Origin of the sequence: Nostoc mirabile CHAB5784 (assembly GCF_020829645.1) — a bacterium.
Taxonomy (GTDB): Bacteria; Cyanobacteriota; Cyanobacteriia; order Cyanobacteriales; family Nostocaceae; genus Nostoc; species Nostoc mirabile.
The window spans coordinates 1-57,671 of record NZ_JAIVFS010000004.1 but is presented as its reverse complement, the minus strand read 5'-3'; the positions used below and the strand labels follow the sequence as shown (position 1 = coordinate 57,671).

Genomic DNA, 57,671 nt, shown 5'->3' with positions numbered 1-57,671 from the left:
CAAAAATGTATAACTAAAAGTAATCAAATGTAGTTCAGTATACAAATCATTGGTGCTTAGGAAGAAAAAAAGTGTTGAAGAAAATTATGATCATTGGGGCTATGACCCTAGTCCTAGTGTTTTTGGGAGTGCCGCTGATGGGCAATGCTTTTGCCCAAACACCAGCTGCTGCTCCACCAGCTGCTGATACTGGAGATACGGCATTTATGCTGATTTCATCAGCACTGGTGCTGCTCATGACACCAGGATTGGCGTTCTTTTATGGTGGATTTGTGCGATCGCGCAACGTCCTAAACACATTGATGATGAGCTTTGTGTTGATGGCGATCGTTGGAGTTACCTGGATTTTGTGGGGCTATAGTCTTGCCTTTGCGCCAGGTTTACCGTTCATCGGTGGATTGCAATGGCTTGGGTTGAATGGTGTCGGGTTAGAGATAACCGATTATCTCAAAGGGTCAAACCCGCCGGAAGTCGTCTCCTATGCCGGAACGATACCTCACCAGGCATTCATGATCTACCAAGGCATGTTTGCTATTATCACCCCAGCCTTAATTTCTGGGGCGATCGCAGAGCGGATGAGTTTCCGCGCCTATTCGCTGTTTGTTCTCCTGTGGTCAACCTTTGTTTACGCTCCCCTGGCCCACATGGTCTGGGCAAAAGGTGGATTTTTAGGTTTATATGGTGGTTTAGGTGCCCTGGACTTTGCAGGTGGCACAGTAGTTCATATTAGTTCTGGGGTTTCAGCCCTAGTAGCAGCGATCGTCCTTAAACCTCGCAAAACCCATCCCGATCGCCTTAGCCCGCCGCACAACGTTCCGTTTATTTTGCTGGGTGCTGGCTTGTTGTGGTTTGGTTGGTTCGGTTTCAACGCTGGGAGCGCCCTATCTATTGCTAGTGGAACCTCTGGTAACTTAGTTACAAATGTGGCAACAACAGCCTTTGTTGCCACCAATACATCGGCGGCGGCGGCGGCTTTAATGTGGCTAATTTTGGAGAGTGTTTTACGGGGTAAACCAACCGCCGTGGGAGCAGCTACAGGAGCCGTTGCTGGTTTAGTTGGGATCACTCCCGCCGCCGGATTTGTCACACCGCTATCAGCAATTTTAATTGGTTTCATCACCGCCTTTGTTTGCTTTATGCCATCAGTTTCAAGCACAAGCTACAAGTTGATGATGCTTTAGATACCTTTCCCGTGCATGGGGTTGGTGGTACAGTGGGGGCAATTTTAACAGCCATCTTTGCCACAACTCAAGTCAACGGAGCAGGTAAAGACGGAGTGCTGCGTGGTAATTTTGGTGAATTGGGAGTTGAACTCCTAGCAATTGCCATTGCTTACGCGATCGCAGGTGTTGGTACGTGGATTATTCTCAAGATTATCGATGCTACAGTCGGGCTGCGAGTCAAAGAGGAAGCTGAATTTCAAGGTTTGGATATCAACGAACACGGTGAAGAAGGTTACAATTCCGAGTTTGGCGATCGTCCTACTTAGTTAGTAGGGAGTAGGGAGTTATTATTCTTCCCTATTCCCCCATTCCCCACTCCCCACTCCCCACTCCCCAATTTAAAATTGGGTAATTTGCGATCGCTAGCGTTAAAATTTGATTCAAATAATTGGTAAATTTCGCTAGTCGTGTCTACATCTGCAAAAACCTTTCCTATCTGGGCATTTTTCTCGCTGTTAACCAACGGCATCCTAATGTTGGCGGTCATCCTGCTAATTTGGCAACAGCAGAGATTGTCCGCTTTTTTTGGGATAATAACATCCCCGGAACCAATCAGCCTGAACAACTCACCCGAAATTGTTACACCTGATTTAGGTCGTCGTCACCAACTCACTTACCAGCAGTGGGTAGACATTCTCACGCAAGAAGCCAAGGTAGCCGCAGACCAACGTCCTCCGCATTTAACCGTCCTAGTGGGAGATTCTCTGAGTTTGTGGTTTCCGCCTGAGTTATTACCCGAAGGTAAAAATTGGCTCAATCAAGGAATTTCTGGCGAAACCAGTAATGGACTTTTGAAAAGATTGAAGATATTTGACCGCACCCAGCCAGAGGTGATTTTTGTGATGATTGGCATTAATGACCTAATTGAGGGGATGAGCGACAGGGTAATTTTAGATAATCAGCGTCAAATTATCAATTATCTACGAAAGAAGCATCCCACAGCGCAAATTGTTGTCCAATCGATTTTGCCACATGGGGCAGAGGAAGCAACCTGGAAAGGACGAGATAAACTTCTGACTGTTGCAAATAGTCGCATTCGCGAGTTGAATCAGCAACTGCAAAGCCTATCTATCAAAAAAGGTGTGAAATATCTCGATTTATATCCCCTGTTTACCAACAAGCAAGGAAATCTCCGCCACGAATTTACTACTGATGGCTTGCATTTAAGTCCTGAAGGCTATATAGTTTGGCGTTCTGCATTGCAGATATATAGTGAAATTGAATTAAAACCCCAGCAAGAAAAAGAGGGGAAAAGGTTAAAGGGTAAAGGGTAAAGGCATTAAAACCTTTTCCCTTTCCCCCTCTCTGATAATATCTTTGAATAGAACTCTGTATAAATAGCGTCTGGGCGCGAGAAAATAAGAAATAGTGGTTTAAATAGACAAATATAATGGATACAAAAGCTTTTAAGCGCAGCCTGCAACATTCAGAAAATTACAATCGCAAGGGGTTTGGTCATCAAGCAGAAGTTGCCACCCAGTTGCAATCTGAGTATCAGAGTAACTTGATTCAAGAAATTCGCGATCGCAATTACACTCTACAACAGGGTGATGTGACAATCCGACTAGCACAAGCCTTTGGTTTTTGCTGGGGTGTAGAACGCGCTGTGGCCATGGCCTACGAAACCCGCCAGCACTTCCCCACAGAACACATCTGGATTACTAACGAGATTATCCACAACCCTTCTGTAAATCAGCGAATGCAGGAGATGGAGGTAGAGTTCATCCCCATTGAAGGAAAGAATAAAGACTTTTCTGTTGTTGGAACTGGTGATGTAGTGATATTACCCGCCTTTGGGGCTAGCGTTCAAGAAATGCAGATACTTCACGATAAAGGCTGCAAAATTGTTGATACAACTTGCCCTTGGGTATCTAAAGTTTGGAATACAGTAGAAAAGCACAAAAAAATCGATTATACATCAATAATTCACGGTAAATATAAGCACGAGGAAACAGTTGCTACTAGTTCTTTTGCTGGCAAGTATTTAATTGTGTTGAATTTGCAAGAAGCAGAATATGTTGCTGACTATATTATCAATGGTGGGAACCGTGAAGAATTTCTGACAAAATTTGCTAAAGCTTGTTCAGCAGGATTTGACCCCGATCAAGATTTAGCAAGAGTTGGTATTGCTAACCAAACTACTATGCTTAAAGGCGAAACTGAGCAAATCGGCAAGCTTTTTGAGCGGACTATGTTACAGAAGTATGGCCCCACCGAGTTAAATCAGCATTTTCAAAGCTTCAATACTATTTGTGATGCCACTCAAGAACGCCAAGATGCAATGTTGGAGTTAGTGGAACAAAATTTAGATTTGATGGTAGTAATTGGTGGGTTTAATTCATCGAATACTACTCAATTGCAACAAATTGCTTTTGAGCGGGGAATTCCTTCTTATCATATTGATACTGTTGAACGGATTAAATCAGGATATTCCATAGAACATCGGCAATTAAATGGGCAGTTAATAACTACAGAAAACTGGTTGCCAGATGGAGAAATTGTCGTGGGAATTACTTCTGGTGCTTCCACGCCAGATAAGGTAGTAGAAGATGTGATTGAGAAAATTTTTGCAATGAAAGCAACAGCAGCGCTAGTTTAAGAGTGATCGGTTATCAAGTAAGCAAGTTCGTAGTAAGGACTTTAGTCCTTATTTTTTCAGCACTAAAGTTCTTACTACGAACCCTCAAAAGTAGCTTATATCATGTCCGCCAAATCACCCATAATAAAAGAACCCCACCCCCAACCCCTCCCCGCAAGCAGGAGGGGAGCTAAAGCGCAGCTTTTGCGGGGTGGGGTTCCGGTTATTATGGTTAATTACCCGGACATCATATTAGACATTGTACTAGTGTTCACTGATAACTGTTAACTGTTCACTATATTTGAAAATTTGTGAGAAATTCAATAAATGGCTATAGCAATCCTATCTGATTTGTGAAAAGTAATTTTTGATAAGGAACCGCAGAGGCAAGAGAGAATAAAGAGAGATTTTCACGAATGATTTAGGATTGCTATATTTATGAGCAAATTGGCAAAGGCTATGATTTGACTCGTTGCGCTGACCCTGACATTGCTGCCCAATTAGCTAAACACCTCCAAATCAAATCAGATTCCTCGTATCTTGATGTGGCATGTGGCACAGGAAATTACACGCTAGCTTTGGCAAAACATGGTGGTGTTTGGAGTGGAGTAGACCAGTCAAAAAAGATGATTGATGCTGCTATGAATAAGAGTAATGTTGTAGCTTGGCAAGTTGCAGAAGCTGAGGTTTTACCTTATGCTGATGGGACTTTTTCTGGTGTGCTATGCACGCTGGCGATACATCATTTTGCTGCACTAACTCCTGTTTTTCAAGAGATTTACCGTGTCCTAGCGGCTGGTCATTTTGTATTGTTTACTGCCACACCAGAGCAAATAAACAAATATTGGTTAGTTGAGTATTTTCCAGAGGCTATACATAAATCTGCTGAACAGATGCCAAGTTTAGAAAAGGTCAAATATGCTCTCAATGAGGCAGGTTTTAATTCAATACAGTTCAGTTAACGCTAAAAACCTTAAACTGTGTAGGTTGGGTTGAGGAACGAAACCCAACAAACATTTCCGGGGCTTTGTTGGGTTGCGCTTTGCTTAACCCAACCTACAATTTTTCACAAAGCCAAGCGTATTGGGTTTTAATTCAGTCAATATTGAACTTTATTCTATTTCAGAAAGCTTGCAAGATTTATTTTTATATAGTGGTAAATATCGTCCTGAAATATATTTAGACGAAAATGTACGCTCTGGAATTTCTACGTTTGCTTTGCTAGCTTCGGCAGATGAAATCGCAACAGGATGTCAAAGGCTAGCAGCAGATATTAATACAGGACGCATCACAGAGATTATCAATAAATATGAAAATAATCACGGAGATTACTTGTTTGTAATCGCTGATAAAGTAGCAACTTGAGCTAAAGAGTGAAGGTTGAAGCAGCAATATTCTTATTCAATCAGCGCTTCATACTCATCATGTGACCCAATCCAGATCCAGTAATAATCCTCGCCGTTCTTAATTGCTAGTGCGCGATATCCACCACTAATCCTGACTGACCACAAATCATTTCCTACTTTTTTGAAATGCAAAGACGGATGAAATTGATTATTAATCCAAAGACGATACGCCTTTCTAGCTTGCTCTTTAACTTCAGTTGAAAGTGCAGCATAAGAGCGCCAAAAATCAGGGGTTGTTAAGGATTTCATCTAACGGTTTCACCCGATTAGCTTCAATATCTGCTTTTGCACGCTGAATTAACTGATCCAATCGACCTAATTTTGCATCTGCTTCAATTTGCTTGTCCCAAGCATCATTAAGATATTCTTGGAGCCAGTTTGATAAATCCCGGATTTCGCCTTCAGACAGTTGCATAATAGCGGCTTCTATTTCTGGGAGTGAGTTCATCCTGTTATCCTCAATCCAGCACTATGAACTATATACTACCAAAATTGACGGAATAATTCAGAATTAGAATTAGCGTCAAATCTTAATTATTAATCATGAATTAGTATGACACAGAAATGGCTTTCTATCGTTGGCATTGGAGAAGATGGATTACAGGGGTTAAGCGCGATCGCTCGTTCTCTAGTCGATCAAGCTAAAGTAATTGTAGGAGGCGATCGCCATTTAGCAATGCTCCCTACAGATGACCAACGTGAGAAACTAGTCTGGACATCCCCCATTAGTACTTCAGTTGAGGAAATCATCACGCGTCGGGGTCAGTCAATTTGCGTACTTGCAAGCGGTGATCCTATGTGTTATGGCATAGGTGTCACCTTGATGCGGCGAATTCCTGTCTCTGAAATGACGATTATCCCCGCACCTTCAGCCTTCAGCCTCGCCTGTGCCAGGGTTGGATGGTCTTTAACTGAGGTGGAAACCTTGAGTTTGAATGGTCGTCCATCCTCTCTACTCCAGTCTTACATCTATCCAAAAGCGCGGCTGTTGATTTTGAGCGAAGGGAAGGACACACCCGCCATTGTTGCTGAAATTTTGACAAATCGCGGCTATGGTGGCAGTAAAATCACCGTACTGGAGCGGATGGGCGGCACTCATGAAAGAATTGTGGAAGGTACGGCTGCATCTTGGAGTGAAACTGAAGTTGCTGCTTTGAATGCGATCGCAGTTGATTGTATTGCTGATCCTGGGGTTATCCCTTTACCAAGATTACCAGGATTACCAGATCACGCCTATCACCACGATGGACAGTTAACGAAGCGTGAAGTTAGGGCAATTACCCTAGCAGTTTTAGCACCCACACCAGGAGAATTATTGTGGGATGTTGGCGCGGGTTGCGGTTCAATTTCTATTGAATGGATGCGGAGTAATGCTCGGTGTCGAGCGATCGCGATCGAACAAAACTCTTCTAGACTACTATATATTGCCGATAATGCCGCCACTCTCGGTACTCCAAATCTACAAATCATTGAAGGTAAAGCGCCCCATGCCCTGAAAGACTTGCCAGCACCAGATGCGATTTTTATTGGTGGTGGGGTGACAGCAACGGGACTTTTTGATGTTTGTTGGGAAGCACTGCGGCCAGGTGGGCGTTTGGTGGCAAATGTAGTGACGGTAGAGGGTGAGCAAACTTTGTTTCAATGGCATGAACGAGTCGGTGGTGATTTAACTCGTATTGCAATTCAACGGGCGGAACCTATTGGGAAATTTTTGGGCTGGCGAGGAATGGCGGGTGTGACGCAATGGATAGTTGTGAAGTCTAATTAGCGTACATCCCATTCCCCGTACTTTTCAACCAAAAAACTCAAAAATGCGCTGCTGAACGCTTTCTATTTTCAAGGTTTTTGGCTTTTGTCAACAAACCTCGACTTTTTCTTCCATCAGTGTATTAAGTGTACTGCTCTTACCTGTAATAATTTATTAGAAGAAATATGAGAATAAGTTTCAAGCTTAGGAGTTAGCATTCTATGGCAAATCAAGACCATGTTAAGGAACTAAACAAAGGAGTCAAAAGTTGGAATCAATGGAGACAAAATAATCCTGAGATCAAGCCTGACCTGAGCAACTTTAACATGAATGACGACTTCGCGCGAGCCATTACTAGTGCTGCTACTAGTGTTGCTGCTGGTGTTGCTGCTGGTGTTGTTGGTGCTGCTGCTGTTAGCCTGATGCCGTTGTTGTATATTCCGTTAGTTATTGCCAAACTGAAGCGTATTGACCTGAGTGGTATCAACCTGAGCGGTGCCAAGCTCATCGGTGCCAACCTGAGCAATGCCAAGCTGATCGATGCCGACCTGAGCAATGCCAAGCTGATCGATGCCGACCTGAGCCGTGCCAAGCTTATCGATGCCGACCTGAGCCGTGCCAAGCTGATCGATGCCAAGCTGATCGATGCCAACCTGAGCAATGCCGACCTGAGCGGTGCCAAGCTCATCGGTGCCGACCTGAGCAATGCCAACCTGAGCCGTGCCAAGCTCATCGGTGCCAACCTGAGCAACGCCAACCTGAGCAATGCCAACCTGAGCGATATCCAAGATACTATTGAAAGTATTGAAGGTCTAAATACAGTAAATGTAAATAACGCTATTCTTTCTCCAGCATTAAAGGGAATTCTAGACAAAATAAAAATTATTGTTCTTTTTAAGAAGTTGAAGGATCATATTAACGAAAATACAAACAAAAGTGATGGATTAAATTTACTTTTTGAAGCCATCCAAGTTTTGATAAAAGATGAAGAATCGAAGCTAACTTTAAAGGTAACAGACATTAGATTGCAAGAACTAATTGAAATAGCTTATGCAGTAAGTGTTAGAAAACAAGAATCAAGGTATCCCAAATTTAAATTATACGTTTCAGAAGAGGAATGTTATAACAATCTTAAGTTCATAATTAGTTTCAGCAATCAAAGAAATAATCATATTGATTCAAATAAACTTGCTACTCTAGCTCGCATCGGTATTGGTATTCCACAATACTATAGTGCTGTTGTTACAGAAAAAGCAAGAACAGAAAATCAATATACTGTTGAAATTGAAGGAATAATTAAATTAGAGAAAGATGACCTTTTGGAAGGAAAATTTAATAATCAAGATAATTTAATCGGGCTTTTTTTGAGTGTTGAAGCTCCAGGTCGATTAAGTATACTATATAATTTTAAAAATAAGTTTAAAGTCCATTTAGCATTAATTGAAGGCAAAGTTAAAATAAATCATGATCCGGTTCAAAATCCTTTAGTGAATTTAGTTTTTTTTAAAATTGCAAAAAACCTTATTAATGATTCTAGTATCGATGAAAAAATCAGGGATGATTTTAGGAATAATAAAATAAACAGCCGTGAAGGATTTTTTACTCTAATAAAAACTATTCAAAAAGTTTGGCATCGGATTCTTCAATTAGCTGTTGATTTTGGTCATGGAAGCCAATTCGTTATTATACCTAAAAAATCTGTAGCAAAACTTCAGGATTACTTTAATATTGAGCATCTGACTACACAAGAACCTAATCTAGGAAAATGCATTACTAAATATTTTAATCAATATCTTACCTATAATTCCTCAGAAGGCACAAAAGCTTCTGATGAACTAGAAAAATTAGTTATTGCGAACGGTGAATTAATCAATTGCATAGACTTAATAGCATATTTATCTAGTATAGATGGTTGTATCATATTAGATGATAGTTTGTCTTTAATTGGTTTCGGAGGAGAGATTAGAAATCAAGAAAATTTAGAGGAAAAATGTGTTGAATTTGCAGCCAACTTTACCCCGTTTGATCCACTACTGACTGATGATCTACTAAATTTCTTAGATCAAAATCAGTCAGAAGAAGAGAACTTAGAAGAAGATAAATCAAAAATAATAGAATCATTTGTTAAATTCCCACCAGATGAAGAGCCAAAAAAATGGAAGTTTGAGGAATTTGGTACTAGGCATCGCTCTGCTGCTAGGCTTTGTACTAACCAGGAACTAGATCCATTTGTTTTTGTTGTATCGCAAACCGGAGATATTAGAGAATTTATTAACTTAGAAAATAAAGTTAGAATCTTGGGCCCTTTACGTCCTTTATAAATTTGTGATCAGCAAACTTAGGCAATTACATACATCGCCTATCTCTATTTTGGATTTTTATTTAGCTATATATTTGCAAGAAAACTGCTTGCTTGTGCTAATGCTTCTTGACGTGTAAGGGACTTGTCAGACACACGTTGAAATATCATTTCTCCATAGGTTTGACGACTTCGACTAGTAAAATAGTTACCTTTCAAAGTTTTTCTGTCAGGACTTAAAACTAGATTAACGATACCTCTATGAGGCTGCATTGTTTGTGGACTGCTTGCTGCTGGTTCGTTTGTGTATTCATATTTCAGCCCAGGTTCTGAAGAGTCTTCTGTATAAACCGCAGCCATTGTTGATGTAGACTTAGATGTTTCAGTTTCTAGTCGCACGCTGATTTTCGACCATGTTTGGCGAATATATAGAATGACTCCACGAGTCTCTGTACCATTTTCATAAGAAGACTTGATGACTCCAACCCAAGTCCCTCGTAGATTTGGGATATTTGAGAAACGAATGGGTTCAATTTTTAGTGCCCATACAACATCATCAAACAATTGGTAAAACAAACCATAAAACCCCATAACAGAAGGTGCATCTAACCACCAAGGCACCTGTAAATTTAAAACTTTTAAGAGGTAGTTAAGAAGTAACGTTGCTACAACTGCTAAGGCAGCAATCCATAACAGAACCCATTCTCTATCTTTAGCATCTGTAGCATAGCTGTGCATATTACCACTTCCTTTAAAAAGAATCTACTTTTAGCCTTAGTCAAAAATCCAATTCATCGTGCATTTATGCAATACCAAAAGATGAAGTTACTTTCCATCCTCCAATATTAATGTAGACTCAGCAGTACGCCCAAATTCTTCTGGTGCATATTGTAGGTGAACTTCTGCACCAGGCCAAGAAAATGTACCAGGGGTAACAGAACGGACTAAGTAATGCAGACTATAAACTCCTGGTTCCAGGTGGCCGGCGTAGGCGATAATGCGATCGCGGTACACATTCCTAAACCCAAGTTCCCAGCTATCGGCTTTTGCTTGTAATGCAGCTGTGGTAGTTTGAAAACTCGCATCTACCGCCTCAAAACCTGATGGTAACGGATCTTTAATCACCACATGATCCACAGCATGATCGGCAATGATTTCTAAACCAATATCAAACACCTGTCCAGAGGCTAAAGTCAAGGGTTTATCGAAAGCGTAAAGACCTGTTTTTTGTAAAACTTTCTCGTTATTTACTTGACTAATTTCTCGTGTTATGCGTAAACCATTAAATCTGCCTGGTTGATTTCCCTGCAAGCGATAATTATAAGCAACCAGATAGTGCAAAGTGCCATTACCTGATTTTTGCAGCGTTAAATCTTGACGCCCACGAGGTAATAGATTCATCGGCACAATTAGTTGTAAGCTAGGATTTTTGTAACCTTCAAACCGATTTTCTCCTAACTTATTACCAGCTAATTGTACTGTGGCAACAAAATTAGGTGGTGTAGGTTGCAGTTGACTATAATCGACCAAAGCTGTTAAGGCTTGGGCATTATTATAGTTAGTTTGCCATGTGCCATCCCGCCGCAGTGCCAGAAGACTTTGGAATAATTTATCTATAACTTCGGGTTTACTTTGTTTGGCAATAAATAAACGTAAAGCTTGCGCTTGCGTCGTCGTAGATGAACTCATCCATCCCCAACTGTTGGGTAAACTCACAACTGCTGTGCGACCAGTTTCATATATACTTTGTTGCAGCTTGTTTACTAATTGTTGAGATTCGTCTTGCCATTCTGGGAATTGAGATAAATATCGCGCTAGTTTGATTTGAGTTACTAAATCAAAATTATTGCGCTGTTCATAAATATCTGCGAGGAAGGTATTGCGTTTTTCTCCCAATTCTGCTAATGCAATTAAAGCATGAAGTTGCAGTTGCCTTTTACATAATTGCTGTTTACAAAAGTCATATTCTCCAGGGTTCGCTAGAACTTTTTGCAGATAAGTTTTCAGGCGAGACAGCATTGCAGAATCGACTAAATTAGGAAACACCTGACTAGCTTTAGCCAAAGATTCACCTGAGTATGAAGAAACCCAAGGGTCAGATTTTTCTTGTTTGGGGAAAGCAGCAAAACCACCATCTGCTATTTGGAGTTTTTGCAATTGTTCAATTGCTTGTTTTGCCTGTTGGCTAGGATTAAATTCTGAAAATGTCTGACCATATTTTTGTGTAAGATTTTGCAGATTAGCCGCAATCATTAACTGACTTGCAGCAGGTTCTGTAAACGGTAAATCATCATCTTCTAAAACCTGCTTTGCTGGTGCTTGAATCTCCGGTATCAAAGTACTCGCCAACTGAATATCTAAACCTCCCGCATCAGGGAAGGTATTTTTATCAACATTCAGGGGAATTTTTACCTCATCCCCCCCTTTCGTAAGGGGGGTTGGGGGGATTACACCAGTTTCAACGACTTGTTCTGTAATTTCAATTGGCTTAATTTCCAAAGGTACTTCAAAAGCATCTGCGGCTGTACCATTTAGCTGAGTGGTAAAGCGAACTTTCCCAACTCCCACACTATCCGCCAGCATTGGAAAGCGATAAGCGTGAGTTGCGGATTCAGCTTTGGTTTGCAAAGCAGTAGCTGTGGGGTTTTTGTCAGCAAACTTCACATTACCGCTAAGTTCGCCATTAATTGAGAGATTTCCTGTATTCCCAGTGTTGTTAGTTACAGATAAACCAGCAAGGATGCGATCGCCTGGACGGGCAAACTGTGGCAAGATGGCATTAGTTAGCAGTGGCTTTGTGGTGATAAACGTTGCGTCTCCATTGCCGAAACGCAGATTTCCATCGGTGGCGACAGCCATCACCCGCCATGTAGTTAAGTCATCCGGGAGTTTAAAGGTTATCTGTGCATTACCATTTGCATCAGTGAGAACAGAACCGTTGTAGTAAGCTAAGGCTTGAAAATCTGTGCGAGTGCGAGTATTGGCTGCACCAGTTGAAAAACCACCGCCATAACCCCAACCTTTAGGTTTAGCTACATCTTGTGGTTGTAATATTACATCTGGGCGATTATCGCTAAAGCGGGTAGAAATCGGCTGTTCTGCATAAACTGTATCTACCAAATCTGGCGGACGATAACCAGAAAGTTGTAACACCGCTTCATTCACCACCATGACTGTAAACTGTCCTTTGGTGGGATTGCCTTGATTATCTTTCAGTTCTAGTTGTACCGTTTCCTCTGCACCAGGTTCTAATGATGCTTGAACTGGCTTAACTTGCAGTTTTAAATACTTATCTTCTAAGTTAACTTTAAAAGGTGTAAAACCAATCTTCACCAAGTTATCTAAACTTCCCGCTTCCACTTGATTTATGGGTTTACCTTGTCTGACTAAGACAGCTTCAATCGCTGCATTTGGCAGCATTTCTGGCGTGACTTTAAACTGAATTTGTGGTGCGCTTCCCTGAGTTTTGGTTATTTGCTGATAAAGGGGTTTGTCTTTAATCACAGCAAAGTACAATTCTGCGTCTGGATAGGGAGATTGAATTAGTACAGTAGCGGTTTCACCAGGTTTAAACTCTTTTTTATCTAATTTAACTTCTAAGACATCTTTTTCTTTAGAACCCCAAAATACAGGATTTCCCCCAGTTGCCCAAATTTGTAAATCTGTGGCACTTAATTCGCCTTTTGCATCACTAAAATTAACTCTAATGCGGTATGAACCAGATTCGGGTGCTGTCAAATTTACCGATTGCGGATTGCTAGCAGATGTAGTTTCTGCTTGTCCTACTGTTTTATATTCAACTTGATTTTTTGGAGTTCGGCTACCTTCTACCAATTGCGTGACGCTGCTGTATTTAATCTGTTGTAATTCCAGCCGTACCCGTTGACCTGTTATCGGTTTTCCTGTAGGGTCAGTAACAATCACTTCAATAGGAAAAGCCTTACCAGCATCAGCAATGAAATTACTTTTTAACCCGATAAGGCGATTACTTGGTAAGGCTGTAAAAGTTTTGGAATTCGCTACAGACAGATTAGAAACATCTGCAACTTGCACATCCACCCGGTAAGTCATCGGATATGGTAAATCATTAGCCACATTCACAGTTTGACTACTTTTACCAGTAGCATCTAATTGGGCATTAGTTTGTAAGACATCACTAGATATAGTAGGGGTTTCCTCTGGCCATAACCATTGCCTACCAAAAGTAAATTCATCCCAACCTTTAGGAACAAAATTAGCCTGTTGACGAGTAATAAAGTATTTTGCTTCTCCACCTTCTACAGGCGCACCAAATAAATAATTACTTGTAGCATTAATATTAACTTTGTCGTCAATGATAGCAAATTCTTTATCTAAGTTTAGTTCAACTTTAAAATTGGGTGGCTTAAACTCAGCTACCCGAAATTCTCCAGAAATTTCTTGCCCATTCTTCCCCTTAGCCTGGATTGTATAGTAGCCTAAGCGTTGAGTAGTCTTAATTGGCAGTTCCAGAGAAAATGTACCAAATTCATTTGTAGTTTGCGTACCTAAATTAGTCTTTTGCCCATCAGGATTAACCAAAGTTAATTGGTAAACAGCATTTTTATCTTGTTGGATTGTACCATTTTGCAAATAGTCAGCGAAACCAGTCAACCAAGCTTTTTCACCTGGTTGATACAACTGTCTATCTGAGAAAATTACCCCGCGTGATTCAGGTTTAGCAACTTGCCAACCTGCATCAATACCATAGCCATAAACGCCGCTATATTCTTCAACTCTGGCAAATGCCCAATCTTGATTTTCCCGGGCAATTACTAATAATTGTGGTGATTTACTATAACTTTCATTTCCCAAATAACATTGCTGTAATCCTTCACGAAGAATTGTCAAAGTTCCATTTTCATCAGTTTTACCCGTTGCACAAGGTACAGGTTCAGGGCGAGATTTAGCCTGTAACTTTGATTGATAAATTTCAACAGCAGCCGCTTGAACTGGCGAACCATCTGTAAGATGATTGACGCGAATTAAGCCTGACTCAGGAAACCACTGAGTAAATACGCCCAAATTCGTCAATTCAACCATGCCATAAGTTGTAGGTTCTCGCCACAGTTCCTTCCCATTTTCCTGATATTTATTAGTGCGGGCTTGCACTCCATAAGCTAACATTCCCGTAGCCGCATTTATCTTTTCTCGCAGAGAAACAGCAATGTCAACTGATTGATTTTTCTTGCCCGATACCTTAAAGCTTTGCCAATCAGAAGGTTGTGGTAATAAATCGCTACTATTATTAAAATAAACTAAATCTGTCGGTTTAACTACTCGATAAGCTGCTTTGTATTTAGATTCTGGCAAATTTCCCGTACTAATATTTAGCTGTAAATCTTTACCTGTGGGGAAAATATTCAAATCTGATGGTACCCAGATATCCCCAGCTAAATCTCCAGTATCATATTTAAGTGTGACAGGTTTACCTAAAGTTTGCCCAAACTTATCTTTGAGATTTCCGCCGATAGTAATTGTATAAGTCTTGGCAGGTTCTAGGGCATAAGGATTTATGCCGACAATTTTATCTTCATCATTTACTTGTATAATTCTTGAAATTTCTTTTGGTGCTGGATTAATAGTAATATTTTCTTTAGCTGAATCTGCCACTAAGACGTTATTAAATTCTAGCTGTGGACTGCCTTTAATAAATCTTCCAAAAGTTCCACCTGCATCTGGCTGTCCGTAAAAGTTAATTTTTTGAAATGCTAAAGGCGAATAAGTTGCTAACTTACTGGCAAATTCTTTCTCTGTAGGTAGATTACCATAAGCAGGGCGGATTCCGGGAGAAAATACTAGGCGATAATGAGTTGCTTTTTCGAGATTTTGCTGGGGGATGAGGTTATAAATCCAATTGCGTGCTGAGGGATCAAATTTTTCTAAAGGGTCTTCTTCATTTTTTAATGGTTTTTCTTCTTTGTTTAATTTGACTTTAAAGCCTACACCCTTGTTTTTTTCTTCAGGAATTAACTGTAAATGTTCTTGTACAGAAGCTAAATCCAATTCGACATTTGAAGTAAACTGTAACTTCTGTTGTAAATCAATTGGTTCAATATCAGCTTTCTCAATGGGATTAACACCAGGTAGATTAGTCAGGTTGATAGATTCGGTATTAAAAGTCCAAGGTAAATCTTTGTCTAGACGATGATTTTTTAAATCGGCTAAACCTGTTTTGAGGGTAACTTGAAATCTTGTCGCTATTGGCAAGGCTTTCTCGGCCTGAAAACCCACCATGCGCGGTGTCAAAAAGCGAAATTGACCGGGTAAAGGCGGCCAAAGAGCAAATTTTTCTAATAACTTCTGCTGTTCTGGACTGTCAAGACTTTCAACTGGGATTAAAGCTTCTTTAAAACGGATGCGGATTTGGTTAAGAGATTTTGCATCTCCAATAGGACTAATTTGTTCAATCCAATCTGGTAGTTTAGGCGGGGTGAGTGCGGATACTGCTGGGAGTTGTTCTTTACCTGAGTTGATACCAAAAAAATTACACCCTGCCATTCCTAGCATAAATGTAAAGAGAAGAAGATACTGTATTTTTCTCTTTCGGTTTGAGGAATGACTAATTTTTTTTAACGAACCGCCATCGCGCAGCGTCTCGTAGAGAAGGACGCCAAGGAAGAAATAGAGAATTTTATGGTAAAAACGGAGTAGAACTCTGATAATCATATTTTTAGTAATTCAAAATAAAAATTCACAAATTATAGCGAATAAAAGTTTGTATCCCCTCATGGAGTTGGCAATCCCAAGACTAATAAGGGAAGGCGGATGACTATTTTTTACTCAAATATTGGATAAAACTTATGTTTATTTACATAGATAACCAATACCATGTGATTGTTCCGCAAAATCACTACAATTCTTAACTATGAAGAAGTATTTAAGTTCTGCAAATATTAATTTATATCTGCTAAGTTATGACAAATTAATTGTTAAGGATTTGACATATTTCCTGATTTAGATGTAATCGCCACGTCAAAATTAAGGTAAGTTTTCTTGGGCAGGGATTCCCTGATGAAACTAATTTTACGATCGCTACTCAAAATTAAGCACACTAGTAAGGTTATCCTAGCTGGGCTGCTAATATGCCTAGTGGTACGCTTGCTGCCTTATTTTGCACCCATTCATACCGCAGACATTGCCCAAAATCAGTTGGCAATGCAATTTAGCGATCGCAATGGTTTACCATTAGGAACACTACTCACCCGTGACCAAGAGCATACATCAGTAGTAACACTAAATCAGGTTTCTCCCCAGTTTATCCATGCCATTTTAGCCGCCGAAGATGGCAGCTTTTACCATCACGGGGCGTTGGATATGAAAGCTGTTATCCGCGCCAGCAAAGAAGCCATCCACGCCAAACGAATTGTTTCCGGCGCTTCCACAATTACTATGCAGTTAGCGCGGATGTTAGATCCTGTGCCGCGTAGTTTCTCTGGTAAACTGAGTGAGATTTGGCTATCTTGGCGGTTAGCAGCAGGGATGAACAAAGATGAAATTCTCTCTGCATATATCAATCGCCTGCCAATGGGAGGGAATATATATGGTGTGGAAGCAGCAGCGCAGACTTATTTTTCCATCCCAGCTAATGAATTGAATCTTGCTCAAGCTAGTTTGTTGGCTGCTATTCCTAATAATCCCACATACTTTAACCCTTACCAGCATTGGGAACGATTGAAGCAGCGACAAAAATACGTCCTCAATCGTATGGTACGCGATGGGTATATTAGTGGAGCGATCGCAGCCCGAACATCCGCCGAAAAGGTTGTGTTTCAATCTCGCCAACAGGGAATTATCGCCGCACCACACTTTTTATTTTGGTTAGCCAATCAAATCCCCCCAACCCCCATTTTTCAAGGGGGCTTAATCCCCCCCTTTTTAAGGGGGGCTAGGGGGGATCAATCCGTTATTCGCACCACGATAAATCGCCCTTTACAGCAGTTTGTTGAAGCGCAGGTGCAACAGGTGATTTCTTCTCTCACCGCCAACAATGTCCATGATGCAGCTGCGTTAGTGATTGACAACCACACTGGCGAAGTTTTGGCTTATGTTGGTTCACCTAATTATTTTAATGAAGCCAACCTGGGACGCAATGATGGAGTACAGGCACTACGTCAACCAGGATCTACTCTCAAGCCTTTTGTGTATGAATTAGCTTTAGAAAAAGGTTTAATTCGCCCAAATACCATTTTGGCAGATGTACCCGCCCATTATGCAATTCCTGGCGCGAAACTTTATAGCCCCACAGATTATACCGAAAGCTTTCTTGGCCCTGTGCGGGTGCGAATTGCTTTAGCAAATTCTCTAAATGTACCCGCAGTAAGGGTATTAGAAAAAGTAGGCGTAGAAACTTTCTTAAAACGATTGCATCAACTTGGGTTTGAACACCTCAATCAAACCCCAGAACATTACGGTTTAGGGTTAACTCTTGGTAGTGGCGAAGTCAGTCTCTGGGAACTAGCCCGTGCCTACCTCAACATAGCACGGCAAGGAGATGCTACCCCTTTAGTAAGCACATTTTCCAATTCCCCACTCCTCGGTACAGACGCGATTAATCGCGTCTCTCCCCACTCCCCACTCCCCAACCACACAATATGGCAATTAATCACCAACATACTTAGTGATAACCATGCTCGTGCAACAGCATTTGGTGTAGACTCTGTGTTAAATTTACCTTTTCCTGCTGCTGTTAAAACTGGTACTTCTTCCAATTTTCGAGATACTTGGACAGTTGGCTTCACTACAGATTACACCGTCGCTACTTGGGTAGGCAATTTCAACGGGGAACCGATGCGTCAGGTTTCAGGTGTTACCGGGGCTGCACCCTTGTGGAATCGAATTATGTTACACCTGCACGAATATCAAGAACCAGCAGGGTTTCCGCCTCCCGAAGGTTTAGTGCAATTACCTGTTTGTGCAACTTCAGGATTACGACCAACACCAGATTGTACCTCAGTGGTGCAGGAATATTTTTATCCAAAAGATAAAATTGCCTACGAAGGTGACAACCAATTCAATTTACCACCAGAGTATGATGAGTGGTTGGCAAAACAACAGCAATCGAGTATTGTTTCTACCAATTTGAGAATTTTATCTCCGCATCATGGCGATTTATTCTTACTTTATCCAGGTGAAGAAGCGAAGCAAAAACTCGAATTTAAGCTAGTGGGAAATAAATCTGCGCCTGTTGAATGGTGGCTAAATGGGGAAAAACTAGATACAAACTCAGCTAATTCTTTATTTTGGAATTTGCGTCCTGGTAAGTGGACTTTGGAAGCAAGAAGTGGGGAAATGACCGACAAGGTAAGTTTTCAGGTGGAATTAGCTAGTATTAAACCTACGCGTCGGGGATTTTCTATTAGTACAGCAGATTTCAAGTTGGTGAGGTACACAAGCTAAGTCTGTTACCCAGGTATAAAGCGTGTTTTACTCCTCAATTCTGCATTCTGTATTCTGAATTCTCAATTCTGCTGTATTTGCTTACCGCGTCTGCTTGATAGGAATCTCAATCAAAAACTCTGTACCCTTACCAGGTGCAGAAATACACTCGATTTTTCCCTTGTGCTTATCTACTATAATCTGGTAACTAATAGATAATCCTAAGCCAGTGCCTTTACCTACAGGTTTAGTAGTAAAGAAAGGATCAAACAATTTAGTCTTAACTTCCTCTGGTATTCCTGGCCCATTATCTTTAATACTAATAATAACGCACTCTTCATTCTTAACTTGAGTATGGATAATAATAGAACTAAGGTGTTTTTTAGCCTCTCCTTTTAAACATTCTTCTTCCCATTCATATAAAGCATCAATAGCGTTACTTAAGATATTCATAAATACCTGATTCAGTCCTCCTGCATAACATTCAACAAGAGGCAAATCACCATAATCTTTGATTATTGCAATCTCCTGCTGTTTATGCTTTCCTTTCAGACGATATTGTAAAATTAATAAAGTGCTATCAATTCCTTCATGAATATCAACAGGTTTCATTTCTGCTTCATCAAGACGCGAGAAGTTCCGCAAAGTTAGCACAATCTCGCGGATGCGGTCAGTACCAACTGCCATTGAGGATAATACTTTCGGCATATCATCAATAATAAACTCTAAATCTATCTCATCAATAAAACTATTTAGTTCTGGGTTGTAATTAAAATTTTGTTGCTGATACAGCTTAATTAAACTTAGTAAGTCCTGACTATATTCTCTAAGATGCATCAGGTTCCCATAAATGAAGTTAACTGGATTATTTATTTCATGAGCAACACCAGCAACTAGCTGACCTAATGAGGACATTTTTTCAGTTTGAATAAGTTGTACTTGAGCGTCTTGCAATTCTTGCAGTGTCTGTTGTAATTGAGTATTTTTGTGTTTTAATTTTGCTGTTCTCTCTGCAACTTGCATTTCCAACCTATAATTCGTTTCTTCTAAGGCGGCTTGAGCAAATTTTTTAGCTTTTAAGTATTGCTGTAATAAATGCAATACTGAAAGCCATGCCGGAATCAGCATTACTAAAATTATAATAGATTCTAAAATTGCCCAAAATATTATTTTGTAATAATCATCAATTTTTTGCTGTAGCTGAAGTGAGATATTACGCTTTCTTTTAGCAACCCCATCAGCATAAATTTGTTTTTGATTTTCATACTCGCCGTTAGAAATTAGTAGTTGTGCTATCTGTTTTTGATTGTTTTTAACTAATTCAAAAGATTGAGATTCTATTGCAACTAAGCGTTGATTAGCAGCATCAACTTTTTTAGCATCCTCATTTTCATATACTTGAGGAGCAAGTTTAATAGATTCTTTAATAGCAAGATCAAGCTTAGGTTCAAATTGGCGATACCGTTCTTCCCAAATCAACTTTCCTGTAGCAGCATTCATCCGTGCTGACATCGTTAATACTTCATCAAGGTAAGTAATTTCATCACTCAGTCGTTGGAGTTTAAACTCATATTTAATAATACTATTAAAGTTGTGATATGCTTGCCAGTTGAGCCAAATTTGAGGAATAAATAAGAGTAATGTCAGGAGTAATGTTACAGTTACTATTTGAGAGGGAACGAATCTCAGTTTATTAGGCAGGTGCATTTTGATAATATTTTTTCGATATATGGTAATTGGGGATTAACCAAATTTAATACACTTCTAGAAGTTTTATCTCATCAGGATTAATGCCGAAAATATTTCTCAAATATCCTATAGTTTCATTTTGATAAATTTCAAAGTTAATTTAATTTATTTGTTTAGTTTTAATTCTTCTACCATACATAAAGCCTAAATGAAAATTTATTAAATCTAATGTTGAGAAATTATAAGGATATGGATATATAAATTTAGCAAAAATTTTATAAATGAATAAATGTAGTTTATTAGTCTTTAAGTCATTATCCATTGTAAATCCAATGACAAAAGCTTCATTTTGAGGAGAAATACCTCTACCTAAAAGTATGTGAATATAATCATGATGGCGCAGACTAATTTTTCCAGGTAAAGCCACTAGGCTATTAGGATTCTCTAATAACCAAATTACAAAAGGAATTTTTGGTTCATGTAAGCTAAATACTACGGAATGTACTTTTTTCAAATTCATTTGAGCTATGTCTAGTTGAAAAGTTTCATCTAAATCAAAAGCCATAGGTATACTTATAACAAAAGAACTAATTTATTAGTATTTGTTTTTATTGTGATTTGTCTATATTTACTAAGAAAATTATTTTTATTTTTATAATTAAGTAAAGAAAAAATATTTTGGATGAAGTTTCAGTATTATTACTGAATTTAGAGTAAGGGCAAAGGCATCTAAACGAGGAATCATCGACTGATAAGGTGTCATTGCGATCGCTCGCAAAGCGTCTTGTACGCAATGCCCCATACCTGCAAGTTACCTGTCATGCAGTTAACCAAACAAGCGATGCCTAGCTTAAAAAGTTGCTCTGAGCAACTACATATCTCCAGAAATTAAATATGCGTTACCCAGAACCCTTGTAGAGACGTAGCACTGCTACGTCAAAACAATTCTTTTTCACTCCTATATCTACTGGTTAAAGGTAGGCAAACTTTTGCCACAGTGTACTAATCCGATCACAGACTCTCGTAGGTGAGTTCCGCATTTGCCCAGTTGGTTTCTGCCAAAAATTCCCTAAATGTGGTCAGAATTCCAGGAAACTCCTCTTCTCGTAAACGCTGGACATCGGCTTGATAACCTTGCTTGCGATACCACTGAATCAAATCGAACAATTCCTTTTGCAGCAAGAGTAAGAAAATCCAGGCGGGTGTCTCTTTGTAGACAACTTTCATCCCCTGCGCTTGGGAGAATGCCTCTGCCATCTCAAGAGGAGTCAGCACATCGCCAGCTAGCTCAATTTCTTGACCAATATACTTGGTGGAATGTTTAATTACGTAAGCAGCAACGCGGCCCATGTCCTTCGTTGTAATTAGATGAAGGGGCTTGTATGGCTGAATCGAAAATGGGAAACTACCTTTGAGAATGGAAGGTCGCGTGTACTTCTTCCAAAACTCCTCCATAAACAAGCAAGCTCGCAACATGGTAGTCGGTAAGCCAGCTTCTTTGAGAATTTGCTCCACTTGGTACTTTTGCTCAATGCGGGGGATTCCTGAATTCCTGTCTGCCCCACCGGCGGAATTGTAGACAAAGTGCTTAATGTCAGTCTGTTTAGCTACTTGTGCAACTCGCCTTGCTCTCGGAACCTCTAGCGGGTCAATTTTAGCGGAGTCCGCAGAAGTAGCGTGGCAGTAAACAGCCGAAATTCCTGTAAAGGCTTCTATGAGGGAGATTTCATCGTCGAGGTTGGCTTTTACCACTTCAACTCCGGCATCGTTGAGTTTTGCAAGAGTTGGACGATTAAGGTCAATTTCTCTAGTGATGACTCGCATCTTTGTAACTTTCTGTTCGAGAAATCCCTTAACGACATTTCCACCTGTGCCGCCAGTAACTCCGATGAGTAAAACTTTATCAGTGTTTGACTCTGTGCGATCGGGGAAATTTGACATTCTCTCTTCTACCTGGAGTTATTTATTTAAATTAAGTTTATCCAAAGACACCAGAAGCAAACAATAATTGAAGAAGAATTCAGAAGTCAGAAGTCAGAAGTCAGAATACATCCGTCTGAATCAATGAGTGGGAGATTTAGACCCGCCGCTCATCTAATTACCCTTGCTGGTACAGTTATCACAAGACCAAAAGACTTTTATTTCACCTTGATTGTCTTGGTATGCGTTTTCATCCCTAGCATCATTGATGGTAACAGGACTTACGCAAACAATAGCCGAAACCCTTATTTCACGTAGGGGCAATTCATGAATTGCCCCTGAGCGCGTGTACTTTTGCGTAAGTCCTAGGTAAGATACACAGTTTCCTGTGGTGCTAAAGATATTTCTCGTTCTTTCCCAACATCTTCATAGGTATTATTTTGTTGTCTCCGAATAATTAAACTCCCCTGAGCTGCTTTAGGTAATCTGTAATTTTCTTGTCCAATTCTTTGCTCTGGAACTTTTAGCTATGTATGACATCATATTACAGCTTTGCCAGTCCTTGGATCTGAGTTGACAGATAAACTTGTGCGATCGCTCTGGGGTGGCGTAGGCGTAGCCCGCACTTCGACATGGTTCGACTTCCTTCGACTGTCGGAGACGCTAACGCGAACGACTGCGCCCTTACTTCGACGCCGCTACAAGTCGGCTACGCTCTCCCAAGGCTCAGGGCCAGCCGCTCACCAGCCGCTCAGTGACCACCGTAGGCATCGTATTCTATAAGGTAGTGAGAAAATTTGGATACAGCATGGCAGCATTTGCAGAGATCGATTTAGGAGCATTACGCCGCGATTGCCGCCGACCGGGGTTAAATAATTTACTTGCCCGCCAGCGATTTGAACTATACGCCGAAAGTTATCGCCAATCACACTTTTACCCAGCTAATACTATGCTGGAGGGAGAAGTAGACCGCAAACACTTCCTCCAAACGCAGCAAGCCACCATTGAACGGTTAGCCAAACTGGGAATTATTTGAATTGGGGAATGGGGAATGGGGAGTGGGGAGTAGGGGGAGCAGGGGAAGAATAACTATTAATTATTGACTAATGCCCAATGACCAATGACTAATGACCAATGACTAATCCAATAGAAGTCCGCAATCCTCGAACTGGCAAATTTGACTACGTAATTATCCCGCCGCCCCCAAGGCTGCTGACACAGCAATGTAAGCGCACCCGCAGGGCGCAAGTTCGCTGGCAGCAACTGGGTTTAGAGGGGAGAATTGAAGCCTTACAGCAGTGGAAGGAAGCGATATTATCAGGGCGCGATCGCTTGACGGAGGCTTTGGTAAATGATACAGGAAGATTATCGACCTCAGTATTGGAAATAGACTCCTTCCTCTCTAGCATTGATCGCTGGTGTAAGTCAGCGCCGGAATTGCTGCAAGACTCTGCAAAAAATACAGCAATTCCATTTATCGCTTTGCAACAAACATCGGTTCCTTATCCCCTAGTTGGGGTAATTAGCCCGTGGAATTTTCCCCTGTTACTGTCAACTATTGATACTATCCCGGCATTACTGGCGGGTTGTGCTGTCATTGTTAAACCCAGTGAAATTGCTCCCCGCTTCGTAGCACCACTGAAAACAGCAATCAGCGCCGTTCCTGAATTGCGCGACGTATTAACTTTTGTTGAAGGAGCAGGCGAAACTGGATCTGCTTTGATTGATAATGTAGATTTGGTGTGCTTTACAGGCAGTGTAGCTACGGGGCGAAAAGTAGCAGAAGCGGCTGCTAAACGGTTTATTCCGGCTTTTTTGGAATTAGGCGGAAAAGACCCTGCGATCGTTTTAGAATCAGCCAATTTAGAATTAGCAACCTCAGCAATATTGTGGGGTTCCGTCGTCAACACCGGACAGTCGTGCTTATCAATTGAGCGAATTTATGTTGCTGAATCGATATTTGAAAAGTTTTACCATCAATTAGTAGCCAAAGCTTATCGCCTTGGGCTAGCCTACCCCACAGTCGAAAGTGGAGAAATTGGCCCCATTATCGCCGAAAGACAAGCAGCAATTATTAGCGACCATCTTTTAGATGCAGTTGAAAAGGGAGCAGTAATTCACTGCGGCGGTGTAATTGAAGATTTAGGGGGGGGTTGGTGGTGTCGTCCGACAGTTCTCACCCAGGTTAATCATTCTATGAAAGTGATGACCGAAGAGACATTCGGCCCAATTATGCCAGTAATGCCTTTTTCCACAGTAGAGGAAGCAGTGTCTTTAGCGAACGACTCAATTTATGGATTGAGTGCTGCTGTCTTTGCCTCGGAAGCCGAAGCCTTAGAAGTTTCCCAGCAGATAGATGCAGGTGCTATTAGTATCAACGATGCTGCACTCACCGCCATTATGCACGAGGGAGAGAAAAATGCCTTCAAATTCTCCGGTATGGGAGGGTCACGCATGGGTGCGGCGGCGCTGAAACGGTTCATGCGAAAAAAAGCTATTTTGATTAAAACTAACGCTACTAATGACCCTTGGTGGTTTGAGAATGGGGAGTGAGCAATGCCATCATCACTATGCAACTCATTACCGTAACCAATGGCGTAGCTTGCCGCCGTTCGCGTAGCGTTCCGCAGGAAAGGCATCGCATTCTCAGTCACGTTTAGAGCAGGAAGCACGAGATATTAATGATGGGTTGGCTGAGTCGGACTTCTATCGGTTGCCATTATTGGAAATTAAAGGGTTTAAGACCCCAACCATTACACGTAGCGCAGTTTCAGTTGGGGTTTAAATCCCCATCTGAAAATGTCTAAAATGTTTGAATGCGTGAATTTTGAATTGTTAATGTGGCATTTTGGAGAAGCATGAATCGCACCAAACTACTTAACGACATCAAAAATTTGTTCAGCTGTTAGTTGTAGCTGAATACCCAAGCGCTCCAGTTCCGGAGATTTAATCTGCGTACTCCCGATAAACCTGCCAGCTTCACGATAACTGCCTTCTGACAATTGTAGAATGGCGATCGCCTGTTCCTCTGGATCAATCAGCCAGTATTCAAGAACACCGCGTGCTGCGTATTGTTTCCGCTTCCGCACATAGTCTCTATCCCGATTGCTCTGACCTGGAGACACCACTTCAACCACCAAGTGCGGTGGAAGAACGTCAAAAGTAATAGTCAACCGCTTCCGAGTCAGCTCTAAGTGTTCCTCCCGGAGGATCACCAAATCAGGGTAGCGATTTGCAGGATCGCCAGCCTCAAGGACTGGTACTTGAAGTTCGCAAGCATGAGGCTGTACCCGTCGAAAAGGCATTCCAGCACTAACTAATAGCAGAAACAGGTAATTTGCAAGGGACGTATTTGGTTCTGACTCTGGCGGCAATTCTATTAGCCTCCCATCAACAAGTTCATAACGGTTTTCCGTCCCATCATCTATCTCTAGGTATTGCTCAAACGTCAATCGTTGGGCTGTAGTCATAATACTTCTGTGTGGCTTCTATTATTGTGGCATTTATTATTAATTAAAGAAGACGCGATGAATCTCAGAAGACGCGATGAATCTCAGAAGACGCGATGAATCGCGTCTCTACATTGCGGCGATCAAAAAGCGATCGCATTCTCATCTGTTCAAAATATCTGTTTTATCAGAGGCGATCGCTTCTGGTACAGTTTCGTCCACGATAACCAAAGCGCTTGGAAGAATTTTGATAGTTTTGGTTCAGAACACAAGTCCATTCGTTGAGAACACAAGTCCATTCGTTGAAAACACAAGTCCATTCGTTGAGAACACAAGTCTGTTCGTTTACTTGGTCAGTGGCGTGGTGTTGAAGTATGGCAAAGACAGCCGGGAATATGAGATGACAGGCATCGCTGCTCGTTTCCTTGTCGTTTAACAATAAGTTGCACACTATAATAAATAGGGCGATCAAATGCTTTACTTGGAAGCTTGCCTGTATGTCTTATCCGAAACTAAGTGACGAAGAAATTATCCAACGTGGTAAAGAATTCTACGAAAAACATATCCGTTCCCAAGTTGAGACAGTAGAGAATATTGGCAAATTAATTTCCATCAATGTTGAAACAGGTGAATATGAAATTGGTGATGATTTGCTGGTAACAAGCCGTCGTTTGCAAGCCAAACAGCCTGATGCAGCAATTTGGGCAGAAAGGATTGGTTATGATGCCGTGTATGCTGTTGGTGGTTCATTAGTCAGGACGATACAGTGATACATGGGACGGTGGTTGGGCTTCAAGCACGAATGAGTGTTTTGGTTCGTTTGGAAGACAAGTCAGATGTAGAAATTGAGTTTGTTATTGATACGGGGTTTGAAGGTTTTCTTACCTTGCCACCTGATCTGGTTGCAAAACTTAGCTTGCCATATATTGCTAAAATTCAAGCAAATCTTGCCGACAATTCCAAAACTACAACAAATGCTCATGCAATAAAGATTGTTTGGAACGGTACGGAGCGAGAAGTCATTGTGTTGGCGATGGGTCGTCGTCCTCTCCTGGGAACTGCACTACTTGCAGATTATCATCTCAGCATTGATTTTTATGAAGGTGGTACTGTCCTGGTTGATGAAATTTTGTAATCTTGCCAAAGTAAAGCATTCACGGTGAATGATGCCCATTGCTTGGCGTAGGCGTAGCCCGCCGGAGGCATCGCATCAATGCTTCAATTTTGGCATCTCTTATATATTTAGAATTAGAAAGTTGCCTTCAAACTATTAAGAAAACCTATAGGTCGGTTTCTACAATAGCGTTACACTCTATAACGGACTAAGCCTTTATGTAGATCCTGTAGCGCCTGATGAACCTAGCCGATATCCTCAAAGACTCAAACTACAAACTGTCGCAGTTTACTGCGGCGGAAATTGAGCAGTTAGAGCAGAGCATTACTTTTAAAGCAACCAAAAGTGGCGAAGTGCCTTATATCGTTTGTTTGGTGCGTCAGAAGGCAATTAAGCTTACGCCAGAGGAAGCAATTCGGCAGCTATATTTACAGGTTTTGAATAAACGCCTCCACTATCCCTTCAGTCGTATTCAAGTCGAGTATGGGGTGAACTTTGGGCGGGAGGTGAAACGGGCAGACATTGTGGTGATGGACAAAGATCGTCTGAACACAGTTTACATGATTGTAGAGCTAAAGAAGCCAAAGCTAAAGGATGGGAAAGATCAGAATTCCTGACTTGGAGTAATCTGCCTCCGAAAGCAAAGATAGACGCGATTCACATTGCCGCCGCAACTATCCACGGCATGGATTATCTGTTAACGTGGAATTGTAAACATATTGCTAATGCTCAAATCCAGGGTAAGTTAGCCGAGATTAGCCTTGATTTTGGCTATGTATTGCCTATCCTTTGCACACCCAACGAACTAATGGGATATTAGGTCATGTGGACAGATGAGATTGTCGAAGAGATCCACCAAATCCGTGAAGAGTATGCGAAGTCTTTCAACTATGATTTAGATGCAATATTTGCAGACCTACGCAAGAAGGAAGCAGAAAGCGGCAGAGAAGTCGTGAACTTGTCACGAAAACCCAGTCTAACAAAACGTTGGAGCGGACGAGCCAGAGATATTGGTGGTAATACAACGGATACTAGCTGCGGCTTAACTTAGCTGTTAGAAGCCGACGAGGAACGCGAACGCTTGACTTTTAAGACAGTCGCAGTCAAGTTCGCCAGCAGTTTCTTGCCCGATCGCTTCCGCTGCTTTAGCGATCGTCACAGCCTCTTAAAGTCTTTTACATAGGGTGATTGTAGGTTATGGCAGAATTCGTGAGAGTATGATTTCTGTGCAATCACCCCTTTCGTCTTCATGCCGACAAATGATTCTGAACTTCAAGCTCAAGCTCGGAGAATTCTGGATGCGATCGCCTTGATTCCCTTTGAACAATGCCAACCCTTGACCCGTGAGGAAAGCAAGTATTCCGGCTCGTCCTGGCATCTATGCAATCAGGCACAGGACTGAGGGATTGCTGTACATCGGTAAAACCAAAAGCTTGCGGGGGCGTTTCAGTGGTGGACACAAAGCTTTTTTGTGGGCGTGGCTCGATAAGTATAACGATGAAGATGTGCGAATCGCAGTGCAATTCATTTCATATTGGGAAAACCCTACGTTACTATTGGAGCTAGAAGCCATTATTTTAAGAGCTACCGAACCTCCTTACAACGTCCAAATTCCAACCGAAGGGTAGTAAAGCGATGCAAGCCAAACTCCAAGAGCAACTTTCCCCCAATGATGCCGAAATTATTTTAGGATGCTTACCTGAACGAATTCGCGCCGCTCTAATTGCTCGTGCTACTGAAATTGAATATCCAATCGAAGCAGTTATTGAGATGGCAATTGCAAGTTTTCTCGACACAGAAACGTTGGGTTTTGCAGATTGCAAGCCAGGGCGTGGACAATAAAAGCGTCAACTGGCGATCGCAGGCGGTGGGACTGGCGAAAGATATTGGTGTGGATAAAGAGGAACATTAGAGGCCGACGAGAAACGCGATCGCTTGGAAGAAAAACGGAATTTGTTATGCTTCAGGTCAAGTTCTAATCTTTGCTGTCACGACTGAAGCATCAGCAGTGGGATAGCCCAATCGATTACTGCATTGCTCAAACGGTTCTGGAAAATAATTTGCTTCTGATTCACAGCGATCGCGACTTTGAAACCATTGCCCAAGTCAGATCACTTTAACACTTTCGCTTTCAACCTTGAGTTTCTCCTGAAAAACTGACGGGGAAGTGCTACAAACGGAATTCGTTATGCATCGCATCAAGTTATGCCAGCGATGATTAAAGCCGTCTTTGACAACTTTCAACTTAGTAAGGTACACGCATGGCAAAAGGTGACAAAATAAACTTTTCTACTCCTAGCGGTTTTCCAGAATTTCTGCCTAGTGAAAAGCGTCTAGAATTATATTTGCTAGATATCATCCGTAGAGTTTTTGAAAGCTATGGATTTACGCCCATCGAAACACCTGCTGTAGAACGTTTAGAAGTGCTGCAAGCTAAAGGAAATCAAGGCGATAATATCATCTATGGCATTGACCCCATCCTGCCACCAAATCGACAAGCCGAGAGAGATAAATCGGGTGAAACTGGTTCAGAAGCAAGAGCTTTAAAGTTTGATCAAACAGTTCCATTAGCAGCGTATATTGCCCGTCACCTAAATGAGTTAACCTTTCCCTTTGCCCGTTACCAAATGGATGTGGTTTTTCGTGGTGAACGAGCAAAAGATGGGCGTTTTCGTCAGTTTCGCCAGTGCGATATTGATGTAGTTGCTCGTCGTGAACTCAGCTTGCTCTATGATGCTCAGATGCCTGCAATTATCACTGAGATATTTGAAGCAATAAATATTGGTGAGTTTTTGATTCGCATCAATAATCGTAAAGTTCTTACAGGTTTCTTTAAGTCAGTAGGAATTACTGAAGATAAAATTAAATCGTGTATTGGTATTGTTGATAATTTAGAAAAAATTGGTGAAACTAAAGTAAAACAAGAACTAGAGAAAGAGGGAGTTTCAGGAGAACAGACTCAAAAAATTATTGATTTTATTAAAATAGATGGTTCCGTTGATGAAGTATTAGATAAACTTAAGCATCTCGCCCAAAATTTATCTGAAACCGAGCAATTGAGCCTGGGAGTTACCGAATTAGAAACGGTAATTGCAGGTGTGCGTAATCTCGGAGTTGCCGAAAATCGTTTCTGTATTGATTTATCCATTGCCCGTGGACTTGATTACTATACTGGTACAGTTTACGAAACAACCTTATTAGGACATGAAGCCTTAGGTAGTATCTGTTCTGGCGGGAGATATGAAGAATTAGTCGGGGTATTTTTGGGTGAGAAAATGCCTGGTGTAGGCATTTCTATTGGCTTAACTCGCTTAATTAGTCGCTTGTTAAAAGCTGGTATTCTTAGTACCTTAGCTGCAACACCAGCCCAAGTGATGGTAGTAAATATGCAAGAAGATTTAATGCCAACTTATTTAAAAGTTTCGCAACATCTGCGTCAGGCTGGAATTAATGTCATCACTAACTTTGATAAGCGTCCCTTGGGTAAACAATTTCAGCTAGCCGATAAACAAGGAATTCAATTTTGTGTAATTATTGGTTCTGAGGAAGCAGCAGCGCAAAAGTCCTCACTGAAAGATTTGAAAACAGGTGAGCAAGTAGAAGTGCTACTAGTAGATTTGGCTGAAGAAGTTAAAAAAAGACTTGGCTAATATACTTTTAACATCTCTTTTTCTCTCTGCGCCGCGCCAGTTGCTTCAAGTCGGGGAACCGCAAGGGCGCACTGGCTTCTCTGCGTCTCTGCGGTTCAAAAGTTTTTTATTTAACCACAGAGGCACAGAGAACACAGAGTCACGAAGTTAAAGAGGAGTTTCTTGAGGATTAATATTTGATTAACTGACAAATCTTTTTTGTTGCAGTTTAACAAAGTTGTTCAGTCAATCAGGGGTTAACATAGGTTTTATATAGATAACTTCGATTGGGTTGCACCTTACTTAATCAAGCAAAAATATATGACAATTCTCAACGCTCGTAATTTATCCTTAGAAGAAGTTCAGCGTCTGTTTGGCTTTCAAGAACAATACAGTGATTCATTTTCTAACTACTTATCTCTGGAACCTCTCACGGAAGTAGAACAGCAGGAACTTCTGCAAATTAGAAATGACTTTCGACGTTACCTTACAGCAGGCAAAGTTACTGAAGGTCAGGTAAAGTTTCTTACAGTTGCTCCTTTACTAAGATTAGCTGGTTTTTATCGCTATCCTATTGAGATTGTTTTGGAGGAGAATATTGCTGATATTGAAGTTGAAGATGAAGATATCAAAATTAAAGGTAGATTTGATATTTTAGCTGTTAGTAAAGCTAAACACACAAAACCTCAAACATATTTTTGGGTACTGTTAATTGAATCTAAAAATAGTCAGATTGATATATCAACAGGTTTATCTCAGCTACTCACATACTCTTATAAAAATTTAGATAATCAAAAATCAGTTTGGGGATTAACAACTAATGGTAGAAGTTATCAGTTTGTCTATATCGAACAAGGAAATCCCCCTATTTATTATCTGTTACCAGAATTAAATTTAATGGAAAGAGAGCGTTCAACTCAGTTGTTACAAGTTTTAAAAACAATTTGTCAGCTTTAAAAAAAATATATCACATGGTAAGAATTATTCAAGCGATCGCTTTTGTATGTAATAGACTTTGACCTCACTTCCATTCCTGTCTCCTACAAAGAGAGAGGCTTTCAGCCTTACTCCTCAACGCTAGTAGGGTTTGTCATTACCAACATCTTTTTAATCTCTGACTTCGTTGCTAAACTGTTACGTATTTAATTTGTATATGGGATGCGGGTAAGATGCCCGCACTACAATAATTTTACGTTTTCGTCTTCAGGACTTACGCAAACAATAGCCGAAACCCTTATTGTTAGGTAGGGGCAATTCATGAATTGCCCCTACAGCGTGTAGTTTTACGTAAGTCCTAGTCTTATAGCAATTTAGCTGCACATCAGCTTATCCCGCCTTGGAATAGAATTCCAAGGCTAATAGCTTAAGTCCTCTCAAGAGGACTCAACAAAAATTTTAGTCCACTTGAGTGGACAGTGGCTAATAGCTTAAGTCCTCTCAAGAGGACTCAACAAAAATATTTAGTCCACTTGAGTGGACAGTAGCTCTGAGCCGCAGAACTTAAGTTCTGGGCGGGATATGGGTCAGCGCAATACTTTGACTGTTACAAAAAATCTGGGTAATAACAAGCCCTACAAGCGAAAGGACTGGGGGTTAGGTCTATATTAAACTCAACTGCAAACCGCGTTCACGAGTATCAAAGACTCGTCCACGAGTATCAAAGACTCGTTAACGGAGTTCAAAGACTCATTCACGAGTATCAAAGCCTCATTAACGGAGTTCAAAGACTCATTCACGAGTATCAAAGCCTCATTAACGGAGTTCAAAGACTCATTCACGAGTATCAAAGCCTCATTAATGGAGTTCAAAGACTCATTAACGAGTATCAAAGCCTCATTAATGGAGTTCAAAGACTCATTAACGAGTATCAAAGCCTCATTAATGGAGTTCAAAGACTCATTAACGAGTATCAAAGACTCGTTCACGAGTATGTCTCAAAGATTCATCAGGTTTTTGGCGAGTTTTTCGTGAGTCCTGATAGAATCTGAGAACGTATTAGCATGATTATGCACAACCGTATATTTACTATTTTATTTTTAACTCTATCTCTGGCTACGACACCCCAGTTTGTAGTTGCTCAAAACAATATCGAACAGCTATTTCAACAAGGTAACGCTGCCGAAACAGTGGGTAACAACTCCCAAGCGGAGACAATTTGGCGTAAAGTTTTGCAACTTGAACCCAATAATGGCAAAGCTTATAACAATTTGGGGAATGCTTTGCGGCGACAGGGGAAAATAGAGGAGGCATTAGCAGTGCACCAGAAAGCTTTGGAAATCAACAAAAATGATGCTGAAGCTTACGTGGGTATAGGGAACGTGCTAAATGCTCAAGGGAAACAAGAGGAGGCATTAGCATCTCACCAGAAAGCTTTGCAACTTAACCCTAACTTGGCGACTGCTTACAACGGTCTAGGCAATGCCCTGTACGACCAGAAGAAATTAGATGCAGCAGTTGCCGCCTACGAAAAAGCAATTCAACTCAACCCCAACTTAGCTTATGCTTACAACGGTCTAGGCATTGCCCTGTACGACCAGAAGAAATTAGATGCAGCAGTTGCCGCCTACGAAAAAGCAATTCAACTCAACCCCAAATATGCTGATGCTTACTACAATCTCGGCATTGCCCTGAGGGAGCAGAAGAAATTAGATGCAGCAGTTGCCGCCTACGAAAAAGCAATTCAACTCAACCCCAACTTAGCTAATGCTTACTACAATCTCGGCATTGCCCTGAGGGAGCAGAAGAAATTAGATGCAGCAGTTGCCGCCTACGAAAAAGCAATTCAACTCAACCCCAACGATGCTGATGCTTACAACAATCTCGGCAATGCCCTGTACGACCAGAAGAAATTAGATGCAGCAGTTGCCGCTTACGAAAAAGCAATTCAACTCAACCCCAACTTAGCTAATGCTTACAACAATCTCGGCAATGCCCTGTACGACCAGAAGAAATTAGATGCAGCAGTTGCCGCTTACGAAAAAGCGATTCAACTCAACCCCAACTTTGCTACTGCTTACAACAATCTCGGCCTTGTCCTGAGGGAGCAGAAGAAATTAGATGCAGCAGTTGCCGCCTACGAAAAAGCAATTCAACTCAACCCCAAATATGCTGATGCTTACTACAATCTCGGCATTGCCCTGAGGGAGCAGAAGAAATTAGATGCAGCAGTTGCCGCCTACGAAAAAGCAATTCAACTCAACCCCAAATATGCTGATGCTTACTACAATCTCGGCAATGCCCTGTACGACCAGAAGAAATTAGATGCAGCAGTTGCCGCCTACGAAAAAGCAATTCAACTCAACCCCAACTTAGCTACTGCTTACAACAATCTCGGCATTGCCCTGTACGACCAGAAGAAATTAGATGCAGCAGTTGCCGCCTACGAAAAAGCAATTCAACTCAACCCCAACTTAGCTACTGCTTACTACAATCTCGGCGTTGCCCTGAGGGAGCAGAAGAAATTAGATGCAGCAGTTGCCGCCTACGAAAAAGCCCTAACATTGCCAGAAGACAATTCTGGAACCCCAACCACGGCTCATACTGCTGCTCACAATGGCTTAGGTTTAGCATTCCAAGAGCAAGAGAAACTAAAAAAAGCCATTGAACATTTTGACAAAGCAGAAAAGATTGACCCTAATTATATCTATGCCAGTAACAACAATATAGAAGCAAGACGCTTACGGACGGAGCAAGAGAATAAACTAGGTAGTGTAGAAGACGATCGCCAATGGTTGCCTAAAGATGATCCCACTCTACCAGTTAAGCGTTCTGTGGTACGCATTACTGCGAATTTTCCTCTGAGTATTGAACGCCAAGGAATTGAGAGTGGAACTGGCGTAATAATTAAGCGAGAAGACAACCGGACATTGATTCTCACTAATCGTCATATCATTTTTGATGGCTATGAACAGGGTAAAAATATTCAAGTCGAATTTTTCAGTTCACCACCGCCAAACCGAGTGCGAATGCGGCGAAATGCCAAGCTGTTCCAAATGACTTCTGTTAACGAACAACTCGATTTAGCAGTTTTGGAAGTTATCGGTAATCTGCCAGAAGATATCCAACCTTTACCCATCTCATCAACTGCCATTACCCCGAAAATGCCCATTCGGGTTATTGGTCATTCTGCTCAAAGAGGTGAAGATAAATCTTGGTCTATGCAATCAGGACAAATCAATAGCTATCAAAACCAGCGATTAGAAATATCTCAAGCTGGACTCAAACCCGGTTATTCTGGCAGTCCTGTAATTGATTCGCAAAATCAACTTTTAGGTATCGTCTTCGCCCGAAAAACAGGTGAAGGCCGAGATTTGGCTTATTCCATGTCTGAGATTCAAAAACAACTGTCTACCTGGAAAATGAAATAGACGCGATTAATCGCGTCTCTACAAGTGATGAATCACTTTTCTGTTTCTTTACTTTGAATAAACTATGAATTATAAAATTATTCTTGCCAGCCTATTAATCTTCAGCGTCAGCCATCTTCCTGCTGCTGCTTCTTGCCCAGAAGGGAACCCAAAATCTACCGATTATATCCGCCGCAAACCACCCAACCGTTGCGAAGGTGTCAAAGAAGAACAATTAAGCGGCAATAGCTTGAGCTTAATTTCCATTGCTACCCGCAACCTTGCTAATTTCGGCAAAACCCTGACAGTGCAAATTCCCCGCATCAATGGAGGTAAAAATCCTCAAGTAATAGTGAAATCCTTGGGTGATAATTATCACTATCAAATGGATGACTTGTTAATGTCTAATAATGGTTCGCGCTTCAGCTTTAGCTGGGATACTTACGTTCTCAGGCAAGCAAAAATACCAGCTAACAGCCTTCGCGCTATGGCATCCTATAACCTTGGTTCCCAACCTGTCTATGTTCCAGTCATTCTGGGGCAAACTTCGGGTAAGTATGAATTTGTCTTTTATTCCCAAGACCGAGTGAGATTTACCACCTTTGAAATCCTCTCCAAAGGTCAACCAGCAATCTATAGCACTTCCCGCCCCAACCCGAAAAAGGGTGAAATTATTTTTACCTGGGATGGTCGCAATGCCCCATCTGGGCGCTATGAAATGCACTACGTTGCTTTTATTAACCGAATAGGTGAAGCTAGCGATCGCATCGAAAGACGAATTGTATTTGAACATAACCCAAATTGGTTGAAATAAATCATGGCATCTCGGCAAAAAGCCAAACAAAAGTTTCCCAACTTCATCAATATTCGCCAATGGTTGAATTTTCTGAAAACATATCTAGTTGCTTTGTTTGTAGTCAGTGCTTCAGCGCTAAAGCGCTTACTACGAACTATTTCAAATCATCGAAATTCATTGTTGGTGTTGCTGCTACTTTTAGTTTTGACTCTCGTCACCTTTGCCGCTATTGTACCGGGCACTCATACATTTGAAGGTAATCTCACTTTTAAAGAAATGAGCTTTATCTATAATGGACAACAACCTAAACTCTTTCTTCAAAATATTCGTGGTATTAAAGAACTAGAAAATGAAGGCAGACAAACCCTAACTTTTACAGGCAATTTTGAAAGTGAAACTTGGTCAGAACTTAATCAGTTAGACTCCTTAAAAATTCAGCTTAAAGACAGCGATAGTAGATGGATTATTGCCCCAGCTAATCTCCAAACAACAAGTGACATAAACCTAGATGAACTCCGGCTGCAACCAAATACAAAAGTAGCTGGATTAAGTTATGACTTTTATCGCAATCAGCTTGCTTTTTCTCTGCAATCTAACTCTAAATCAGACTTAAAAAGTAACCAAAATACATTAGAACTCTATTTAGGTGAACAACCAATCAAAGTTATAGTAGAAGGTTATGAATTTCTAGATTTAAAATTACCAAATCAACCCGATAAGCAAACACCGCTAGAATTTATTGTCAATCCAAATAATAAAAAATTTAATTTAGAAATCGCGCCAAGTACCAATATTTATATTACCCTAGTCAAACCTCCAAAATATGAATCAGAACAATGGTTTAGAGAAAAGATACAAACCAAAGATGTGAAATTTCTAGATTTAGACAGAAATGGTAAAGATGCCAGAGACGATTTAAAAATTTCTACTATTGTGGAAGGTAAAATCCGCATGGTAGGTCAGGAACAGGACATTAAACTAAATCAGTTTCTGATGGGAGAAAATCCTGATACTCCTCTAAATATTGAACTGATACGCCATCTACAAATTGTGCCAAAAAAGGGGATAGAAGCCCGCTTTTCTGGGAAAACTAAAGAGATTCAAATTGGTTTAGATCAAGATTTTCCAGTTTCTCAAATACAGGGTAGCTGGTTAGATGGCGTTTTACCTCGTGATGCAATTATTGCGCTGTTCTCTTTTGGGGCTGCTACGGTTGCAAATCTTTTGTCTTGGTTCTTTAGTAACGCTTCTAAATCTGCGTCAAAACCATAGCCGCTAAAATAATTCGTAATTCGTAATTCGTAATTCGTAATTAAGTTTTGCAACGGGGATAAAGACAAGAGCCACGAGACTTGCCGATGACGAAGCGGGGGACTTAAACCCCCAGAATTTGTTAGGAGTTAGGAGTTAAAAGTTAGGAGTTAGGAGTTAAGAGTTAGAAGTAGGACTTACGCAAAAACTCTCTCAAACTCTGATTTCTCCGTGTCCTCTGCGCCTCTGCGGTTCGTTATTCCGTAACTCGTGCGTAAGTCCTAAGAAGTTAAGAATTACGAATTACGAATTAATCCGCAAGACACTTGACCAAAGCTATGATCGGCATGAATCTCAATCACCATATCAACCACTGTTGCATCTTTTACCAACGGCTTGATGAATAATTCCGGGTGGAGCGATCGCCAAAAATAATTGACAAATTGCTCTATCTCTGCATTGCTCATCCCCGACTTACCCGCAGCAATCATCTGCTGTTCCGCCTGTTTACGCCACTCTAAAGAACATCGGTAATCGGTTGGATATAGCACAATTAAGCTGTCTAATCTCTCCCACAATCGTAAATAATCGTGGAGGCGATGATTCATATCACGGGCAAATGCTCGATCTTCATCTGTGACAATTGGCGGCGGTGCAGTATCAAATATATTTGCGTTGATTGGTCGCACACCTACAAACCAACCTTCAAATAGTACAATATCTACATTTGTCACCATTTCGGAAGTAGTGCGATCGCCAGCACCTCCAAAAGCAGATTTATCAAAGCGGGGAACCATCACAGGATTTTGCAACTGGCGGATCTGATCTAGTACATTTAAGCCTAAATCTACATCGTGGGTTCCTGGTGGGCCGCGCCAAATCAAGCGAGGATCTTGCTGTGTTAAAACCAAGCGATCGCTGTAAGTTTTATATAAGTCATCCAAAGATAAACTTACAGTCCGGTATCCCAACTGATCGAGAATCAAGCTGAGAACTTTAGACATTGTGGTTTTACCAGTGCCTTGTCCTCCCAATATTCCTTGAATCAGAGGACGTTCTAACTGTTGGCGCTGCGATGCTAGCTTGATTCCTAAAGGCAGCCACAAGTCCCACAATACTTGTAACATTTCCTTGGGTTCGATTTGAAAAGTAGTTTGGCATAATTGGCTAAAAGCTGGGAGAACAGATTTTAGTAAATGCGATCGCTTTTCTATCACCTCATCGACATTTTCCGGCGTGATTCCAAAAGCTTTTGCCCTCAACCCATCTGCTAACGCCGCTTCTCTTGCTTTCTGCTTCTCCATCTTCCTCATCTCCCACACTACGATCCCAGCTTAAAGGCTTCGAGAAACAGGCCGTAGATGAAACCAACTTTGAGGAGATTTAGTGAATCTATCAAGAGCGATCGTCTTGACAAAAAGCTGCGACTATAGAATATCCTGCTGGTAATTTCCGTCAAAACTACTAAAAAACCAGCTACCACAATGTCTAATTCTGCTCGTTGACCGGCTGTAGTGGAAGCTACGTTTGCCAGAAAAAAACCAAACAAAAAACTAATTATCTGCAACGATAGCCGCCGCCAAGGATTTAAAAACCATTGCCCCAAGCGTGTAGCAATGGCATCGAATAAGTTATTGAGACGAGTGTTTTGCATCAGATAGACTTCTGGGAAAAAGTCAAGACATCTTGAAATATCTTTTATATTAAGGAGGATATTGGTTTTAACATCAGCTTGTTTGTTAATATTATAGATATCTGCTGGGCTTCCAGCGTTGATTCAAATTTGCACATCCTATCATCTTTAGGGAAGTATAGCCCCTTAAAAGGCTGTTTATTCTAACCCAAGATGAAATATGCATCTTAGATTTATCTAAGGGTTTGGCAAAAAACGCCTTGTTGGGGCCGCTAGTGGTTTCACTAAATTTTTATTTTTCTTTATACAAATGAATTGGCTGGCTCGGTATCTAATTTTCTTGTTTTTATCCAAGCCTACGGTCAATACACAAAGCAATGGGTATTTGTACCCCTTGTTTATCAAACATCAAGGAAATTATTTCCTCCAAATATTTTCTAATCAAAAGGATACTTATAATAGATTCGTATCGCTAATTTTAGGAAAGTTTATTTATATTAGACTACTTTCTATGATTCCCTTTTGGGATAATAGGCTACTATTTGGTCAAGCTTAGACAAAATATTTATTTCTAATAACTATCAATATGAAATCCTCAGTATATCGTAACGTCGGTGTTACAGTTTTTTGCTTGGGACTGCTTGTTGCTCTGGTGGGATGCTTTGGAGTGAGCCTATCCTTTGAGTCCACAAACCCAGATACATCTTCACAACCGCCTACTGAAACTACTCAGTGGGAGACGGCTTCCTCTACACCCGTTTCACCTGAAAAGGGTATTTCTGCTAGTCTATCTACTCCAGCAACTACCTCAACCAATCAAGTAGAACATAATAATATTGAAGAGAATACTTATCCTGTCTTGGCAGAGCGTGATAAATCAGCTAGCAAAAGTAAGGATCAAGGAACTTTGCGAATGAGCAATCAAACAAATCAGCCTGTACGGTTGGCTTTACTGGCGCGACAGTCGGTAGCAAAAGGCTCTGGGACTAAACAGGCTAACTATGATGTACCGGCACATTGGGATTTTGCTCCCCAAGAAGGTAGTGAGAAGGGACTGATTTTATCCCTACCTCAGAATAATTTAAAGCTGGAGAAGGGAGATATTTTAGTTGCTTTCGCACAAGATGGTTCCCGTCGTTACTGGGGGCCCTATGTTGTCGGCGAAACTCAATTACCTAAATGGAATTCCCAAACCAGAGAATGGCAACTAGTGCTGAGTCCATAGTCCAAGGAGGCAGAAGGCAACAGGAATCCTCATAAATAAATTTAGAGGATTTAAGAAGGACTGGAGGCAAAAAGGCTTTGCACCGTATTTTTTGCGCCTACTTGATGAATACATATTTTTTTGTTTTTTATAAATAAATTTACTTGCTCTAAACCCCAATACGCTTGGGTTAAGGCTAAAACTCTTTATCAAAGTCAAATTTTTAACGTAGACGCAAAGCGGTGAAGCAGCGCGGTCTTCTCCCAAGGGGAGACGCCAAGGGCGATGGGGGTTTCCCCCATGAGCGACTGCACCAACCCGGAGGGCTTGCCGCAGGCTACCGCAGAGGCGCAGAGGAAGCAGAGAGAAGAGAAAAAATGTTTAACCCAAGCGTATTGCTCTAAACCCTGTGGCAGAGAGCAAAAAATATATTTTCTTTCCCCTGCCCTCTGCCTTTGTTAGGTAAACTTTCAACACAATGTACTAACGTGTTGGAGAAGTTTCTTTGGTGACTTAGAGCAACTAACGTTACTGAACAAGAAAAAGTGTAGAGTACTGAGGAGAGGAAAATTGTTGAATTGAAAACTTCCAAGAACAAAAGATAGATAACCAACGACTATTGAGTAGTGATTGTTGACTATTGACTAATGAGCATGAAATTGAGTGTTAAGCACACTGTTGATCAGTGGTTCAACAAAATAGCAAAGAATCCAGCCCTTGGTGTAACTGTGTCGATTTTGTGGTTGATATTGATTGGCTGGATAGCTTTTGGGTGGAATTTGGGCAATATTGGCTTGATTGATGAGACAGAGCCGCTTTTTGCCGAAGCTTCCCGCCAGATGTTCGTCACAGGTGATTGGATTACCCCATTTTTCAATGGTGACACTCGTTTCGATAAACCTGCTTTAATTTACTGGTGTCAGGCGATCGCTTACGCAATTATAGGGGTGAATGAGTGGGCAGTACGCCTTCCTTCAGCGATCGCAGCATTCGCCTTAGTTTGTTTAGCTTTTTACACCATACAGTGGTATTTCGCTAAACAAGACGAATTAGAGCAAGTTTCACGTCCTATTCGCCGCTACAAAACATCTTTTATAGCAGCAGCGCTCATGGCACTCAATCCCGAAACTATTATTTGGGCGAGAACCGGTGTCTCTGATATGCTGCTCACCGGATGTATGGCATCAGCTTTGTTATGTTTCTTTCTAGGCTACGCAGGGAAGGAAGGGAGCGGGGAGCAGGGAGCAGGGAGCAGGGGAGCAAAATTAATAACCAATGCCCAATCCGCACTTGCCTTGAGCGTTCGCGTAGCGTCTCGTAGAGAAGCCGAAGGGATGCCCCATGCCCTATTCCCAAATAAGTGGTATTTAGCTTTTTATGTGCTGATTGCAGGCGCAATTTTGACTAAGGGGCCAGTGGGAATTGTTGTACCAGGGCTAATTGTTGGCGTATTTTTGCTTTACGTGGGAAAGTTTCGAGAGGTGTTGCGGGAAATGCGCCTTCTCGTGGGTGTATTGATAATTTTAGGTTTATCAGTGCCCTGGTATGCTTTAGTAATTTGGCGCAATGGCTGGAATTATATTAATGCCTTTTTTGGTTATCATAACCTGGAACGCTTTACAGAAGTCGTTAATGGTCACTCAGCAGCTTGGTATTTTTACTTTTTAGTAGTGCTACTGGGTTTTGCGCCCTACTCAGTGTATTTACCACTCTCTATAGTAAGATTAAAGTTTTGGCAGCGATCGCACTGGCGATCCCTTGAACGTTTTCAGCAGTTTGGTTTATTCGCCTGGTTCTGGTTTGCTACCATCTTTGGTTTTTTCAGCATTGCTGTTACCAAACTCCCTAGCTACGTATTGCCTTTAATGCCAGCAGCAGCCATCCTAGTAGCCCTATTGTGGAGCGACTTTTTCCAGGATACAGAGGCTAGGCAAACAATTCCTGTTTTTTCCTCTCACACTCCTCCCATCTCCCCCTCTTTTCTCCGAGTGAGTGGTTGGGTGAATGTAGTATTTTTATCAGTTCTGGCAACAGCACTGTTTAACATAACCCACATATTAGGTACTGATCCAGCTATAAGCAACTTCCACGAACTAATTCAACGAACTGGTTTACCAGTAATAGCCGGGGTAATGTGGCTGGTTTGTGCCGTTTTAGTTGCGGGTTTATTACTAAGTCGCCAATGGAACTCCGTTATTGGTATTAATTTAATAGGGTTTGTGGCGTTTTTAATTTTTGTCTTAACGCCTGCTTCGTTCTTTATTGATCGAGAACGTCAATTACCCTTAAGGGAGTTGTCTGCGGTAATTCTAGAAGCAAAACAACCAAATGAAGAATTGATCATGCTTGGCTTCAAAAAGCCTAGTGTGGTATTTTACAGCCACATTCATGTAAATTATTTAGGACTTCCCCAAGAGGCTATAGAGCATATCAAAAACCAGGCTGCCAAAGGACTAAAACCTGCCTCGGTGCTGCTGTTGGCTGAACAGAAAAAGTTTTTACAAATGGACTTACAGCCAGATGATTACAAAAATTTATCAACCAAGGGTGCTTATAACTTGGTTCGAGTTCCTTTTAAGAAAAAGAAAAGTGAAAAAATAGACATATCCTAACGGCAAATGACAGCTTCGCAAGTTTTATGGCTATTGAGGGAACTATAATCTAACATCAAGAGCAGATAGATGCCTGTTTATGAAAATGTTATTTGGAGTCAAGCTGGGTCTAGCGATCGCAGCGCTATCTGTGGGTGTGACCAGTGCGAGTGTGTATTACTTCTACTCCACAACCTCTCAACTGATCATGCACCAGATGACAGGACGACTCAAAGACATTGGACATTTAGGCACATTTCTGTTTGATCCAGAAGTTCGTGAGAGCATCGTTCGCTTAAAGGCAGCTGTTGATCGGGATTCCCAGGTCAGTGTCACCGATATACAGAGGCTCAAATCAGGAGAAGTACGAAGTAGTCTGAATGCCGAAGCAATTCAGAAGTATCAGAACACAGCCGATTTCCAGCGACTTGTTCAGATATTGCGTAGGATTAACCAGGCGAGTAAAAGTAACATTCAACCTTGGCAGGATTATTACTCGAAGAGTTCCTTTAATATTTCTGGAGTTATGACTAGTCTGATTGTGACAACTCCAGAGTCACCCAATCGCCGCGTTCTGAAGTACCTCGCTTCAATGAGTCCAGAACCAGATCCGTGGGATAATTGGCCAGGTATCCCAGTCGCAGCTTTGTATGTTCCTATTGAATCGGTATATAAAGATGCTTTTGATGGTGAGATGCAAGTTTCAGACGGATTCTACAGCAGTAGCTTATTTACAGCACTGAGAGCCGCCATACCGATAAAAGATCATCAGGGTAAAACAATCGCAGTTCTCGGCGTAGCATACGTGCCCCAGAGCGAGGTTAATCAGCTTCGTAACCTCCAAATCACTTGTCTGAGCTTAATTGCTGCTAGTTTAATTTTGTCAGTTCTGCTAGCAGTCCTATTAGCCCGGTGGTTGAGCGGCCCAATTACTCAGCTACAGTTAGCCGCGCAAAAAGTTAGCGATCGCAACTATGATGTGACTGTCAATGTCAATAGCAACGATGAATTAGGACTGCTTGCTAACACCTTCAATGTCATGGTAAGTGACATTCGCAATTATTTGACAACGTTAGAGAAACAAAATAAAGATTTAAAGCGCCTCGATCAACTCAAAGATGAATTTTTAGCCAACACTTCCCATGAACTCCGCACACCACTTCATGGGATGATTGGCATTGCTGAGTCCATGTTAGACGGAGCAACAGGTGACTTATCAAGTGAGCAGCACCATAACCTGAAAATGCTGACTCAAAGTGGCAAACGGTTAGTCAATTTGGTCAATGATATTCTTGACTTCTCCAAACTGCGCCATCAAGAACTCCATCTTCATCTCAAACCGATTAGTTTGCGGGAAATAGTTGAGGTGGTCTTGCAACTCGATCGCGCCTTAATTGGTACGAAAGATATTCAACTCCTCAATCACGTTCTGGCAGAATTACCCCTGATTAATGCCGATGAAAATCGTTTGCAACAGATTCTGCATAACCTGATCGGCAATGCGATTAAATTCACTCCTTCTGGCACAGTGGAAGTTTTCGCCAAACTTCTCAATGAAAATCAACTAGACAAGGAGTCAACACTGGCTCAACAACTATCCCCTAACAACACTTCACACATCGCCATCAGTATCTCCGACACTGGCATTGGTATTCCAGAGGATAAGTTAGATCGGATCTTTGAGTCCTTTGAGCAGGTGGAAGGATCTGCCCGTCGGCAGTATGGAGGTACTGGGTTAGGACTGGCAATCACCCGAAACCTGATCGAATTACACGGTGGACGGATCTGGGTAGAGTCAAAATTGGGTAAGGGATCGGTGTTTACCTTCACGTTACCGATTTGTGAGCAACAACCCAGCATGACTCCCGTGTTGCTGTCCGCTTCCCCGTTAGCAGAGGCTGCACCTGATTCGCAATCAGAATCTGTTTTGAATTCGCTAGCGAACTCATCGCCAGAACGTCCAAAAGAATCATCTATTGAAGGGTTGTTCCCGCATATCTTGATTGTGGACGACGAACCCATCAACCTTCAGGTGTTGAAGAACTTTCTGAAATTTCAGAATTACACGCTCACCTTGGCAACCGATGGGCAGGAAGCCCTGGCATTGCTAGAACGAGGCTTTAACCCTGACATCATATTGCTTGATGTGATGATGCCGAGAATGACTGGCTATGAGGTGATTCAAGTGATTCGGCAACAGATTTCTGCCGATCGCCTGCCGATCATTTTGCTCAGTGCCCGCAACCAACCAGAAGATATTGTGTTGGGGTTAGAGGTAGGTGCTAACGATTATCTGATCAAACCCATTACCAAAGATGAGCTATTAGCTCGGATTCACACCCACTTGCAAATTAGACAGCTTGAGAAAGAAACCATCCGTCTTAGTGTCGCTCATGAGCGTCAATTAGCTCAATTTCTGGAGGCTCTACCCGTTGGCGTTGCTGTTCATAAGCCAGACGGTAATGTTTTATACTTCAATCAAATGGCTAAACAGCTTCTCGGACGTAGTGTTTTGCCAGATGTGGACATTGACCAACTCACCTTTGCCTATCAAATCTATTGGGCAGGCACAAACACACTGTATCCAACAGAGCAACTTCCAGCGATACGCGCCCTGCAAGGAGAACGGGTAAGAACTGAAGATTTAGAGATTCATTTGGATGAGACTGTCATCCCGTTGGAAGTATTAGGAACGCCCATTCTGGATGAGCAGGGAGCAATTGTGTATGCGCTCGTTACTTTTCAGGACATTACGGAGCGCAAACGTTCCCTTGAGATTTTGGCAGACTATTCTCGTGAACTGGAACTGGAAGTGAGCGATCGCACGGCTGAACTCGCTCAAACCAATGTGCTGTTGCAGCAAGAAATTACCGAACGAGAGCAAGTCTATCTTGCTCTACAGTTTGCCAATCAAGAATTGCAACACTTGGCGATTGTCGATGGATTAACACAAATTGCCAATCGTCGTTGCTTTGATCAACGATTGCAGCAAGAATGGCAGCGTTTGGTAGGGGAACAACAACCACTGTCTCTGATTTTATTTGATGTCGATTATTTCAAACGCTATAACGACTGCTACGGACATCAAGCTGGGGATGCCTGCTTGGTGCAGCTAGCACAAGTTGTAAAGCAAAGGGTGAATTGTAGCGGCGATTTGGTCGCCCGCTATGGGGGTGAAGAATTTGCCGTGATTCTGCCCAATACAGATCGGCAAAGGGCGATCGCAAGCGCCCAAGGTATCCAACAAGCAATTCGAGGATTGAAAATTCCCCACAAGCAATCTGATGTGAGTGAGATTGTAACCGTCAGTCTTGGGATTGCCAGTACAATTCCGATATCGGAAAATTTACCAGATACACTGATTGCCTTGACAGATCAAGCCCTTTATGCTGCGAAACAGCAGGGACGAGATCGATATTCAGTAAGTAACTGAGTCAAGGTATGGCTTTGTTAGCACATCGGATATTTACCACCCAGCAACAAAAATTATAGCGACGCCGATAGCGACGCGCAAAGCGAGTCCGCTAGCGTCATAGCCCGTCGTAAACATCGCCACCAAATTTATTCTCAATAATCCTTAACATTTGTCATTGTAACCGTTGACAGCTAAAGCGTGATTGATCTGGTTTAATAGGTCTTCCATTGATATCGAGCGCGGTAATATTTGGGTAGCGATCGCACCAACAACAGTTTCTATCGATGCCAAACTATTCTTCTTCTGCTTGTCAATTTCCTTGTAAGCTACCCCAGACTGGAAACTGGTTTCTGGGTGATTTAATCGCTGATTCAGTACTAAAATTGGTGGTAATTTATCAGGCGAATCTCCCAATGTTTTCAGTGCTTTTAGCACGTCTTTGTGGATCGTGGATTCTCCTAAACAAATTAGCAGTAAGTCAACGCTTTGGTGGCGAATTTGTTGTAATACTTCTGCCCAGCAGGGACTCATCGCCGCTTTGAAGCCTGCTGTTTGTAAGTACTGAATTAAAGCTTGGAACCACTCAGACCCCCGTTCCGCAGTTTCACTGCTAATTGAGCAATTTTTTGCTGTCCGAGAACCCTTAACTTGCTTGCGTCTTATCTGTGGTAAATCACGCAGCATTGTCAAATCTACTACCAAAATGCTAGACGGACAGGAAATACCAGAAGCAATTTCCAATACTGATAGTAAAGCATCCGTTTTCTCAGTGCGGCTGCTGTTGTCTTTAGCAAATGGTGTTAAGTAAGGAAATACAGATAATTCTGGTATTTTAGAAGCTATTAGGGTGGTTGCGACATCGCAAGTAACTAGTGGGATAGCCGCCAAACGTGGATGCTGAATTAGTTGTTGCAGATAAATTTGGGCGGTAGTACTTTCGACATCTAGCAAAATGACATCAAACTGCCATACCCGCGCCAAAAGTTCTGCTTGATCTAGGTCATCTACTTCAATCACTCGGTGTTCTCGAAGTGAGGGGTGGGGATTGACCGATTCCAACTGGGGATTCACCAACCTGAGAATTCGCAGTGGGGTTTTAGTTGGGATAATTGCGCTGTTGTTTAACCCTTGTGGCAAAACTGCTGGTGAAGTACATAATTTTTCGAGAACTGGTGCTAAAAGGTGATTCTCTACTGGCAAACTTAAGAAACCATCGGCTCGGTTAGCAAATGCTTGCTCCTTTTCGGCTGCCGTCGCTGTCACAATTACAGATATATGACGGGTTGCGGTATCCGATTTTAGTAAAGTCAGCACATCCCAGCCTGATAGCAGGGGTAGCAACGGATTCAAAAATATCGCTATTGGTTGCAAGCGCCGAGCTTTTTCGACTGCTTCTGTTCCCGATCGCGCAATCACTACCCGATATCCTAAACCTTTGAGTTGTTCGGTCAAGTCTTCAATATATCGGGCTACTGCCTCGACTACCAAAACCAACCGTTGGGAACTGGCAAGATGATGCTGTGTGGACGTAGTAACATGCAAACGAGCGGCGGCTGAGTTTTCCCGTGTCGATTGGTGTCGCGTTTCCTCCTCTTCTTTGATTCCCATATCTGGTTCCGAAAAGCCTGTTTTCGGGGGGCTGGGCGGCAGAAGTAGTGTAAACTGGCTACCTTTTCCTTCACGAGATAAGAAGCTGACATCTCCTCCGTGGAGACGAGCCAAGGCCCGGGTTAATACCAGCCCCAAACCAGTGCCTTCAAATTGGCGGGTAAGGGGATTTTCTAGTTGTTGGAATTTTTGAAAGATTAAGTGTTGCTGGTGTTCAGGAATGCCAATGCCTGTATCCCAAACGGTAAAGGCAATCCATCCTTCCCAACGGCTCACCCGTAGCCCAATTTCGCCAGATATTTCGGTGAATTTAAAGGCGTTGGAAAGCAAGTGTATAAGCATCTGGCGCAAGCGTAATTCATCTGCCACTATCTGGTCTAAACCTAGTTCAATGGAAAGGCAGAACTGGGGAGCAGATGAACGGGCGTTTTGAGTTGGCGAGGCAGATGTAGTTTTGGTAGTTTGAGTGTGGATAGCTTTAGCATCTGATAAGGCGCGATCGCACACAGCCTGAATTTTCACCGGAGTTAGCGTCAAATCCATTTGTCCCGTTTCCATACGGGTCAAATCTAAAATGTCATTAACCACGCTCATCAGGTGGCGTCCGCTTTGATGAATCAGTCCCGCATAACGGGCTTGACGCTCGTTGAGTTCTCCCAACTGCTGATCCACCAGCAACCGCGATAATCCTAAAACGGCAGTTAGGGGAGTTTTGAGTTCATGACTAATACAAGCTAAAAACTCATCCTTCAACCGATTTAGTTGAATTAAATCGGCATTCTTTGCAGCCAGTTCTTTGCAAAGCTGTTGCTGCTCAGTCACATCAGTAGCTAAAACTAACCACAAATCCTCGCTGAGTGCAACCTCTTGTTCAGCACTCATGACTTGAAACTCAGGACTATCTAAGGGAATTTTGGCAAACTGCCAGATTCGCTCCTGACCATTTTGGACTTCGACAACGCAAGTACAAGTACCTACTTGACTATCCAAATAGCAGCGACTGTATACAGCATCTGGTGATACTTCTTGCTGGGTTAGTTCTTCTTCACCACCATGCTCATTCTCCCTACCATTGGGATAAACCTTGATTGCTCGTTGAGTAACATATTCTGGTTTTTCGGAAAGCTTAGGGACAAGTATTGCCTCCACCTGTTGCCTAACTCCTTCTGGATCTTTCAAGGCTCCTAATTGCTCCCACCAGGCGGGATTTCGTGCTACTACCTCGCCAGTCCCCGTTTGCAACATCAAAGGCCAAGGCAGTCTTTCCAGCAACTGTACCAGTGGCTGGTGTCCCAATGACTTGGGTTCATTTGGTGGCTGTACAGGAGTACCATACTCATGGCGATGCTCAGAACTTTGTAACCCAGCCATACGTTCCTTAGCCAGCGATCGCAACAGGCGTGAACTATCCAGCAGCCCCAAATATTGACCATCAGAGTCAATCAGCGCCCAATCTAAGTTCTGCTGTTTTTCGGCTTGTGCATAACATAAGTGCAAGCCTAATTGCTCTACACGCTCAGAAGCTAATATTGTCTGTATTGGCTCAATTAGACCTTGACCCCAGATAGAGAGTGATTGATGTAAATTTAGATTTTTATCGTCACTATGTGCTAATAATTTTTGGATTAAACGGGCAGAATACAGCAATCCGATGGGGGATTGCTGTTGATTCACTACTACCAAGCGATCGCACTGCTCTTGCTCAAAAATCTCCAACACCACTGCCAGAGAACTTGTTTGGGAGCAGCTAGGTACGGTTGCCTGAAAGTCATAAAGCGGGTAATCTAGCATTAACATAGGGCTTTTGGGGTCATTCTTCCTGTGGAACCCTCCGGCATTTCCATCTGCCAACTGTTGATGGTGTTTTCGCCTGAAGCCATATCCTCTAAGAAGACTCATATAAGCAACTCTGGTTATTTCAACGCCATTAAAAAAACGGGATTTCCCCTCACGGGCACTTTTGCGTCCTTTATATTTTTCCAAGAGGCGACGTTTCTAAGTTCTAGCAACTAGCCTCCCCAGTCTCTTACTGGTATTTAAACTCCTCATCGATAGCGACAGCTAAAACAATTATGGCCCCAAAGAATCGCTTTAGAACCTTGAGGAATTATAATGATTTAGAATGGGACAATCCTTTAAGTTCGTTTAAGTATCTTATCAAGGAGCAAAATAAAAAAATCTATCTATTTACATACATAAATATGCAAATAATAGATTAATCACTGTGTCTTGCTATGCCGACAGATACCTCATCATCAAAGACCTACTAAGTCTAATTACTCAGTTGCTGCACTAAGTTGTTGAGTGGCTAGCATTGCAAGGCGTAAATCAAGCTACCATTTTAAAGAAGTAAAAGCCTTGATATACAAAAGTTTTGACTTTTAACTTCCGCCGCGCTGTACTAGCACTACCTGCTAACATAGAGCGTTGTTTTGGGGTGGAATCACCAGTTTACTGCAAACCTAGTATTCCCTTAGAAGCGTTAGCCAAACTGATCAGCCCACGTTTCTTGGTCAAGGCGATCAAGGAGATAGATTTAAGAATAAATGTTATTACCGATATTGATTCTGCAACCTGATGTTAAGAAATATTTAAATAATCTAGTTGACTTAGACAACCAAAAAGGTTGGAGCAGATGGGTATGGAAAGTTATTGACGCGATTATTGCCCACTTTTGCTATCTACCCGTTGCTGCAACTACCTCTGGAAAAATCAACTATTTACCAAATTGTCTCCAACAAGATCCAAATCAAGCATCCACTGACAAGTACATTTATGTATTTGCCAGTCACACCCAAAAAAGCCAACAGCATTTCCAGGAGATGACTCCAGCAGAAAGGCAAGGATTATTAAGACACCTTAAATCAGATTATAGCCTGATTCTTATAAACTATTTTACCACAGATAAAACACTCAAAGAAAAAATTGATAAATTTATCAATACTATATTTTATGCGAATATTCCTGTGCCTCAAATCATTGAAATTCACATGGAGGTAATTGAAGAATTTTCTAACCAGCTAAAATTAGAAGGAAGGAGCAATGAAGCGTTACTTGATTACCGTCTAACGTTGATAGATATCCTGGCTCACCTGTGCGAACTCTATAGAAGTTCAATTTCTAGATAAATTAAACTTATCGATGTTGTTAGCCACCGACAATGGGCAAACAAATATTGTATTTATATTCTCATGACTAGCTTGTAAGTATATGGATAAAGCCAGAAAAACCTACGTTCTCAAACTTTACGTAGCAGGAAATACCCCTAATTCAGTCCGGGCATTAAAAACACTCAAAAATATTTTAGAGCAGGAGTTTAAAGGTGTTTATGCTTTAAAAGTGATCGATGTACTGAAAAGCCCGCAACTGGCAGAAGAAGATAAAATATTGGCGACGCCAACATTATCTAAAATTTTGCCTCCACCCGTTCGCAAAATTATCGGGGATCTTTCAGATAGGGAAAGAGTATTGATTGGGTTAGATTTGCTTTATGAAGAACTGAGTGAAGGAGATTTTGAAGAAGAAAATAATGAATGAGCGAAAGTTTTAACTGTGTAGGGGAGCCATGTTTACAAATAGCCTCGCCAAAATAGAGTCAAAAATTTAGTCATAAAAAACAGTTTTTAACTAGTTACGTGGGTTTAAGTCCCTCGGTTCAATAAAAAAGCAAGTTTTGTGTTGGGGTTAAATCCCCATTAAAAAACAAAATTTACGTTAGCGCAGCGTTAGCGAGTCCGCGAGCGTCATTACGAATTACGAATTACGAATTACGAATTATTTAATACCCTTTTGTTATCAAGCAATGAGTGAAACAGAGCAAGTAAAACCAAAAAAGACACCGAAAATTGGAGGTGTAGAAAAAATTCGCACGATGATCGAAGGGTTTGACGATATTAGTCATGGTGGTTTACCAATTGGTAGAACTACCTTGATAAGTGGCACTTCCGGTACAGGCAAAACTTTATTCTCTCTTCAGTTTCTCTATAACGGCATCACCTACTTTGACGAAGCAGGAGTATTTGTTACTTTTGAAGAATCACCCAGTGATATTATTAAAAATGCTCATGTTTTTGGGTGGAACCTGCCACGCCTAATTGAGGAAGGCAAGTTGTTTATTCTTGATGCATCTCCCGATCCTGAAGGACAGGATATAGTTGGTAATTTTGACCTGTCTGCGCTAATTGAGCGATTGCAATATGCGATTCGCAAATACAAAGCTAAACGAGTTTCAATCGACTCAATAACAGCAGTATTTCAGCAGTATGAAGCAATGGGAGTAGTCCGGCGCGAGATTTTTCGCCTAGTAGCCCGTCTGAAACTACTCAATGTCACCACTATTATTACAACTGAACGTAGCGAAGAATATGGTCCCGTTGCCTCTTTTGGAGTGGAAGAATTTGTTTCCGATAATGTAGTAATTGTTCGCAACGTTTTAGAAGGAGAACGCCGCCGTCGCACAACTGAAATTCTCAAGTTGCGCGGCACAACTCACATGAAAGGCGAATATCCCTTCACGATTACTAATGAAGGGGTTAACATCTTCCCACTGGGAGCAATGCGCTTGACTCAACGATCTTCTAATGTCAGGGTATCTTCTGGTGTCAAAACCTTAGATGAAATGTGCGGTGGTGGTTTCTTTAAAGATTCGATTATTTTGGCAACAGGAGCTACAGGGACTGGTAAAACCCTGTTAGTAAGTAAGTTTATTCAAGATGGCTGTCTCAATGGAGAACAGGCAATATTATTTGCTTACGAAGAATCACGCGCCCAACTATCTCGAAATGCTTCCTCTTGGGGAATTGATTTTGAGGAATTAGAAGATCAAGGTTTACTCAAAATAATTTGTACCTATCCCGAATCAACTGGTTTAGAAGACCACTTACAAATTATTAAATCAGAAATTGCTGTCTTCAAACCAGCCCGCATCGCCATTGATTCACTCTCAGCATTAGCGAGAGGAGTGAGCAATAATGCATTTCGGCAGTTTGTGATTGGTGTGACGGGTTATGCTAAACAAGAAGAAATTACTGGTTTCTTTACTAACACAACCGATCAATTTCTGGGAGCGCATTCCATTACTGACTCTCATATTTCCACGATCACCGATACAATTTTGATGCTCCAGTACGTAGAAATTCGTGGAGAAATGTCGCGGGCAATTAACGTATTTAAAATGAGAGGCTCTTGGCATGATAAGGGCATTCGTGAGTATAATATTACTGCTGACGGGCCCGATATCAAAGATTCATTCCGAAACTACGAACGGATTATTAGCGGTGCTCCTACTCGCGTTAGTATCGATGAAAAGGCGGAACTTTCTCGCATTGTTAGACGTTTTGAAGACAAACAGAGTTCCGAACCCTAAATTTAGTATCGTAGTATATTCTTTCCTAAATTTAGTATCGTGCTATATTCTGTGGTGAAGAAAGGTTTTCTGCCGCTAGATTGATTTTCGTGTGAGGGATGCGGTGAAAGGACAGCAATTATTCCATAGCTTATTGCCTGGTGTGACAGCAGCAGTCTTAACAACTCAGCCGACTTGGGCTGGTACTGTAAAACTAACTGGGGTACAGCTGGCCTCTTCTCCTAGTGTTTTGACTTCCACTTATGGTCAAGACTTAGTTGGGGGCATCATGAATACGCAACTGCATAACGGTGCAAATGTTAGTGTTCCAACCCTAGTACCTGCTTTCGGTTTCACTAAACTTAGTATGAAGCCTTTAAGTAATAACAGTATTCCAGTGTTTACGGCTGAAAATACTGTTGTGCCAATAAAACAAGTACTTAAGAAAGATAAAGGTAGATTTTTCAGTTTGACACCTACCTCTAATTCTTCCCAACAGCTTGCTCTCAGCCGTTCTGCTCAAAATAACCAAAAAAACAGTAATTCAAACGCTTATGGGCAGGAATCAAAGAGCATAGTAGTTCCCAACTACACTTTAAAACCCTCTTCTGTCCAAAAAGAAACTTTGTCCCTGTCTTCTGCACAGCAGCCAGTGGTTCAAAAGATAAATACTGTTACTGAGTTGCAAACATTTTTACAAACTTCAGCTACAGGTGTAAGATCAGCAAAACTGTTGTCAGCGCCAAAATGTCCACAGGAGTTGGGGAAAAGCAAAACTGATTCCTCAGCCGCTTTGCTACTGACCTCAAGTACCTGCTTACAACAAAATGCTGCTGGCTTACGCATTGCTCAGAGTAATACTCCGATTCCGACAGAACCAACGCCAACTCCCACTGCACCGGAAACCGTAACTCCTGCACCAGAGGGTTCAGTGCAACCGACCACAGTGCCGGAAACCATAATTCCTGTGCCAGGGGGTTCGGTGCAACCTTCCACTGTGCCAAGAACCGTAACTCCTGCGCCGTCAGGGCCGGTGCAAATTCCACAGAACCTGATTCCTAGCTCAAATCCCCTGCAATTTCCTACCAAACCGGCGGAAGTGACACTTCAAGCAAATCAGCCGATTACTTTGGCACAGGCTTTGGAGCTAGCACGGCAGAATAATCGGGATTTACAGGTGTCTCTATTGGAGCTAGAACGCAATCGAGCTGCCCTACGGGAGGCGCAAGCTGCCTTATTACCCACTCTTAATCTTAGTTCGGATATTACTCGCACTCAGTCTGCTAGTACTCAGCTTCAGTTGGAACAAAGAGAACAACAGACGGGCATACCACAGCCAGGAGATGAAGCTGGGACATCTTTTTCTGGTGAAGCAGAACTGTCATATAACATCTACACTTCTGGGAGAGTACAAGCTAACATCAGAGCGGCTGAAGAACAGGTACGTTTCAATGAGTTGGCTGTAGAAACTCAGTCTGAGGAAATCCGCCTGAATGTTGCCACAGACTACTACGATTTGCAACAAGCAGATGAACAAGTACGTATCGCTCAATCGGCTGTGCAGAACTCTGAGGCTAGTTTGCGTGATGCAGAAGCATTAGAGCGAGCTGGGGTTGGTACACGGTTTGATGTGTTGCGATCGCAGGTTAATTTAGCAAATGCCCAACAAGACCTAACCCTTGCTAGATCCCAGCAGGCAATAGCCCGTCGTCGTTTAGCAACTCGGTTGAGTTTGGCACAGGCGGTGAATATCAGTGCCGCTGACCCTGTACAATTGGCTGGTCTTTGGAACCCAACGCTAGAACAAAGTATTGTGTTGGCTTTTCAAAATCGTCCCGAACTGCAACAGTTTTTGGCACAACGTAATATCAGCGAACAACAACGTAGGCAAGCCCTTGGGGAGCTAGGCCCTCAAGTTAGTTTGGTAGCCAGCTACAACCTACTAGATCAGTTCGATGATGGTGTCAGCATTACTGATGGTTATTCATTGGGAATTAGGGCAAGCCTAAATTTGTTTGATGGAGGAGCAGCAAGAGCAAGAGCAGATCAGTCAAGAGCTAATATTGCGCTCGCAGAAACTCGATTTGCCGAACAGCGCAACCAAATTCGCTTTCAGGTAGAACAAGCTTTTTCTACCCAGCAATCTAGTTTGGAGAATGTTCAAACCGCTAATACCGCTTTAGAACAAGCTAGGGAAGCTCTACGTTTAGCGCGTTTGCGATTCCAAGCTGGTGTAGGCACTCAAACTGATGTCATTAACTCTGAAAACGACCTCACAAGAGCTGAAGGTAATCGAGTCACAGCAATTTTGGATTACAACCGTGCTTTAGCTCAGTTACAACGGTCTGTTACCCTCAGAGGACTACGCTAGTACTGCTGACTTAATCTCTCAAATTAAAAATTCTAAAAGCCTCATTTTTCAATGAGGCTTTTTAGTAAAAAAGCTGCGGGACTTAAATAATTCGTAATTCGTAATTCGTAATTCGTAATACTTCGGCTCCTTTCGACTTCGCTCAAGGCAAGACGCTCAGTACAAGTTCGTAAATTTTGTTTTGTAATGGGGATTTAACCCCAACACAAAACAAAATTTTTATTGAACCGGGGGACTTAAACCCACCGAACTAGTTAAAAAGGAATTTTTTGACCAAAATTTTTACCCACCTAGGACTTACGCACTGTACAAATGCATTCTGATGTGAATTAACGAGCTTGAGGAAGTTTTCAGGCTTTTCTTAATTATCCTGCGATCGGAAATAGACCATGCTGTAGGGGCACAGAAAAAGCTCATACGTGTCAACTTAACGTAAAAGTTATGTCCCGCAAGGAACTTAAGTTCCTTGCTAATAGCAAAAGTAATCTTTTGATTACTAAATATCCGCAAAAATCTTTAGTCTACTTCAGTAGACTTTAACTATTAGCCTTGAACTTTAGTTCTAGGCGGGTTAGGAAGCCAACAGTTAACCTATTTCTAGCTTAAGTTGACACCAATGAGCAATGCTTAGCCCTTACGAAAGATATGGTTTTTCACCTTGATTCATATTTGGTATTTTTTGTCAATGCGTAAGTTATACCACCTTGAAAGGGCTAGTCCTAATACTGTTGATAGCATGGGAGGGAAAAATTGACAAAGCGATGCCTATGGCGGGCTACGCCTACGCAGAATGTCTAACAGTAAGTAGACAACCTGTTTGCAACCTTGTTCAATTACTTCGCACCTAATCTTCTATTTTAAAAGTAGGTTTTTGTGAGTAATATTTATACAAAAAGCTTATTTTGCTTTTCGCAGCTATGAGACATTGTTACAGGTTACAAAGTCTTCTACACTGACTGAAATAGGTTTTAACTCTTAACGGCAGCTCCTCATGACGGTCAACCATTCTGAATACATCAGGCAAGCTGAAGCCACTCGTGTGCGTGTACTAAGCGAAGCACTACCTTATATTCAACAATTCGCCGGTCGCACTGTTGTTGTCAAATATGGTGGCGCAGCGATGAAAGATAGCACACTCAAAGACAAAGTTATCCGCGACATTGTATTCTTATCCTGCGTGGGCTTGCGTCCAATTGTAGTACACGGCGGTGGCCCAGAAATTAACAGTTGGTTAGATAAGCTGGGAATTGAACCACAATTTAAGAATGGTCTGCGAGTCACTGATGCTGCCACAATGGATGTGGTAGAAATGGTTTTAGTTGGTCGAGTTAACAAAGAAATTGTCGCGCTAATTAACCAAGCTGGTGGATTGGCTGTAGGACTTTGCGGTAAAGACGGTAATCTATTTACAGCCCGTCCCCAAGGTCAAGAAGGCATCGGTTTTGTGGGGGAAGTCAGCAATGTGAATATCAAGATTTTGGAGACCCTCGCTAGCAATGGCTATATTCCGGTAGTGTCGAGCGTCGCCGGAGACGAAACCGGGCAAGCTTATAACATTAACGCCGATACTGTAGCAGGAGAAATCGCTGCTGCACTGGGAGCAGAAAAGTTAATTTTACTGACTGACACCAGTGGAATTTTAAAAGATTACAAAGACCCATCTACTTTGATTCCAAAAGTAGATATTCGTGAAGCCCGCGAGTTGATTGCCAATGGTATAGTTAGCGGTGGGATGATTCCCAAAGTCAGTTGTTGTGTGCGATCGCTTGCTCAAGGAGTCCGTGCAGCACACATCATCGATGGTCGCATTCCCCACGCCCTGTTACTCGAAATCTTTACTGATGTTGGAATTGGGACAATGATTCTGGGTTCGCAGTTTACGTAGTGAACTACCTACACTTAAGAGACGGGTAAGTGTAGGCTTCCCAATTCATTGGGAACTGCCTCTGTCTTCGTGGATTTTTTACGTCCAGAAGACTTTGGTCTTACATCCCCTCCAAGGGCAGAAGCGCTAGTTCCTAACGCCCATAATCGCAAGCCTTCATTTTTAATATTAATGGCGGCATTTATATCTCTATCATGCCGTTTATTGCAGTGGGGACAATCTACAAACCTTACACCCAATGAATCATAACCGTGTTGCAGCATTGGGATTGGTAGCAGAGTCTCGTTACAAAGTTGAGAAGATGGGAAGAAACGACCTATTTCTTGGTAAGTGTGACCAAATTTCTCGGCTTTGTATCTGAGCATGGTTTGAAACATTCCCCATCCTTGGTCTGATATTGATTTTGCCAAGTTAGGATTTTTAACCATATTCTTCACTGCCAAATTTTCTACACAAATAACTTGATTTTCGTATGCTACTTCCTGTTAAAGGTAAAAAGTTCTTCCTCATCTGCCTCATCTCTTTACCTACGGTGTACACACAAATACTTTCGTTCACAACACAAGTACTTTCGTTCACAACACAAGTCTTTTTTGAGCCTTTGAGGGAATGAAACAGCTTTGCTTTTCAAGAGGGGTTGGGGGATTAAATAACGCTCTTTTATGTCTCTGGTGAGAGAAAAATGCTCTGATTTGCTGAGATTTTTGAAATTCCTTGAAGACTGTGAACAATACAGGCGCTGCTATGTCGGAAATATTGAGAAGTAATCAAATATAT

At 41.7% G+C, this 57,671-nt stretch carries 41 protein-coding genes and 4 pseudogenes; 33 read left to right on the top strand and 12 right to left on the bottom strand.

Translation table 11 applies throughout. From position 1 onward, the window contains the following. The first annotated feature begins 86 nt into the window (after positions 1-86). The 5 genes and pseudogenes from LC653_RS04630 to LC653_RS04610 all read left to right on the top strand — a co-directional run bounded on the left by LC653_RS04630 (position 87) and on the right by LC653_RS04610 (position 5,166). A pseudogene (locus tag LC653_RS04630) lies at positions 87-1,489 on the top strand (ammonium transporter). Positions 1,490-1,630: 141 nt separating this feature from the next. After that, positions 1,631-2,497, top strand: a complete 867-nt coding sequence (locus tag LC653_RS04625; RefSeq protein ID WP_229492902.1) for an SGNH/GDSL hydrolase family protein — start codon at positions 1,631-1,633, stop codon at positions 2,495-2,497. A 116-nt stretch (positions 2,498-2,613) separates the two neighbouring features. Further along, a complete protein-coding gene (locus LC653_RS04620; protein ID WP_229492900.1) occupies positions 2,614-3,822 on the top strand; it encodes a 4-hydroxy-3-methylbut-2-enyl diphosphate reductase in 1,209 nt (402 codons plus the stop codon). Between the two features lie 443 nt (positions 3,823-4,265). After that, positions 4,266-4,763, top strand: coding sequence for a class I SAM-dependent methyltransferase (locus LC653_RS04615; RefSeq protein WP_229492899.1), 498 nt, complete (start codon positions 4,266-4,268; stop codon positions 4,761-4,763). 121 nt (positions 4,764-4,884) lie between these two features. Then, the gene (locus tag LC653_RS04610) at positions 4,885-5,166 is read left to right on the top strand and encodes a hypothetical protein (protein ID WP_229492897.1); all 282 of its coding nucleotides are present in this window, start codon (positions 4,885-4,887) and stop codon (positions 5,164-5,166) included. Between the two features lie 32 nt (positions 5,167-5,198). Here LC653_RS04610 and LC653_RS04605 read toward each other — a convergent pair whose 3' ends face one another. Both LC653_RS04605 and LC653_RS04600 read right to left on the bottom strand, forming a co-directional pair. After that, entirely contained in the window at positions 5,199-5,456 is a 258-nt protein-coding gene (locus tag LC653_RS04605; RefSeq protein ID WP_229492895.1) for a ParE family toxin-like protein, read from the bottom strand. Then, the gene (locus LC653_RS04600; protein ID WP_229492888.1) at positions 5,434-5,655 is read right to left on the bottom strand and encodes a hypothetical protein; all 222 of its coding nucleotides are present in this window, start codon (positions 5,653-5,655) and stop codon (positions 5,434-5,436) included. The genes LC653_RS04605 and LC653_RS04600 overlap by 23 nt, the downstream gene beginning before the upstream one ends. Positions 5,656-5,760: 105 nt before the next feature. On the opposite strand from LC653_RS04600, the gene cbiE reads away from it, so the two are divergent. Continuing rightward, positions 5,761-6,975, top strand: a complete 1,215-nt coding sequence (gene cbiE / locus LC653_RS04595; RefSeq protein WP_229492887.1) for a precorrin-6y C5,15-methyltransferase (decarboxylating) subunit CbiE — start codon at positions 5,761-5,763, stop codon at positions 6,973-6,975. 200 nt (positions 6,976-7,175) lie between these two features. Next, positions 7,176-9,275, top strand: coding sequence for a pentapeptide repeat-containing protein (locus tag LC653_RS04590; RefSeq protein ID WP_229492885.1), 2,100 nt, complete (start codon positions 7,176-7,178; stop codon positions 9,273-9,275). Between the two features lie 65 nt (positions 9,276-9,340). On the opposite strand, the gene LC653_RS04585 is transcribed toward LC653_RS04590, so the two are convergent. Both LC653_RS04585 and LC653_RS04580 read right to left on the bottom strand, forming a co-directional pair. Further along, the gene (locus LC653_RS04585; protein WP_229492883.1) at positions 9,341-9,991 is read right to left on the bottom strand and encodes a Cap15 family cyclic dinucleotide receptor domain-containing protein; all 651 of its coding nucleotides are present in this window, start codon (positions 9,989-9,991) and stop codon (positions 9,341-9,343) included. 87 nt (positions 9,992-10,078) lie between these two features. Continuing rightward, the gene (locus tag LC653_RS04580; RefSeq protein WP_504828426.1) at positions 10,079-15,781 is read right to left on the bottom strand and encodes an alpha-2-macroglobulin family protein; all 5,703 of its coding nucleotides are present in this window, start codon (positions 15,779-15,781) and stop codon (positions 10,079-10,081) included. A 504-nt stretch (positions 15,782-16,285) separates the two neighbouring features. Here LC653_RS04580 and pbpC point away from each other — a divergent pair. Beyond that, complete coding sequence (gene pbpC / locus LC653_RS04575; RefSeq protein ID WP_229492880.1) at positions 16,286-18,670, top strand: penicillin-binding protein 1C; 2,385 nt, start codon at positions 16,286-16,288, stop codon at positions 18,668-18,670. Between the two features lie 81 nt (positions 18,671-18,751). Here pbpC and LC653_RS04570 read toward each other — a convergent pair whose 3' ends face one another. The 3 genes from LC653_RS04570 to LC653_RS04560 form a co-directional block, all read right to left on the bottom strand. Continuing rightward, a complete protein-coding gene (locus tag LC653_RS04570) occupies positions 18,752-20,356 on the bottom strand; it encodes a sensor histidine kinase (protein ID WP_229492878.1) in 1,605 nt (534 codons plus the stop codon). Positions 20,357-20,498: 142 nt separating this feature from the next. Further along, positions 20,499-20,903 (bottom strand): hypothetical protein, encoded by a 405-nt coding sequence (locus LC653_RS04565; RefSeq protein WP_229492877.1) that lies wholly within the window; start codon positions 20,901-20,903, stop codon positions 20,499-20,501. A 446-nt stretch (positions 20,904-21,349) separates the two neighbouring features. Continuing rightward, complete coding sequence (locus LC653_RS04560) at positions 21,350-22,279, bottom strand: NmrA family NAD(P)-binding protein (RefSeq protein WP_229492875.1); 930 nt, start codon at positions 22,277-22,279, stop codon at positions 21,350-21,352. Between the two features lie 778 nt (positions 22,280-23,057). On the opposite strand from LC653_RS04560, the pseudogene LC653_RS04555 reads away from it, so the two are divergent. After that, positions 23,058-23,294 (top strand): annotated as a pseudogene (locus tag LC653_RS04555) (nitrilase-related carbon-nitrogen hydrolase); the annotation flags it as partial. A 98-nt stretch (positions 23,295-23,392) separates the two neighbouring features. Further along, a complete protein-coding gene (locus tag LC653_RS04550; protein WP_229492873.1) occupies positions 23,393-24,811 on the top strand; it encodes an aldehyde dehydrogenase family protein in 1,419 nt (472 codons plus the stop codon). Positions 24,812-25,131: 320 nt separating this feature from the next. Here the strand turns inward: LC653_RS04550 and LC653_RS04545 are convergent, their stop codons facing one another. Next, on the bottom strand, positions 25,132-25,728 hold the full coding sequence (locus LC653_RS04545) for a Uma2 family endonuclease (protein WP_229492872.1): 597 nt from the start codon (positions 25,726-25,728) through the stop codon (positions 25,132-25,134). Between the two features lie 76 nt (positions 25,729-25,804). On the opposite strand from LC653_RS04545, the gene LC653_RS04540 reads away from it, so the two are divergent. The 14 genes and pseudogenes from LC653_RS04540 to LC653_RS04480 all read left to right on the top strand — a co-directional run bounded on the left by LC653_RS04540 (position 25,805) and on the right by LC653_RS04480 (position 36,864). Beyond that, positions 25,805-26,143, top strand: coding sequence for a hypothetical protein (locus LC653_RS04540; RefSeq protein ID WP_229492871.1), 339 nt, complete (start codon positions 25,805-25,807; stop codon positions 26,141-26,143). A gap of 61 nt (positions 26,144-26,204) precedes the next feature. Continuing rightward, complete coding sequence (locus LC653_RS04535; RefSeq protein WP_069069588.1) at positions 26,205-26,477, top strand: hypothetical protein; 273 nt, start codon at positions 26,205-26,207, stop codon at positions 26,475-26,477. A gap of 32 nt (positions 26,478-26,509) precedes the next feature. Beyond that, positions 26,510-26,842 carry a clan AA aspartic protease gene (locus tag LC653_RS04530; protein WP_229492869.1) on the top strand — a complete coding sequence of 111 codons (333 nt, stop codon included), beginning with the start codon at positions 26,510-26,512 and terminating at the stop codon, positions 26,840-26,842. 218 nt (positions 26,843-27,060) lie between these two features. Next, positions 27,061-27,438 (top strand): type I restriction enzyme HsdR N-terminal domain-containing protein, encoded by a 378-nt coding sequence (locus tag LC653_RS04525; RefSeq protein WP_229492868.1) that lies wholly within the window; start codon positions 27,061-27,063, stop codon positions 27,436-27,438. Next, positions 27,429-27,641 (top strand): annotated as a pseudogene (locus LC653_RS46745) (PIN domain-containing protein); the annotation flags it as partial. The gene LC653_RS04525 and the pseudogene LC653_RS46745, both read left to right, overlap by 10 nt. 3 nt (positions 27,642-27,644) lie before the next feature. Next, positions 27,645-27,872, top strand: a complete 228-nt coding sequence (locus tag LC653_RS04520; protein WP_229492867.1) for a hypothetical protein — start codon at positions 27,645-27,647, stop codon at positions 27,870-27,872. 292 nt (positions 27,873-28,164) lie between these two features. Beyond that, positions 28,165-28,449 carry a GIY-YIG nuclease family protein gene (locus LC653_RS04515; protein ID WP_229492865.1) on the top strand — a complete coding sequence of 95 codons (285 nt, stop codon included), beginning with the start codon at positions 28,165-28,167 and terminating at the stop codon, positions 28,447-28,449. A 7-nt stretch (positions 28,450-28,456) separates the two neighbouring features. Further along, positions 28,457-28,663 carry a hypothetical protein gene (locus LC653_RS04510; RefSeq protein ID WP_229492863.1) on the top strand — a complete coding sequence of 69 codons (207 nt, stop codon included), beginning with the start codon at positions 28,457-28,459 and terminating at the stop codon, positions 28,661-28,663. A 140-nt stretch (positions 28,664-28,803) separates the two neighbouring features. Next, the gene (locus LC653_RS04505) at positions 28,804-28,941 is read left to right on the top strand and encodes a PIN domain-containing protein (RefSeq protein ID WP_229492861.1); all 138 of its coding nucleotides are present in this window, start codon (positions 28,804-28,806) and stop codon (positions 28,939-28,941) included. A 141-nt stretch (positions 28,942-29,082) separates the two neighbouring features. Then, complete coding sequence (hisS, locus tag LC653_RS04500) at positions 29,083-30,471, top strand: histidine--tRNA ligase (RefSeq protein ID WP_229492859.1); 1,389 nt, start codon at positions 29,083-29,085, stop codon at positions 30,469-30,471. Between the two features lie 300 nt (positions 30,472-30,771). Beyond that, complete coding sequence (locus LC653_RS04495) at positions 30,772-31,407, top strand: restriction endonuclease subunit R (protein ID WP_229492857.1); 636 nt, start codon at positions 30,772-30,774, stop codon at positions 31,405-31,407. A gap of 1,049 nt (positions 31,408-32,456) precedes the next feature. Beyond that, positions 32,457-34,817 carry a tetratricopeptide repeat protein gene (locus LC653_RS04490; protein WP_229492856.1) on the top strand — a complete coding sequence of 787 codons (2,361 nt, stop codon included), beginning with the start codon at positions 32,457-32,459 and terminating at the stop codon, positions 34,815-34,817. A gap of 64 nt (positions 34,818-34,881) precedes the next feature. Beyond that, on the top strand, positions 34,882-35,610 hold the full coding sequence (locus tag LC653_RS04485; protein ID WP_229492854.1) for a hypothetical protein: 729 nt from the start codon (positions 34,882-34,884) through the stop codon (positions 35,608-35,610). Between the two features lie 3 nt (positions 35,611-35,613). Further along, positions 35,614-36,864 (top strand): hypothetical protein, encoded by a 1,251-nt coding sequence (locus LC653_RS04480; protein ID WP_229492852.1) that lies wholly within the window; start codon positions 35,614-35,616, stop codon positions 36,862-36,864. A 275-nt stretch (positions 36,865-37,139) separates the two neighbouring features. Here the strand turns inward: LC653_RS04480 and LC653_RS04475 are convergent, their stop codons facing one another. Then, entirely contained in the window at positions 37,140-38,147 is a 1,008-nt protein-coding gene (locus LC653_RS04475; protein ID WP_372478105.1) for a glycerate kinase, read from the bottom strand. A gap of 17 nt (positions 38,148-38,164) precedes the next feature. Further along, positions 38,165-38,497, bottom strand: coding sequence for a DUF565 domain-containing protein (locus LC653_RS04470; RefSeq protein ID WP_229492849.1), 333 nt, complete (start codon positions 38,495-38,497; stop codon positions 38,165-38,167). A 565-nt stretch (positions 38,498-39,062) separates the two neighbouring features. Between LC653_RS04470 and LC653_RS04465 the strand changes: the two genes are divergently transcribed. From LC653_RS04465 to LC653_RS04455, 3 genes are all read left to right on the top strand, one after another. After that, on the top strand, positions 39,063-39,701 hold the full coding sequence (locus LC653_RS04465) for a hypothetical protein (RefSeq protein ID WP_229492847.1): 639 nt from the start codon (positions 39,063-39,065) through the stop codon (positions 39,699-39,701). Positions 39,702-40,327: 626 nt separating this feature from the next. Next, positions 40,328-42,292 carry an ArnT family glycosyltransferase gene (locus tag LC653_RS04460; RefSeq protein WP_229492846.1) on the top strand — a complete coding sequence of 655 codons (1,965 nt, stop codon included), beginning with the start codon at positions 40,328-40,330 and terminating at the stop codon, positions 42,290-42,292. 79 nt (positions 42,293-42,371) lie between these two features. Beyond that, positions 42,372-45,704: a diguanylate cyclase domain-containing protein gene (locus LC653_RS04455; protein ID WP_229492844.1), complete on the top strand. Its 3,333-nt coding sequence runs from the start codon at positions 42,372-42,374 to the stop codon at positions 45,702-45,704. A gap of 144 nt (positions 45,705-45,848) precedes the next feature. Here LC653_RS04455 and LC653_RS04450 read toward each other — a convergent pair whose 3' ends face one another. Then, positions 45,849-49,091 carry an ATP-binding protein gene (locus LC653_RS04450; protein ID WP_229493130.1) on the bottom strand — a complete coding sequence of 1,081 codons (3,243 nt, stop codon included), beginning with the start codon at positions 49,089-49,091 and terminating at the stop codon, positions 45,849-45,851. Positions 49,092-49,668: 577 nt separating this feature from the next. Between LC653_RS04450 and LC653_RS04445 the strand changes: the two genes are divergently transcribed. From LC653_RS04445 to argB, 6 genes are all read left to right on the top strand, one after another. Further along, a complete protein-coding gene (locus tag LC653_RS04445; RefSeq protein ID WP_229492837.1) occupies positions 49,669-49,872 on the top strand; it encodes a hypothetical protein in 204 nt (67 codons plus the stop codon). Further along, entirely contained in the window at positions 49,841-50,422 is a 582-nt protein-coding gene (locus LC653_RS04440; RefSeq protein WP_229492836.1) for a circadian clock protein KaiA, read from the top strand. Before LC653_RS04445 ends, LC653_RS04440 begins: the two co-directional genes overlap by 32 nt. Positions 50,423-50,504: 82 nt before the next feature. Further along, the gene (gene kaiB / locus LC653_RS04435; protein ID WP_229483847.1) at positions 50,505-50,831 is read left to right on the top strand and encodes a circadian clock protein KaiB; all 327 of its coding nucleotides are present in this window, start codon (positions 50,505-50,507) and stop codon (positions 50,829-50,831) included. A 265-nt stretch (positions 50,832-51,096) separates the two neighbouring features. Continuing rightward, a complete protein-coding gene (kaiC, locus tag LC653_RS04430) occupies positions 51,097-52,659 on the top strand; it encodes a circadian clock protein KaiC (RefSeq protein ID WP_100901656.1) in 1,563 nt (520 codons plus the stop codon). Positions 52,660-52,762: 103 nt separating this feature from the next. After that, a complete protein-coding gene (locus tag LC653_RS04425) occupies positions 52,763-55,009 on the top strand; it encodes a TolC family protein (RefSeq protein WP_229492835.1) in 2,247 nt (748 codons plus the stop codon). A gap of 991 nt (positions 55,010-56,000) precedes the next feature. Then, positions 56,001-56,894, top strand: a complete 894-nt coding sequence (gene argB, locus LC653_RS04420; protein ID WP_229492833.1) for an acetylglutamate kinase — start codon at positions 56,001-56,003, stop codon at positions 56,892-56,894. 14 nt (positions 56,895-56,908) lie between these two features. On the opposite strand, the pseudogene LC653_RS04415 reads toward argB, so the two are convergent. Continuing rightward, a pseudogene (locus tag LC653_RS04415) lies at positions 56,909-57,379 on the bottom strand (RNA-guided endonuclease TnpB family protein); the annotation flags it as partial. Positions 57,380-57,671 lie beyond the last annotated feature (292 nt).

Excerpts from the sequence above, each read along its gene's own strand:
- LC653_RS04545 (WP_229492872.1), bottom strand. The coding sequence starts at position 25,728 with ATGACTACAGCCCAACGATTGACGTTTGAGCAATACCTAGAGATAGAT.
- LC653_RS04605 (WP_229492895.1), bottom strand. The coding sequence starts at position 5,456 with ATGAAATCCTTAACAACCCCTGATTTTTGGCGCTCTTATGCTGCACTT.
- LC653_RS04440 (WP_229492836.1), top strand. The coding sequence starts at position 49,841 with ATGTTATTACCGATATTGATTCTGCAACCTGATGTTAAGAAATATTTA.
- LC653_RS04530 (WP_229492869.1), top strand. The coding sequence starts at position 26,510 with ATGAGTGTTTTGGTTCGTTTGGAAGACAAGTCAGATGTAGAAATTGAG.
- LC653_RS04560 (WP_229492875.1), bottom strand. The coding sequence starts at position 22,279 with ATGTCAAATTTCCCCGATCGCACAGAGTCAAACACTGATAAAGTTTTA.
- pbpC (WP_229492880.1), top strand. The coding sequence starts at position 16,286 with ATGAAACTAATTTTACGATCGCTACTCAAAATTAAGCACACTAGTAAG.
- LC653_RS04585 (WP_229492883.1), bottom strand. The coding sequence starts at position 9,991 with ATGCACAGCTATGCTACAGATGCTAAAGATAGAGAATGGGTTCTGTTA.
- LC653_RS04540 (WP_229492871.1), top strand. The coding sequence starts at position 25,805 with ATGAATCTCAGAAGACGCGATGAATCGCGTCTCTACATTGCGGCGATC.
- kaiB (WP_229483847.1), top strand. The coding sequence starts at position 50,505 with ATGGATAAAGCCAGAAAAACCTACGTTCTCAAACTTTACGTAGCAGGA.
- LC653_RS04460 (WP_229492846.1), top strand. The coding sequence starts at position 40,328 with ATGAGCATGAAATTGAGTGTTAAGCACACTGTTGATCAGTGGTTCAAC.
- LC653_RS04565 (WP_229492877.1), bottom strand. The coding sequence starts at position 20,903 with ATGGCTTTTGATTTAGATGAAACTTTTCAACTAGACATAGCTCAAATG.
- LC653_RS04510 (WP_229492863.1), top strand. The coding sequence starts at position 28,457 with ATGCAAGCCAAACTCCAAGAGCAACTTTCCCCCAATGATGCCGAAATT.
- LC653_RS04580 (WP_504828426.1), bottom strand. The coding sequence starts at position 15,781 with ATGCTAGGAATGGCAGGGTGTAATTTTTTTGGTATCAACTCAGGTAAA.
- hisS (WP_229492859.1), top strand. The coding sequence starts at position 29,083 with ATGGCAAAAGGTGACAAAATAAACTTTTCTACTCCTAGCGGTTTTCCA.
- kaiC (WP_100901656.1), top strand. The coding sequence starts at position 51,097 with ATGAGTGAAACAGAGCAAGTAAAACCAAAAAAGACACCGAAAATTGGA.
- LC653_RS04495 (WP_229492857.1), top strand. The coding sequence starts at position 30,772 with ATGACAATTCTCAACGCTCGTAATTTATCCTTAGAAGAAGTTCAGCGT.
- LC653_RS04480 (WP_229492852.1), top strand. The coding sequence starts at position 35,614 with ATGGCATCTCGGCAAAAAGCCAAACAAAAGTTTCCCAACTTCATCAAT.
- argB (WP_229492833.1), top strand. The coding sequence starts at position 56,001 with ATGACGGTCAACCATTCTGAATACATCAGGCAAGCTGAAGCCACTCGT.
- LC653_RS04475 (WP_372478105.1), bottom strand. The coding sequence starts at position 38,147 with ATGGAGAAGCAGAAAGCAAGAGAAGCGGCGTTAGCAGATGGGTTGAGG.
- LC653_RS04550 (WP_229492873.1), top strand. The coding sequence starts at position 23,393 with ATGACTAATCCAATAGAAGTCCGCAATCCTCGAACTGGCAAATTTGAC.
- LC653_RS04520 (WP_229492867.1), top strand. The coding sequence starts at position 27,645 with ATGTGGACAGATGAGATTGTCGAAGAGATCCACCAAATCCGTGAAGAG.
- LC653_RS04600 (WP_229492888.1), bottom strand. The coding sequence starts at position 5,655 with ATGAACTCACTCCCAGAAATAGAAGCCGCTATTATGCAACTGTCTGAA.
- LC653_RS04570 (WP_229492878.1), bottom strand. The coding sequence starts at position 20,356 with ATGCACCTGCCTAATAAACTGAGATTCGTTCCCTCTCAAATAGTAACT.
- LC653_RS04535 (WP_069069588.1), top strand. The coding sequence starts at position 26,205 with ATGTCTTATCCGAAACTAAGTGACGAAGAAATTATCCAACGTGGTAAA.
- LC653_RS04590 (WP_229492885.1), top strand. The coding sequence starts at position 7,176 with ATGGCAAATCAAGACCATGTTAAGGAACTAAACAAAGGAGTCAAAAGT.
- LC653_RS04455 (WP_229492844.1), top strand. The coding sequence starts at position 42,372 with ATGAAAATGTTATTTGGAGTCAAGCTGGGTCTAGCGATCGCAGCGCTA.
- LC653_RS04485 (WP_229492854.1), top strand. The coding sequence starts at position 34,882 with ATGAATTATAAAATTATTCTTGCCAGCCTATTAATCTTCAGCGTCAGC.
- LC653_RS04620 (WP_229492900.1), top strand. The coding sequence starts at position 2,614 with ATGGATACAAAAGCTTTTAAGCGCAGCCTGCAACATTCAGAAAATTAC.
- LC653_RS04525 (WP_229492868.1), top strand. The coding sequence starts at position 27,061 with ATGAACCTAGCCGATATCCTCAAAGACTCAAACTACAAACTGTCGCAG.
- LC653_RS04450 (WP_229493130.1), bottom strand. The coding sequence starts at position 49,091 with ATGTTAATGCTAGATTACCCGCTTTATGACTTTCAGGCAACCGTACCT.
- LC653_RS04490 (WP_229492856.1), top strand. The coding sequence starts at position 32,457 with ATGCACAACCGTATATTTACTATTTTATTTTTAACTCTATCTCTGGCT.
- LC653_RS04470 (WP_229492849.1), bottom strand. The coding sequence starts at position 38,497 with ATGCAAAACACTCGTCTCAATAACTTATTCGATGCCATTGCTACACGC.
- cbiE (WP_229492887.1), top strand. The coding sequence starts at position 5,761 with ATGACACAGAAATGGCTTTCTATCGTTGGCATTGGAGAAGATGGATTA.
- LC653_RS04465 (WP_229492847.1), top strand. The coding sequence starts at position 39,063 with ATGAAATCCTCAGTATATCGTAACGTCGGTGTTACAGTTTTTTGCTTG.